Raw genomic sequence first — 56,790 nt, 5'->3', positions numbered from 1 at the left:
GGTGGGGAAGTCGCGGGCCGGAGAGCCGATGTAGAGCTGCTGCGGGCGGCCGATCTTCGTCGCCGGGTCTTCGTTCATCTCGCGCCAGTGTGCCACCCAGCCGGGCAGCCGGCCGATGGCGAACAGCACCGTGAACATCCGGGTCGGGAAGCCCATCGCCTTGTAGATGACGCCGGTGTAGAAGTCGACGTTGGGGTAGAGCTTGCGCTCCTGGAAGTAGTCGTCGTTCAGCGCGATGTGCTCGAGTTCCTGGGCGATGTCGAGCAGGTCGTCCTTGACGCCGAGGGCGGCGAGCACCTCGTGGGCGCTCTCCTTGACCAGCGTCGCGCGCGGGTCGTAGTTCTTGTACACCCGGTGGCCGAAGCCCATCAGGCGCACGCCGTGCTCCTTGTTCTTCACCCGTTCGACGTACTTCTCGACGCCTTCGCCCGAGGACTGGATCTCGCCGAGCATCTTGAGGACGGCCTCGTTCGCGCCGCCGTGCAGCGGGCCGAAGAGGGCGTTGATCCCGGCGGACACCGACGCGAACAGGTTCGCCTCGGTCGACCCGACCAGGCGAACGGTGGAGGTGGAGGCGTTCTGCTCGTGGTCCTCGTGCAGCATCAGCAGGCGTTCGAGCGCCCGGCTCACGACGGGGTTGACCTCGTACGGCTCGGCCAGCGTGCCGAAGTTGAGTTTGAGGAAGTTGTCGACGAAGCTCAGCGAGTTGTCCGGGTAGAGGAAGGCCTGGCCGATGCTCTTCTTGTGCGCGTACGCGGCCATCACCGGCAGCTTGGCGAGCAGGCGGATTGTCGAGATCTCGACCTGGGCCGGATCCTTCGGGCTGAGCGAGTCCTGGTAGTACGTCGACAGCGCCGAGACGCCGGACGAGAGCACCGACATGGGGTGCGCGTTCGTGGGCAGCGCGTCGAAGAAGCGGCGCAGGTCCTCGTGCAGCAGCGTGTGGCGGCGGATGCGGGTGTCGAACTCCTCGAGTTCGCTCGCGCTGGGCAGCTCGCCGTAGATGAGCAGCCACGCGGTCTCGAGGAAGCTCGACTTCTGGGCGATCTGCTCGATCGGGTAGCCGCGGTAGCGCAGGATCCCCTTCTCACCATCGATGAACGTGATCGCCGAGCGGGTGGACGCCGTGTTGACGAAGCCCGAGTCGATCGTCGTGAGGCCCGTTTGCCGGGTCAGGGTGGAGATATCGATACTGCCGGCGCCGTCGGTGCTCTCCAGGATCGGGAACTCCGCGCTCCCGCCGGGGAAGGTGAGGGTGGCCATCTTCGGCTCGCCGGATGGGGTGCGTGCGACGTCGCTCACGGCGCCTCCTTGAAGTATGGCAGCGAGAAGATCGCTGCCTGATGGTCTGTGGCGGTCCGCCGCAGAGCACTGGTGCATGGCAACGTCAACCGCATACAGCCTAATCGTCCGTGCCGCCTACTGTCGCATCCGCCAAAGCTCCGGCGGATTCGATGGCGGTAATGCACAACGTCAGGAACGGAGCCGATCGGCGGCTGCCGCGATCCGTTCGTCGGTGGCGGTGAGCGAGAAGCGCACGTGCCTCGGGTAGAAGTCGCCGTAGAACGGCCCGGGGCCGGCCAGGATGCCGAGGTCGGCCAGACGGCCGATGGATTCCCACGCGTCGACGCCCTCGGTGGCCCAGAGGTAGAGGCCGGCCTCGCTGTGGTCGATCCGGAAGCCCGCGTCGCGCAGGGCCGGCAGCAGCACGGCCCGGCGCGCCCGGTAGCGTTCCCTCTGCACGGCCACGTGCGCGTCGTCAGCGAGCGCGGCGGCCATGGCCGCCTGCAACGGGGCGGGGAGCATGAGCCCGGCATGCTTGCGCACGGTCAGGAGGCGGGCCAGCACGCCGCCGCACCCCGCCACGAAGGCTCCGCGGTAGCCGGCCATGTTGGACTGCTTGCTCAGCGAGTAGATCGCCAGCACATTGTGACGGTTGTCCCCGATCACCCGAGGGTCGAGGATGCTCGGGATCCGCTCTGTCGCCCACGCTGCGTCCCAGCCGAGCTCGGCGTAGCACTCGTCGCTGACGATGACGGCGTCGATTTCGCGCGCCCGGGCGACGGCGGCTGTGAGCTCCGGGACCCCGAGGACGCGCCCGTCGGGGTTGCCGGGGCTGTTCAGCCAGATCAGTTTCGTCGTGGCCGGCCACTCCGCCGGGTCGTCGGAGGCCAGGGCCGAGGCTCCGGCCATGGCCGCGCCGATCGCGTAGGTCGGGTAGGCGGCCCGGGGGTGCACCACGGTGTCGCCCTCGCCGAGCCCGAGCATGAACGGGAGCAGGGCGACGAGCTCCTTCGAGCCGATCGTGGGCAGCACGTTCTTCTCGGCCAGGCCGGTGACGCCGCGGCGCCGCTCATACCAGGCGATGATCGCGCGCTGCAGCTCGGGGGTGCCGGCCGTCTGGGGGTACGAGTGGGCGTCGGTGGCGCCGGCGAGGGCCTGCCGGATGACGTCGGGCGTGGCATCCACCGGCGACCCGATCGAGAGGTCGACGATGCCGCCCTCATGAGCGCGCGCCCGTGCGGCAAACGGGACCATCTGGTCCCACGGGTAGTCGGGGAGCGGTTTCAGCACGCGAGGACTAGTGCGTGACCTGCGGAGGAAGCACCGCGATGACGGGGTGGTCCTTGGGGATGACACCGATCTTCGCCGCGCCGCCCGGAGAACCGATGTCGTTGAAGAACTCCACGTTGGCCTTGTAATACTCGGACCATTTGTCGGGCAGGTCGTCTTCGTAGTAGATGGCTTCGACCGGGCAGACCGGTTCGCAGGCACCGCAGTCGACACATTCGTCCGGGTGGATGTAGAGCGAGCGTTCGCCCTCGTAGATGCAATCGACCGGGCATTCATCGACGCAGGCGCGGTCTTTCACGTCAACGCAGGGTAAGGCAATGACGTAGGTCACAGTGGGCGGATTCCCTTCAGGAGCCGGATATCCAGTCTAGGCCGGTTCGGCGCGTGCGCGACCGTTCAGCGTTTGGCCGGGAGATGGGGCCAGGCGAGCACGAACGTCGCCACGAGGGCGGGCACGATGCTCCAGAGCGTTCCGGGCAGGCCCGCCGGGACGAGCACCGAACCGCCCGTGCTCCGCAGCGACAGCAGGAAGATCGTGCCGAGCATCCCGATGGCGCAGGAAAACACGACCATCCGGTCGCCGAACACGAGCCGCAGCCCGACCAGGAGCGCGGACACGGCGAGCAGGGCGAGGATCAGTCCGATCGGGATCGTCACCGGCCCGAGCACGAAGACGCCCTGGTGGGCGATCGTGCCCAGCAGTCCGAACGCCGCGCCGAGGAGCAGGGCGATCGCTGCGGCGACCAGGCGGGCGCCCCGGGAGGGCGGGATGTCCCGGACCTCGCGGGCATCGGGCTCGTGGCGGAGAAACGTCTCCGTGCCGGTCACGGCGAGCAACGAGCCATCCGGCAGCTCGGCGGCACCGTCGGTGACCGTCCACCGGTCCGGGTAGGCGGCGAGCGCGCCGCGCTTGCGTTCCAGCATGTCGCTGACATCGATGGCGACCAGGCGCGCGCCGGCCCCCTGCGTCACCCGGCGGGCGAGGAAGACGGGCACGCCCATCGCCTCGGCGGCCCGAGTCGCGGACTCCCGCAGCCCCTCGTCGGTGGAGCCGATCGCCACCGCGGTGGCGCGGGCCTCGGCGAGGGCCCGGCGGAGGGCGTCCTCCCGCCCGGCGAATGCCGCGGGCAGCGTCTGCCACTCGGTCACCCCGAGCTCGGCCAGCCCCGCACGGGCGGCATCCGACTCCCCCGGCAGCATGGCGCCGAACAGCACCACGACGGGTGCGCCGTCGGAGCGGAGCCGGGCGATTGTGCCGCCGGTCGCCAGCGCTTCGTCGCCGGGGCGGTCGTGCACGAAGACCACGCGTTCCTCGCTGCCGGACATGACCATCGGGACCCCACTGCTTTCGTGCGCGTGTGACGGGCCAAGCGCCCTCGTGCAAAAGCATAACTGGACAGCATCCGGCGGCCCCGGTTAGAGTGATCAGGAAGTAAGGTTAGCCTTACCAACCTCGGCCGAACCGGCCGCGGGAATCACGCCGCCGGCCGACCCGACGGAACAAACCAGGAAGACCCGTGCTCGCAAACTATCTGATCGGCCTGCGCGAAGGTCTCGAAGCCGCCCTCATCGTCACGATCCTGATCGCGTACATCGTCAAGATCGACCGGCGCGACGTGCTGGCCCGCATCTGGCTGGGCGTGGGCCTCGCCGTGCTTCTGGCCCTCGGCATCGGCGCCGTCCTCACCTTCGGAACCGTCGGCCTGTCCTTCGCGGCCCAGGAGACCATCGGCGGCGTGCTGTCGATCGTCGCCACCGGCCTGGTCACCTGGATGGTGTTCTGGATGCTCCGCACCGCCCGTGACCTCAAGGGCCATCTGCAGGGCAGCATCGACCGCCATCTCCTGGGAACCGGGCTGGGCCTCGTGCTGGTCGCCTTCCTCGCCGTGGGCCGGGAGGGCATCGAGACGGCCCTGTTCATCTGGGCCGCCGTGCAGGCGACCGGCGAAACCACACTCCCCCTGCTCGGCGCCGGGCTCGGCATCCTCACCGCGGTCGCCCTCGGCGCTCTGATCTACGCGGGGATGCTGCGGATCAACCTGGCGAAGTTCTTCGCCTGGACCGGCGGCATCCTGATCGTTGTCGCCGCGGGCGTGCTCTCCTACGGCGTGCACGACCTGCAGGAGGCGGGCATCCTGCCGGGCCTGCACAGCCTCGCCTTCGATGTGAGCGCCGCCATCCCGCCCGACAGCTGGTACGGCACCCTGCTCAAGGGCACGCTGAACTTCTCCCCCGCCACCACGTGGCTCGAGCTTGCGGCCTGGCTGGCCTATCTCGTGCCGACGATGACCCTGTTCATCCTGAAGAGCCGGCAGGGCCGGCCACGCCCGGCCGCAGCCCGCCCGGATGGCGCCGGTCGCGCCGTCGTCGCCGCCCGCTGAACCCTCTCTTTCCCGGCTACCAAAGGACTCCCATGCGCTCCCGCCTCGCCCTGCCCGCCGCTGTCTGTTCCGCCGTGCTCCTGGCCCTCACCGGCTGCGTCGCGAACGAGAGCGGCCCGGATGCCACCCACGCCACGCTGACCGTCGACAGCAGCGCCTCCGAGTGCGCGGTGTCGGCGGCCGAGGCCCCGGCCGGCACGGTGCGTTTCCGAGTGACGAACTCCGGCGACAAGGTCACCGAGTTCTACCTGCTCGGCCACGACGGCCTGAGGATCGTCGGCGAGGCCGAGAACATCGGCCCGGGCCTCAGCCGCGACCTGGTCGTGGAACTCGAGCCCGGTAAATACTTCACGGCCTGCAAGCCGGGCATGACCGGCGACGGCGTCGGCAAGGCGCCCTTCACCGTGACGGAATCGGGCGCTGCCGGCGAGGTCGACGCCGACCTCGCCGCGCGGATCGAAACGGCCAACTCCGGGTACGCCGGCTACGTCCGGAACGAGGTAGCCGAGCTCGCCACCGGCACCGACGCCTTCGCCGCCGCGTATGTCGCCGGGGACGACGACCTCGCGCGCAGCCTCTACGCGCCGACCCGCGCCCACTGGGAACGCGTGGAAACCATCGCCGAGTCCTTCGGCGACCTCGACCCGAAGCTCGACCTGCGCGAAGCCGACCTCGAGGAAGGCCAGGAGTGGACCGGCTGGCACGCCATCGAGAAGGACCTCTGGCCCGCCGAAGCCGAGGCCGGCTTCCGGGCCTACGGCGACGAGAAGCGCGCGCACCTGGCGAAGCTGCTCGTCTCCGACACGCAGACCCTCAAGGGCGAGGTGGCGGACCTGAGCTTCACCCTGTCCCAGCAGACGAACGGCGCGATCGGGCTGCTCGAGGAGGTCGCCTCCGGCAAGGTCACCGGCGAAGAGGAGTTCTGGTCGCACACCGACCTCTGGGACTTCCAGGCCAACGTCGACGGCGCGAAGGTGCTCTACGCGGGAGTGCGCGACATCCTGCTGGAGAAGGACCGGAAGCTCGCGCGGCAGCTCGACACGGAGTTCGCCGCTCTCCAGGCGCTCCTCGACGAGCACCGGGTCGGTGACGGCTTCGCGGCGTACACCGAGCTCTCCGCCGCCGACATCCGCGCCCTCGCCGACCAGGTCAACGCGCTCGGCGAGCCGCTCAACCGGCTCACCGCGGCACTCGTCATCTCGTGACCGACGCNCCCTGCTCGACGGCGGGCCACTCGTCCGGGACGTGCTCCGAGGCATCAGGAGCGATCTTGAGGCGTGACCGGGCATGTCGAAGAGGCATTCCGACAGACTGCCGCCACCACACCGTCGCCGTGTTGACCGACGCGCCCACACTGGCGCCCGCTTCTCGCAAACCCACCCCCGCGCACACCAAGTCAACGAACTCATCACGAGCAGCCTGCGGAAACAACTTGACCATAAAACGCTCCACCAATCAGAGCGTTGCTTTGACCCTATGACTTTGCCGCCCAACGAAGGTGCCGAACTCACTGTTCGGCGACGGATCGGGGGACGCTTCGGCGAGGGCGGCGAGGGTGAGGGTCAGCTCCGGCCGAGACGGCGACGGAGCAGGTCGATCCGCTTCTGCAGCTGGGTGACGCTGGCCTGGGCGACGGCCGGGCCGCCGCACTCGCGGCGAAGTTCGGCGTGCACCATGCCGTGCGGCTCGTCGGCCATCTTCGACCACATGCCCACCAGGCTCGCCAGCAGCGTGCGCTGCTCCTTGAGCGTGCGGTAGAGCGGCGGCGGCTCTTCCGGGGCGATCTCGCCGGTGACGGGGTCCTTCCGCCGGTCGGTGGAGCGCCTGGACTGCCGGTGCTGCCGCTGGCGCAGCAGCTCGGAGACCTGCTCGGGCTCCAGCAGCCCGGGGATGCCGATGAAATCGAATTCCTCGTCGGTGCCGGGTTCGGCCAGCGCGCCGAACTCGTCGCCGTTGAACATGACCATGTCGAAGGTCGCCTGGGAGTCGATGGCCTGCCAGGTGAACTCCTCGCCGAGGTCGTCCGAGGCCTGCTCCTGCGTGTTGGCCGCGGCCACCATGGCGTCTTCGGGGTTGAACATCCCGTCATCGCCGTCGTCGCGGTTGCTGCGGTCGAGGGCGTGGTCCCGCTCCAGTTCGAGGGCGTTGGCCAGGCTCAGCAGGCCGGGAACGTTCGGCAGGAAGATCGACGCGGTCTCGCCGCGGCGCCGGGCGCGCACGAACCGGCCGATCGCCTGCGCGAAGAACAGCGGGGTGGAGGCACTGGTCGCGTAGACCCCCACGGCCAGGCGCGGAACGTCGACGCCCTCGGACACCATCCGCACCGCGACCATCCAGCGGCTGGTGTTGTGCGAGAACTCGTCGATCCGGTCGCTCGACTCCTTCTCGTCGGAGAGCACGACCGTCACCTTCTCGCCGGAGATCTCCTCGAGGGTGGCCGCGTATGCCCGCGCGGTGGTCTGGTCGGTCGCGATGACGAGCCCGCCGGCATCCGGGATGCCGTGCCGCACCTCGGTGAGGCGGATGTCGGCCGCCCGGAGCACGGCCGGGATCCACTGCCCGGTGGGCTCGAGCGCCGTGCGCCAGGCCTGGGAGGTGATGTCCTTGGTGTTGCCCTCGCCGAGTTTGGCCTCCATCTCGTCGCCGGCCCGCGTGCGCCACTTCATGTGCCCGGCGTAGACCATGAACATCACCGGGCGCACGACACCGTCTTCGAGGGCGCGCCCGTAGCCGTAGTTGTAATCGCTCTGGGACAGCCGGATGCCGTGCTTGTCGGGCAGATAGCTCACGAACGGGATCGGTGAGGTGTCCGACCGGAACGGAGTACCGGTCAGCGACAGGCGCCGCGTCGCCGGTTCGAACGCCTCGCGGATGGCGTCGCCCCAGCTGAGAGCGTCACCGCCGTGGTGCACCTCGTCGAGGATCACGAGCGTGCGGCTGGACTGGGTCAGTTCCCGGTGCAGGGCGGCCCGACTCGCCACCTGCGCGTAGGTCACGGCAACGCCGTGGTAGTGGTTGCCGTACCGCCCGTTCGCGTTCTTGAACATGGGGTCCAGCCGGATCCCGGCGCGGGCCGCGGCGTCGGCCCACTGGCGCTTGAGGTGCTCGGTCGGGGCGACCACGGTGATCCGGTCGATCACCCGCCGGGCACGCAGCTCCGCGGCCAGCCGCAGGGCGAACGTGGTCTTGCCGGCGCCCGGTGTGGCCGCGGCGAGGAAGTCACGGGGCTCGTGCAGGAAGTACGCCTCGAGGGCCTCCGCCTGCCAGGCGCGGAGTTTGCTGGCCGTACCCCACGCAGCGCGTTCCGGAAATGAGGGCGACAGGTGCTCGGCTGCACTCGTTCCCTGCGCAGGACCGAAAACAGGTGGAGTATTCACTTCATAAGAACCTATCAAGTCGGACCGACACTTTCGCACGGAAGGGAAACCCGAGCCATGTCCCAGCAGCAGCATCCCTGGTCGCGCTACGTGGCTCTCGGTGACTCCTTCACGGAAGGCATCGGCGACCCGGAGCCGGCCAGTCCCGGCGGGCACCGGGGCTGGGCCGACCGGGTGGCCGAGGTCCTCCGTCAGGGCACAGACGACCTCGCCTACGCGAATCTCGCCGTGCGTGGGAAGCTGATCAGGGAAATCGTCGCCGAACAGGTCGAGCCCGCCCTCGCCCTGCGACCGGACCTCGTCACCCTGTCGGCCGGCGGCAACGACGTGATCCGCCTGGGCACCGACCCGGACCTCATCGCCGCGCGGTGCGAGCTGGCGGTACGGCGCCTCACCAGGGACGGCGCGCAGGTCGTGCTGTTCACCGGGGTCGACGTCGGCTTCTCCCCCGTGCTCCGGCACCTGCGGGGGAAGGTGGCCATCTACACCGAGAACATGCGTGCGATCGCGGCCCGGTACGACTGCGTCGTCGCCGACCTCTGGGGACTCACCGAGATCCGGGATGTGCGGATGTGGGCGCCGGACCGGTTGCACCTGAACGCGCTCGGCCACCACACGGTCGCGCGCATGGTGCTTTCCTCCCTCAACGTGCCCAACGCGCTGGAGCCGCAGCGGCCGGAGCCGATGCCGGGCACCACCTGGCGCCGGGCCAGGACGGAAGACCTCGCCTGGGCGCGGGAATACCTCGTCCCGTGGGTGCTCCGGCGGGTGCGGCACCAGTCATCGGGCGACCACGTGCTGCCCAAACGTCCCGAAGCGGCGCCGTTCGGCCGGCTCCAGCCGTGACCTGACCTCCCAATCCCCCCTGACCCGAACTGCCCCTCGGCGTTCGACGCCGGTGCGGCATGGATCGACTCTGATGAAGCGTCACGGTTGCCTGGTAGGAAGGGGCGATGTCGCACGCACATCTGTGGAACTCTGCATATCCGGATGCGCCAGCAAGGGTGCCTGACCGGTAGGTTCGAGCGCATGCGATTCGATCTACATCAGACATCGGCATTAGTGCTGGCTGGGGTGATCGTGCTCTGTTCCAGCGGCTGCGGCAGCACCCCTGAATCCGAGCGTTGACTCTCAGGCTCAAACGTCGACCTCAAAGCCAAAGCCAAAGCCAACGCCAACGCCAACGCCATCAACGTCTCCGACGGCGGAGGCGAGCCAGAACGATTCCGCCGGGATGAGCTGATTCGAGCGGCAGCTTCCACTTTCCGGGCGTTTCGTGTCTCAATGGACCGAGACAGTCGGGTCCATCGAGATCGCAGGTCGCAGCGATGGCACGGTCTGGGCGACCCTCACCGATTTCAGCACGGGAGTCTCTCCGAACTTGAAGCTCTTCCTCAATGAAGGTGAGCTGGTCAAGAACCCTGATGGTGCCTGGACGACCGATGGCGGCGAGCACAACAGGAATCGGCGGCGGGTATGATCCCGTAACCAACCGCGTCCTGATGCAGGTCTCTCCCGAATACAGCTCAGCATCCACCCTCATCGCCGCCATCGAGAACCTGAACGATCCCCGCCTCACGCTCCAAGTCCTCGAGTCTGTGGTGCCCGAAGAGGACGTGGCCGAGAGTCGCATGGACGACGCGGCGCCTGGGAAAGCCGGCGCAGACATCTAGAACTCCTGTGCACCACGGTGCACCCTTGGATGGGCTTGGAGATGATGCTCGGGAAGTTGAAGCTGAACCGCAGGTTCGCAATCGAGGCGGCCACGGCGCCTCAGCGCCCTTCGCTGCCTAGCGCAATTCGGTCAGCGATATCGGAAACGTCATCAAGGCGCCCGGAAGCAACATCCATGATGAATCCGTAGGCATCATCATTGGACCATGTCAACCGTCGTCCGTTCATACCGAGGAAGGCGATTAGCGCAGCGAGACTCAGCCGCTTGTTACCGTCAATCAAGCCGTGATTGCGGGCCAAGGAATGCGTCAGCGCCGCGGCCTTCTCATTGAGACTCCCGTAGGCGTCCCTTCCGAACGCGCTCGCGCGCGGACGGGCCAGCGCCGACTCAAGCAATCCCTGGTCCCGGACCGGCATGTCTCCCCCGAGGGCTCGCTGCCCGACGTAGAGGAGATCCGTGTAGGTGAGATAGATCACTTTCCGAGACGTTCAAGCGCTTCGGCGTAGCGCGGGAGCTCCTCGTCAAGGACACTGCTCAGGAGGTCCTGGCGACTGTGGTTCTCGACGTATTCACGCACCGCCTGCTTGGCGACGTCCTGCATGGACCGTCTCTCGTATTCGGCTCGGCGACGCAGGGCGTCCGCCTCAGCATCAGTCAAGCGAAGGGTCATGGGCATGGACACATGGTATCACCAGTGACACCGTTGTCCGTAGGGTCCGATGCGGGTTCCCCTTGAGGATGAGGACGCTCATTGACGTCAGCTTGCGGTTAGCGCGTCGAGATTTGCGAGCGGCACGACACCTTTGGCTCTCATTGCCAGCCCGGGGTCGACTGTGACCAGGGCGTCGGCCTGAAGCTCGGTGACGGCGAGGTATTCCGCGTCGTACGTTGTCTCCCAACCCTGCTCGCGTGCGATCCTCCAAGCAGTCCGGTGTGACACCCGGTCACCGAGCAACCTAATCTTTAGTTCGGTCAGGCGGCGGTGGTGCTGAAGTGCCAGATCCTCGGTGAGGTCACCGTTGAGTACTGCCTCGAATAGCAGCGATAGCGCCTGCGAGCGGATGAGGTTCGGGGCGACGATCTGATGCTCGGGGCTGGGCTGGATGCCATTAGCGACGATGTGCAGGAGCGTAGGCGCGTCGATCACGTAACGGGTCATGTCGGAACTTTACGCGGGAAAACAGGCAGCCGACGAAGGTCAGCGGCCACCAATGGCGCAACAGGAGCGCCCCGGCCTGCGAGAGGGCCGCCGACACGCCCTGCACCGCCAGCGAGGTGCCGGTGCGAGCAGGGTTGCGGCTGCGGCCGAGCTGCGCGTGATCCGCGCGGCGGCGACGAGCGAGATCGCGGATCCAGGGGGTCGGCCAGGCCCAGTTCGAGCAGCCGGTCGGCGAGCAGGACGCCGATACGGCCCGCACTCCCACGGATGCCAGGCGGGGCATGAGCCTGGAGAGGGGAGCCCGGTTGCCCGCAACGGCACGGGACAGGTCGACGGCCGCCGGGGCGAGGTGGAGCACGCGGTGCTCATCGGCAAGCTGGTGGCGGACTTCATCCGCCGGGGCGCGGGGTCCGCGCCGCGCGCCTAACCGTCGGCGTTCAACTCGCCGGGATGCGAGAAACGCCAGGCCGGTCCCGGGTCGCTGATCGTGCGGTCGAGCACGAGCGGCACGCTGACGGTCTTGTCGCCGACCAGGAACTCGACGGCGCCGACGGTGTCCTTTTTGCCGCCGAGGGTGAGCGCGCGAGCGGTCGCGGCGCCGGATATCGGCGTGTCCGACCAGACCAGGGCGGATGCCGCCCGGGAGGCGACGGCGCTGCTCTCCTGGCCCCAGGCGGTGGCGTAGGTGCCGTAGGCCGTGCCCTTCTCGGTCAGCGTGACCTCACGGAACCCGGCCTTCGCGGTGGTGATCAGGTCGGCGACGGCCCGGTTCACGTCTGTGTGGTTGGCGCCGCCGAGCACGACGCCGACCAGGGTCACCGTGCGGCCGCCGACCTTCAGGTCGGTGGAGAAGAGCAGGCAGGCGCCGGCCTCGTCGGTCGTGCCCGTCTTGATCCCGTCGACACCGAAGCGGCCGAGCAGTTTGTTCGTGTTCTTGACGGCGCCGATGACGGGGAGTTTTGCGCTCGGCTCTGCCACGATCCCGGCCAGCGCCGGGTGGGCGACGGCCAGCTTGCCGATCTTGACGAGGTCGGCCGGGGTGCTCCGGCTGGACGTCGACAGGCCGCTCGTGTCGGCCACCGCCGTGTCGTCCAGGCCGTTCTTCGCCAGCCAGTCCTGTGCGGCGGCCAGGTAGGCGTCGAGGGAGCCGTAGGCCCAGACGGCGAGGGAGAGGGCGTAGTTGTTGGCCGACGGCAGCATCGTGGCCTCGAGGGCCTGGCGCTCGCTGAGGACCATGCCGGCAACGACTGGGGCGACCGAGCCGTTCTCGGCCATGACGTCATAGTAGATCTCCACGTCGGCGTCGGTGAAGGTGATGTCCGGGCCGGGCTCGTTGCCGGTGAGCGGCTTGGCGTCGAGCACGACGAGCGCGGTCACGGTCTTCGTGACGCTGGCGATCGGCATGGATTCCGTGGCGCCGGAGGATCCCAGGACCCCGGGGAAGCCGACGGCTCCGAAGGCGCTCGAACCGAAGCCGGGCCAGTCGGGCTGCGCGGCGGCCTGGGTCAGCGCGGCGGGCTGGGTGAGCGCGGCGGCTTCCTCGGGCACGGGGGCAAACCCGGTGGTGGCGAGGTACCCGACAAGCGTCAGGACAACGGCCAGAGCGCCGAAGAAGGCGATCCGGCGCCGGCGGAAGATCTGGCGTCGGGTCAGCGGCATTATGCGATTCTATCGTTCGCCGCCTGCTACCCGCGCAGCGCCCACAGGGCAACGGCGCTGGCGGAGGCGACATTGAGCGAATCCACCCCGTGCAGCATCGGGATCGTGACGACGGTGTCCGCCGCGGCGAGGGCCCTGGTGCTCAGCCCGTCGCCCTCGGTGCCGAGGATGAGGGCGAGGCGCTCCGGCGGCGCGGCAGCGAAGCGGTCGAGGGTCACGGCGTCGTCGGCCAGCGCCAGCGCGGCGAGGTGGAATCCCGCGTTCCGGAGCAGCGGCGCGGCCTCGTCCCATTCCGGCAGCCGGGTCCACGGCACCTGGAGCACGGTGCCCATGCTGACCCGCACGCTCCGGCGGTAGAGCGGGTCGGCGCAGCGCGGCGTGATCAGCACGGCGTCGGCGCCGAGCCCCGCGACGGCCCGGAAGATGGCTCCCACGTTCGTGTGGTCGACGATGTCCTCGAGGATCACGATGCGCCGGGCATCCCGGATCAGCTCGGCCGCCGGGGCAAGCGCGGGCCGGTGCATGGCGGCCAGGGCGCCCCGGTGCAGGTTGTACCCGGTCAGCTTCTCCAGCAGGTACGGCGCGCCGACGTAGACGGGCACATCGGGCCAGTCGGCCAGGAGCGGAGCCACGTCGGGCAGCCACTGTTCCTGCACGAGCAGGGAGCGCGGACGGTGGCCGGCGGCGAGGGCGCGGGTGATGACCTTGCTCGACTCGGCGATGTACAGTCCGCCGGCCGGTTCGGAGACCCGGCGCAGCGCGACATCCGTCAGCCGTGAGTAGTCGGCCAGGCCGGGCAGGTCGAGGTCTGCAATGGGAACGATCCGCACGGTACTGCCTTCTGTTCGAGGTGGTGTCCCATCCAGACTGCCAGCTTCGCGTAACAAAGTCGTAAAGCGGCGAGTTTAGACTCGGTACAGGCGAGGATGGAGCACCATGAGCATCGAGACCCTGCAGGCCGCGGCTGTGGCCGAGGAGGCGCTCGACGCCGTGTCCGAGATCCTGCGCGGGCGCCTCGTGGCGGTGCTCACTGGCGCCGGCCTGAGCACGGATTCCGGCATCCCCGACTACCGCGGGAACGGCGCCCCGAAACGCTCCCCGATGACCTTCCAGACCTTTGTCGGCGATGAGCGGGCGCGGAAGCGCTACTGGGCCGGCAGTCACCTGGGCTGGCGACGCTTCCGGGCCGCCGAACCGAACCTGGGCCACCGCTCGCTCGTGCGGCTCGAGGCGAGCGGCATCATCTCGGGCGTCATCACCCAGAACGTCGACGGCCTGCACACCCGGGCGGGGTCGCGCCATGTCGTGGACCTGCACGGATCGATGGACCGGGTCGTCTGCCTGTCCTGCGGCCAGGCGTTCGGACGCGACAGCGTCGCGGCACGGCTCGAAGCGGCCAACCCCGAGCTCGGCTCGCCCGAGGCCGTCCGCATCAATCCGGACGGCGACGCGGAGGTGTCGGACATCGACGGATTCTCCGTCCCGGCCTGCACCGTGTGCGGCGGGATGCTGAAACCGAACGTGGTGTTCTTCGGCGAACTCGTGCCCACCGAGAGGTTCACCGAGGCCTCCGCTCTCGTGCAAGCCGCCGACGCGCTCATCGTGGCGGGCTCGTCCCTGGCCGTGAATTCGGGCATCCGGCTGCTCGAGCAGGCGAGGCGACGCAGGCTTCCGATCGTGGTGATCAATCGCGGCGTCACCAAGGGCGACGGCCGCGCGCTGGTTAAGCTGGAGGCGGGAACCTCGGAGGCGCTCGCCGGGCTGGCGGCCCGTCTCGCCTGACTAAGGGCCCGACCGTGACCAACGACATCAAGGACGGCATCCTGACCATGACCCGGATTTCGATCGTGCGCCACGGCCAGACCGAGTGGAACCTGCACCGGCGCATCCAGGGCAGCACGGATATCCCGCTCAACTCGGCCGGACGCGCCCAGGCCGCCGAGGCGGGCATCCTTCTGCGGGAGAGGCGCTGGGACGTGGTTGTGGCCAGCCCCCTGATGCGGGCGCACGAGACCGCTCGCATCATCGCCGGTGAACTCGACCTGCCGAGCCCGGAGATCGTTGCCGAGCTCACGGAGCGCCACCACGGAGAGATCGAAGGGCTCACCTTCACCGAGCGCCAGGCGCGGTTCCCCGACGGCGTGCTCGTTCCGGGCCTCGAGTCGCGCCAGGACGTGCTGGACCGGGTGCTGCCCTCGCTGGCCCGGGTCGCGGCGACCCACGCCGGCAAATCGGTGCTCGCGGTCAGCCACGGCGGCATCATCGGCACGCTGATCCGCCACACAACGGGCGGGGAGCGCCCCCGGCACGACGAACTGATTGCCAACGGCTCTGTGCACGACTTCGTCTGGGAGGACGGCGAACTCGTGCTCGTCCACTTCGACGCCTCGGTTCGCTCGCCGGGCGAGATCTTCCCCGTTATCCGCTGACCGCAGCCGGACGCGCCGCTAGGACGTGCGGGGCTGCGTGTCCTCGAGCACCTCGAGCAGCTTCCGGGCCGACTCCCGCCAGGTGAACCTGGCCGCCTGGCGGCTCGACTCCTTCGACCTGGCCGCCCACTCCCCCGGACGTTCCAGCTGCGCCAGGGCATCCATCAGCGCGTCGGCGCTGTTCGGGTCGAAGTAGAGCGCCGCGTCACCGCCGATTTCCCGGAAGATCGGGATGTCGCTGACGACGACCGGGATGCCGAGGCTCATGGCCTCGACCAGTGGGATGCCGAAGCCCTCGTCGAGCGAGGCCGTGACGAGCGCGGTGGCGGAGCGGAGCACCGAGAAGTACTCCTCGTCGCTCGCGCCGTCGTGGAAGACGAGTGTCGCCTGCGGGGCAAGCCCGGACAGCCGGGCACGCTCGGCCGGGCTCACCCGGCTCATCAGGTGCAGCTCGTGCCCGGGCAGGCCCGCGACGGCACGCACGAGCGTGTCGACGTTCTTGTACGGCATGAACGAACCCATGTAGACGAGGCGCGCGCTCTCCGGGGCGCTGCGGTCGACGGGCGGCCCGGGAACGGCATCCGCGGCATTGTGGATCACGGTCACCGGCCGGTCGGTCAGCCGGTGTTCGGCGATGAGGGCCCTGGTCGTCTCCGAGACGGTGACCACGCCGTCGGCTCGGTTGAGCAGCATCCGCTGCGGCCACCAGGACAGGTGGTACAGCCGCCAGAGCAGCCGGATCGGCCACGTGAAGTCACGCGGCGGGGTGCGGTTGCGGTAGTAGATCAGGTCGTGCACGGTGAGCAGCAGGCGGTATTTGCGGCCCCACGAGCCCATTGTCTGCATGGGGCTGAACACGACGTCGGGGCGGAGACCGTTGACCGTGAGCGCGACGAACGGCTCTCGGATGCTGGTCGGCGAGCTGACGAGTTGCCAGGGCAGGTCAGGCAGCATGGCCAGCTGGCGATGGTCGCTGATCAGCATCGTGACCGGGTGCAGCCTGCCGAGTTCGGTGACGAGGCCCGCGGTGTAACGGCTGACACCGTCGTGACGGTCCAGGCGGGTGTAGCGGCAGTCGAACGCGATCCTCATGCGGGCCTCGCCTCGAACAGGAAGCCGCGCAGTTCGTCGGCGGCGTTGACGGGCATTTCGTAGTGGATGAGATGACCGACGTTCGGGATGACGTGGAGGGCTGCATCCGGGAACAGCTTCTGCAGCCGGTGCTGGGCCGCGACGGGGGTGATGTCGTCCTTCTCGGCCGCGATGAGCAGGGTGCGCTCCGGGATCTTCGACGCGAATTCGCTCACGTCGCTGCTCACCGAGGCCGTGAAGGCCTCCAGCACGACCCTGCGGTCGGCGAACGCCGAGAAGTACCGGTCGTGCTGGTCGTGGATCCAGCGGCGCAGTTCGCGGTCCTGCGTCTTGGCCATGGTCACGCTCATCACCCGCACGATCACGCGATTGCGCAGCAGGGCGAAACCGAGCCGCTCAGGCAGCCTGGCGGCGGCCCAGTAGTAGAAGACCGCCAGCCGGGTCAGGATGCCGCGAGGCCCGGACAGCGCCGGGGAGGCGATCGGGTTCACCAGGACGACGTCGTCGGCGGGCAAGCCGTCGGCCAGGGCGGCGGCCGCGACGATGGAACCGAAGGAGTGGCCGAGGATCACGACCCGGCCGGTCGGCGCCAGGGCGGCCAGGAAGTCCCGGAGCCACCGTGAGTAACCGGCGATGTCGTGTCGCAGGCCGTGCAGGGGCTCGGACTCGCCGAATCCGGGCAGGTCGGGCGAGATGATCCGGAATCCAGAGAGTTGGGCGACGACGGGCTCGAGGCCGTGGTGGTCGCCGCGGAAACCGTGCACCATCAGAATCGTCGTCGGGGCAGCGGGGTCGCCATACTCCCAGTACCGCGTCTTGCTGCCCAGCACCGACAGCGTGTGGGAGCGCGTGGGAATGCGAGCCAGGGATTCGTCGTAGGGCGAAGGAACGATCATCAGCCCAAGTTTAGGCGGGAGTGTGGCGCCGAACTGGACAGATGCCGTGTCGCTCAACCTAGACTCGTGACGTCCCCCTGCACCCCACGACTCCCCCCGCACATCAAGACGGCCACACAGCCCCTGACGCGGGCCGGAAGGAACTCCGTGAGCTTCACCGCACCGATCCAGCTTCCCGGACTCACCCTCGACCCACGTTGGTACCGGCGTTCGGTCTTCTACGAGGTCATGGTCCGCTCATTCGTGGACAGCAACGCCGACGGGGCCGGCGACCTGTCCGGACTGATCTCGAAGCTGGACTACCTGCAGTGGCTGGGCATCGACGCCCTGTGGATCCCGCCGTTCTTCACCTCGCCCCTCAAAGACGGCGGCTACGACGTCGCCGACTACCGCTCGATCCTGCCGGAGTTCGGCACGCTGGACGAGTTCAAGGAGCTCGTCACCAAGGCGCACGAGCGCAACATGCGGATCATCATCGACCTCCCGCTGAACCACACCTCGGACCAGCACGACTGGTTCCAGCAGTCCCGGGAGCACCCGGACGGCCCCTACGGTGACTTCTACGTCTGGAGCGACACCGACGAGAAGTACCCGAACATCCGGATCATCTTCACCGATACGGAGGAGTCGAACTGGGCGTTCGACCCGGTGCGCCGCCAGTTCTTCTTCCATCGTTTCTTCTCGCACCAGCCGGACCTCAACTTCGACAACCCCGCCGTGCACGACGCGATCTTCGATGTGGTGCGGTTCTGGCTCGACCTGGGTGTCGACGGATTCCGCCTCGACGCGATCCCCTACCTCTACGAGTCGGAGGACGGCAACGGCGAGGGCGAGCCGCCCACGCACGAGTTCATCAAGCGGCTGCGGGCCGTTGTCGACCGCGACTATCCCGGCCGCATCATGATCGCCGAGGCGAACCAGTGGCCGCGCGAGGTTGCGGCGTTCTTCGGCACCGAGGAAGAGCCGGAGTGCCACATGGCGTTCGACTTCCCGGTCATGCCCCGCATCTTCTATTCCCTGCGCTCGCAGCAGGCGGACGAGCTCGTGCGGGTGCTCTCCGAGACGACGGACATCCCGGACGGCGCCGGCTGGGGGGTGTTCCTGCGCAACCACGACGAGCTCACCCTCGAAATGGTGAGTGAGGAATACCGCCAGGCCATGTACGGCTGGTACGCCTACGACCCCAGGATGCGCGCGAACATCGGTATCCGCCGCCGGCTCGCTCCCCTGCTCGACAACTCGCGGGCCGAACTGGAGCTGGCCCACGCCCTGCTTTTCGCCCTGCCCGGCAGCCCGTTCCTGTACTACGGCGACGAGATCGGGATGGGCGACAACATCTGGCTGCCCGACCGGGACAGTTCGCGCACGCCCATGCAGTGGACCCCGGACCGCAATGCCGGCTTCTCCGACGCCGACCCGGGCAAGCTGTACCTGCCCGTCGTCCAGTCGCTCGTGTACAACTTCACCCAGACCAACGTCGAGTCCCACCTGGCCCAGTCCAATTCGCTGCTGCACTGGATCCGCAACGTCATCCACGTGCGGAAGGCGCACCCGACGTTCGGCCTCGGCGCGATCCGGGTGCTCTCCACCAACCACGAGTCCGTGCTGGCCTTCACCCGCGAATACGAGGGCTCGGGCACGCGGATGGGCGACCAGGCCGAGACGGTCCTCTGCGTCTTCAGCTTCGCTCACAACCCGGTGTCCTTCAAGATCGACGACGCCGACCTGGCCGGCACCCGGCTCTACGACATCTTCGGCGGTTCGGTCTTCCCGAGCTTCGACGACGACGGATCCCTGACCCTGACGCTCGGCGCCCAGAGCTTCTACTGGTTGCACTGCGGGTAGCGGCCGCAACGGTGACGTTCGAGGAGTGGCTGGCCGGGCATTGACGGTGGTCGGCCCTAGGCTTGCCCCATGAGCAACTGGAGCGACAGCCTGGCCGTGTTCGACCTCGAGACCACCGGCATCGACGTGGAGACGAGCCGGATCGTTTCGGCGACCGTGGCCGTGCTCGACGCCGACGGCGTCGTCCTGGAACGACTGGACTGGCTCCTGGACCCGGGAGTGGAGATCCCGCTTCAGGCGACGAACGTGCACGGCATCACGACCGCGCACGCCGCCCGGAACGGGCAGGATGCCGCCGGAGGCGTCGCAGAGATCGTCGCGGCGCTCCGCGCGCACCTGGCCCGCGGGCTCCCCCTCGTGGCGTACAACGCCCCCTACGACCTCACCCTGCTCAACCGGGAGTCGCTACGCCACGACGTGGCGCCGCTCCTGGCGCCGTCCCCCGTCGTTGACCCGCTGGTCATCGACAAGGCCGTCGATCGCTACCGCAAGGGCAAGCGCACCCTCGAGGTCACGAGCGCGTTCTACGGCGTGCTGCTGGAAGACGCACACGACTCCGGCGCGGATGCGATTGCCGCCGGCCGCGTGGCCCAGGCGATCGCGAAGGCGCACTCGAGCGCGCTGCCGGCCACCGGGCCTGAACTCCATGCGCTGCAGGTGGGCTGGAGCCAGCAGCAGGCCGACAGCTTCCAGGACTACATGCGCCGCGAACGCGACCCGAAGTTCGTCGCCGCCGGCGGCTGGCCGGAGCGCTGACCGGCAGGTCGTTCTTTCCCATCGCGCCGGTCGGCCACCTGGCGGTGGTACAGGTCATCGCCGGCTTCATGCTCCTGACGCTTGCCCTGTCGGAGCGGCCGCTCGACCCGCGGGCACGAAAAAGGGCGACCAGCCGAGGCTGGTCGCCCTTTTCAGAAGCTCGGTCTTATTTGCCGAAGCCCTTGTAACGGGTGTTGAACTTCTCGACGCGTCCGGCCGAGTCCATAATGCGCTGCTTGCCCGTGTAGAACGGGTGCGACTCGGAGGAGATTTCGACGTCGATCACCGGGTAGGTGGTGCCGTCTTCCCACTCGATCGTCTTCGAACTGGAAGTCGTCGAACGGGTAAGGAACGTCGCACCCGACGCGAGGTCGCGGAAGACCACGGGAGCGTACTGGGGGTGAATGTCAGACTTCATAAAGACTTCCTTGTTGCTGTTCGAATGATCACGAATGGTGGAGATGAAAAGTGCCGTCTCGCCGGTGAGGGCGAAAAAATAGCCTGGCCGCAAGGGCCAGCTACCGAGTTTAGCAGAAACGGGCCGCGATGGAGTCCAGCTGGTCAGACCGCGCGCGCCGCATAACGCCCGTGGTTCTCGGTGAGATCAATGGCGAGACCGAACGTCGCGCTCAGTGCCTCGGCGGTGAGCGCCTCGGCGAGCGGGCCGGCGCCCACGATTGCTCCGCCGGCAATCAGCAGCACGTGGGTGAATCCGCGCGGGATCTCTTCGACGTGGTGGGTCACCATGATGATGGCCGGGGCATCCGGGGCGCTGGCGTAGCCGCTGAGCAGGTGCAGCAGCTCCTCGCGAGCACCGAGGTCGAGGCTGGCCGCGGGTTCGTCGAGCAGGAGCATCTCCGGGTCGGTCATCACGGACCGGGCGATCTGTACCCGCTTCTGCTCACCGTCGCTGAGGGTGCCGAACTTGCGTTCGGCCAGGTGGTCGAGCTTCCATTCTGCGAGCACGCGCTGGGCGCGACGCTCGTCAATCGACTCGTACTCTTCGTGCCACCGCCCCGTGACCGAGTATGCGGCGGTCATCACGACGTCGATGACCCGCTCCGTCGCGGGGATCTTGCGGGCCATGGCCGTCGACGCGAAGCCGATCCGGGGGCGAAGCTCGAACAAGTCGGTGCCGCCCAGGGGCTCCTCGAGCACCTCGACCTTGCCGCTCGAGGGGTGCATCATGGCCGCGGCCATCTGCAGCAGCGTGGTCTTGCCGGCGCCGTTCGGGCCCAGGATGACCCAGCGCTGGTCGTCTTCAACACTCCAGTTCACTGAGTCGAGGATGGCAGTGCCACCTCGGACAACGGACACATCGGTGAGCTGAAGAACGTTGACCATGGCTCCATGCTATCCGCCGCGGTGGGGCCTCGGCACCCACCGCGCACCCACCGCGCACCCGCCGGGGGTCCGGCTACAGCAGGGACGCGTAGATCTCCCGGGTGCGGACGGCGATGGTGTCCCAGCTGAACTCCCGCTCCGCCCGGACACGTCCGGCTCGGCCCATTTCCGCCGCGCGTACCGGGTCGCTCAGCACTTCGGTGAGGGTCCTGGCGAGGTCGGCGACGAAGAGATCGGGGTCGAGCGGGGTGCCGGTGCCGTCCGTCGCCTGGTCGATCGGGACCAGCCGGCCCGTCTCTCCGTCGGCCACGACCTCCGGGATGCCGCCGGTGGCGGTGCCCACGACGGGCAGGCCGCAGGCCATCGCTTCGAGGTTGACTATTCCGAGCGGTTCGTAGACGGAGGGGCAGACGAAGACCGTTCCGGCAGTGAGCACGGCCGACAGCTCGTGCTGCGGCAGGAGCCGGTCGATCCAGACCACGCCGGAGCGCTGCTCCTGGAGCGCGCGCACTCCCGCGGTCACCTCCGCCATGATGCCCGGGGTGTCCGGTGCGCCGGCGCAGAGCACAAGCTGCACGTCCTCCGGCAGGGCTGCGGCCGCCCGCAACAGGTAGGGCAGGCCCTTCTGCCGGGTGATGCGCCCCACGAACACGACGGAGGGTCGATCGGGGTCGATGCCGAGCGCCCGAACGGTGTCGTGGTCGGTGGTCGGCTTCCAGCGTTCGAGGTCGATGCCGTTGTAGACGACCTGCACCCGAGACTCGTCGAGGGCCGGGTAGCTGCGGAGGATGTCCCGGCGCATGCCGTCGCTCACGGCGATCACGGCATCCGCTGCTTCGAATGCGGTCTTCTCGATCCAGCTCGACACTCGGTAGCCGCCGCCGAGCTGCTCGGCCTTCCACGGACGGAGCGGCTCCAGGCTGTGCGCCGTGACGACGTGCGGCACGCCGTGGAGGAGCTTGGCGATGTGCCCTGCCCCATTCGCGTACCAGGTGTGGGAGTGCACGAGATCCGCGCCCTGCACGTCCTGGGCCATCCTCAGGTCGACCCCGAGCGTGGCGAGGGTCGCGTTCGCGTCGGCGAGCTCCGCCGGAACTCCGTACGCGTGTGTCGAGGGCGCGTCACGGTCGCCGCCGAAGCAGCGCACCACGACGTCGATGTCGTGACGGAGCGCTCGGACGAGCTCGGCCACGTGCACACCCGCCCCCCCATAGATTTCGGGCGGGTATTCCTTGGTCAGCAGATCGACTCGCATGGAGTAAAACTAGCGCAGCGCCGAGGGTCACACACCACAGTCCGGGTGGTCGAGGCGAGCGGATGCCCCTACTGTGGGAACCATGGAGTCGAAGAAGAAGATCTTTGGAATCGTTCTCGCCGGCGGAGAAGGAAAGCGGCTCATGCCCCTGACCGAGGACCGTGCCAAGCCCGCCGTGCCTTTCGGCGGCCACTACCGCTTGATCGACTTCGCCCTGTCCAACCTGATCAACTCCGGGCTCACCCAGATCGTCGTGTTGACGCAGTACAAGTCGCACAGCCTGGACCGCCACGTCTCGCAGACGTGGCACGTGACCGGCGGCCTGTTCAACTCGTACATCGCCTCGGTTCCCGCCCAGCAGCGCCTCGGCAAGCGGTGGTTCAGCGGATCCGCCGACGCGATCCTGCAGAGCCTCAACCTGATCCACGATGAGAAGCCCGACATCGTCGTCGTCGTCGGAGCCGACCACGTGTACCGGATGGACTTCAGCCAGATGATCGCAGCGCACATCGCATCCGGCGCCCAGGCCACGGTCGCCGCCATCCGCCAGCCGATCGGCCTGGCCGACCAGTTCGGCGTGATCGAGGTCGACGCTGCGAGCCCCGACCGGATCAGGGACTTCCGCGAGAAGCCGAAGGATGCCGTCGGCCTGGCGGACAACCCCGACGAAGTGTTCGCCTCGATGGGCAACTACGTCTTCAACACGGATGCCCTGATCGAAGCGGTGCTGCGCGACGGCGAGAAGACCGACTCGAGCCACGACATGGGCGGGGACATCATCCCCGACTTCGTCTCCCGCGGCGAGGCCGGCGTCTACGACCTCAAGCTCAACGACGTGCCCGGCTCAACCGACCGCGACCGGTACTACTGGCGCGACGTCGGAACGATTGACTCGTTCTTCGAGGCCCACCAGGATCTCATCTCAGCGTTGCCCGTGTTCAACCTGTACAACCAGGCATGGCCGATCTTCAGCCAGCAGCTCAACTCCCCGCCGGCCAAGTTCGTTCGCGATGCGCGCGGCGCACTGGGAACGATGATCGACTCGATCGTGTCGCTCGGCAGCGTCATCTCCGGCGCGCACATCGAACGCAGCGTCCTGGGGCCGTGGGCCGCCGTCGATTCCGGCGCCGAGGTGGTCGATTCGATCGTCTTCGAACGCACGCAGATCAAGCCGGGCGCGACCGTTCGCCGGGCGATCCTCGACAAGGAAGTGATCGTCGAGGCGGGAGCCAGCGTCGGCGTCGACCGCGACCGGGACCTGGCCCGCGGCTTCAGCGTGACCAACTCGGGAATCACCGTCGTCGGCAAGGGCGTGCACGTTCACCCGTGACAACAAGGTTCCTGGTCGTTCTCGACGCCGACTCCACCCTGATCGAAGACGAAGTCATCGAGCTGCTGGCGGATGCCGCGGGCTCGCGCCCCGAAGTTCAGGCGGTCACCGAGCGCGCCATGCGTGGGGAGCTCGACTTCGCCGAAAGCCTGATCGCGCGGGTGAAAACCCTCGCGGGGCTGCCGACCAGCGTCTTCGCGGACGTCGGCCGGCTCATCCGCCCGACCCCGGGCGTGCACGAACTGATCGCCGGCCTGCATGCGCACGGCAGCCGCGTCGGCGTGGTCTCGGGCGGGTTCCACGAACTGCTCGACCCGCTGGCCGGCCTGCTCGGCCTGGACCACTGGCGTGCTAACCGGCTGGAGGTGGCGGACGGCCGGCTCACCGGCGGCCTCGTCGGCCCGATCATCGACGCCGAGGCGAAGGCCGCTGCCCTGCGGGAGTGGGCTGCCGCCGACGGCATCGCGCTCTCCCGCACGGTCGCGGTGGGCGACGGTGCCAACGACCTGCGGATGATGGACCCGGCCGGGCTGTCCATCGCCTTCAACGCGAAGCCGCTGGTGAAGGCCGGGGCCGACGTCGTGATCGATGTATGCGACCTCAGCCAGGTGCTCCCCCTGCTCGGCCTGCGCGGCTGAGCCTCGCCCACCCGCGGTGGGTCAGTGGCCCATTCCGAGGCCGCCGTCGACGGGGATGACCGCTCCGGAGATGTAGGAGGAGTCGTCGCCGGCGAGCCAGGTGACGACGCGAGCCACCTCGGTCGGGGTCGCGAACCGGCCGGCGGGGATGTTGCGCTTGTATTCGGCCTGCTGCGCCTCGGGAAGTTCGGCGGTCATGTCCGTCTCGATGAATCCGGGGGCGACGACGTTGGCGGTGATGCCGCGGGCGCCCAGCTCACGGGTGACCGACCGGGCCAGGCCGATCAGCCCGCTCTTGGACGCCGCGTAGTTGACCTGCCCGGCCGACCCGTAGAGGCCGACGACGCTGGAAATGAGCACGATCCGGCCGAAGCGGGCCTTGAGCATGCCCTTCGAGGCGCGCTTGACCACGCGGAAGGCGCCGCTGAGGTTGGTGTCGATGACCGAGGTGAAGTCGTCATCGGACATGCGCATGAGGAGCGTGTCCCTGGTGATGCCGGCGTTGGCGACGACAACTTCCACCGGGCCGAGCGCGGCTTCGATTTCGCGGAAGGCGGTGTCGATCGACGCGGAGTCGGTCACGTCGGCGCGCACGGTGAGGGTGCCGTCGGGTCCCGTGCCCGAGCGGGCGGTCACGGCCACGCGGTGGCCCTGAGCGACGAATTCCTCGGCGATGGCGAAACCGATCCCGCGGTTTCCTCCGGTGACCAGTACAGTTCGAGCCGTCGTCATGCGGTGATCCAATCTCCTGCCGGGCGAATGAAGAGGCGACCGGGGGGTTTCAGCTTAGAGCGTCAGCGCCTTCGCCCAACGAGACGTAGGCTGGAAAGGGCAGAACGTCCTCTGGCCGGAAGCGATGACATCCATGAAACAGCAGTCGATCACCTCACTGCCCCTCTCCCCTGAGGAAGAGCGGCGAAGCCGCATGGTCAAGTACTCGATCACCATGGGCATCCGGATCGTCTGCATCGTCCTGATGTTCTTCGTGCAGGGCTGGTGGCTGCTGGTCTGCGCCGTCGGCGCGATCGTGCTGCCGTACATCGCCGTTGTCATTGCCAACGTCCACGCCGATCCGCGGGGCTCACAGGTGCTGCGCCCGGGCGGAGTCGAGGTCTTCACACGCGACCGCCCCGAGGACGGCAAATGATCGGGTTCGGCACGCCCCCTGAACAGACCAGCTGTTCCCGGGCCGGATGCCGGACCGGGGCGACCTGGCGCCTGGACTGGCGCAACCCCCGCATCCACGCCGCCGGCCGGGTCAAGACCTGGCTCGCCTGCGACGAGCACGTCGACTACCTGCGCGAGTTCCTGGCCGCGCGTGACTTTCCGCTCACGGTCGAGCCGTTGACCGCCGACCCGTTGGCTGCCGACCCGTTGACTGTCGAAGCGCCGGCCGTCGCCCGGCAGCCGGAGGCGGGTGCGGAGTGAGCGGCTGGTCCTTCCTGCTCAGCCGGCGCTGGGCGGGCTATCTCGCCCTGACGATCGTTTTCGCTCTCGTGTCGAGCGGGCTGGGTGTCTGGCAGTTCGCGCGCCGGGCCGAGGCGCTCACCGAGATCTCCAAGATCGATGCGAACTACGATGCCTCGCCCGTGCCCCTGGCCGATGCGTTGCCGGACCTCGACTCGTTCGCGGAGACGCAGAAATGGCTCCCGGTGACCGTCACGGGCACCTATCTCGTCGAAGACCAGCTGCTCGTGCGCAACCGTCCACTGAACATCAACCCGGGATTCGAGGTGCTCACGCCGCTCCGGCAGGACGATGGGACCGTCTTCGTCGTCAACCGCGGCTGGCTGCCGACCGGGCAGAACCAGGATGCCCCCGACGCCGTGCCCGAGCCTCCCGTCGGCCAGGTCACGGTCGTCGCCCGGCTCAAGGCCGGCGAGCCGACCCTGACCGGGCGCACGGCCAGCGGCGACCAGATCGCCACGATCAACCTCGACGACGTCGCGGAGCGGCTGGACGCGCCCACGTACACTGGCGCCTACGGGCTGCTGGACACCGAGGACCCACCCGCCGCCGAGCGCCCGACCGCGGTGGTGCGCCCGATCCGGGACGAGGGTCCGCACCTGTCCTACGCCCTGCAGTGGTTCGTCTTCGCCCTGCTCGGATTCCTCGGTCTGGGCTGGGCCGCCCGCCAGGAGTTCCGCACGGTCAACATCGACGACCCGGCCGAGCGGGAACGCGCGAAGACACGCGCCCGTCGCGAGGCAGCGAAGCCGCGCGGCGACGGGGAGATCGAGGATGCCCTCCTCGACGGCACGCACTCACCGCTCTGACCTGGGCTGAACCCGCCTGACCGCCCATCCGAGGGTGATCAGGCGAGCGGGATCAGGCGAGGGTGATCAGGTCCAGGTAGTCCTTGTTCCAGTGGTCCTCGACACCGTCGGGCATGATCAACACCCGCTCGGGGTTGAGAGACTCGACAGCGCCCTCGTCGTGGCTGACCAGGACCACAGCGCCGGCGTAGTTGGCCAGCGCGTCCAGGATCTCGGCGCGGCTGGCCGGGTCCAGGTTGTTCGTGGGCTCGTCGAGGAGCAGCACGTTGGCGCCGGAGACGACGATCATGGCCAGCGCGAGCCGGGTCTTCTCGCCGCCGGAGAGAACCCCGGCCGCCTTGTGCGAGTCGTCGCCGGTGAACAGGAAGGAGCCGAGCACCTTGCGGGCTTCCATCTCGGTGATGCTGGGCGAGGAGGAAACCATGTTCTCGAGCACGCTGCGCTTGATGTCGATGGTCTCGTGTTCCTGGGCGTAGTAGCCGATCCGCAGGCCGTGGCCGGGTTCGATCTGACCGGTGTCGGGCTTGTCGACGCCGGCGAGCATGCGCAGCAGGGTCGTCTTGCCGGCGCCGTTGAGGCCGAGGATGACGACCTTCGACCCGCGGTCGATGGCCAGGTCGACGGCGGCGAAGATCTCCAGGGAGCCGTAGCTCTTGGACAGGTTCGTCGCCATCAGCGGGGTGCGACCGCACGGCGCGGGCTCCGGAAAGCGCAGCTTGGCGACCCGGTCGACGGCGCGCACGGCATCGAGGCCGGAGAGCAGCTTCTCGGCGCGGGCCACCATCTGGTGGGCGGATGCCGCCTTGCTGGCCTTGGCCCCGAATTTGGCGGCCTGCATTTGCAGCGTCGACGCCTTCTTCTCGGCGTTGGCGCGTTCCTTCTTGCGGCGCTCGGCGTCGGCCTCGCGCTGACGCTGGTAATTCTTCCAGTTCATGTTGTAGATGTCGATCGCCATGCGGTTGGCGTCAAGGTAGAAGACCCGGTTGACCGTGTCGCCGACGAGTTCGATGTCGTGGCTGATGATGATGCATCCGCCGCGGTAGTTCTTCACGAACTCGCGCAGCCAGACGACGGAATCGGCGTCGAGGTGGTTGGTGGGCTCGTCGAGGATCATCGTCTCGGCCGCGGAGAAGAGGATGCGCGCGAGCTCGATCCGGCGGCGCTGGCCTCCGGAGAGCGTCTTGAGTTGCTGGTCGAGGATGCGGTCGGGCAGGTTCAGGTTGCTGGCGATCGACGCGGCCTCTGCCTCGGCGGCGTAGCCGCCGAGGGCGTTGAACTGGTCGGTCAGGGTGCCGTAGGTGCGCATGGCCGCGGCGCTGACCTTCTCGTCATCGCTGGCCATGTCGAGGCTCGACTGGAGCATGCCGAGGGAGATGGTGCCGAGCCCGCGGGCGTCGAGGATGCGGGTGCGGGCGAGCATCTCCGGGTCGCCGGAGCGCGGGTCCTGCGGGAGGTAGCCGATCTCGCCGGAGCGTTCGATCTGCCCCTTCGTGGGCAGGGTCTCCCCCGCCAGGGTCTTGGTCAGCGTGGTCTTGCCGGCACCGTTTCGACCGACGAGGCCGATCTTGTCTCCGTTGGAAACGCGGAAGCTGACGTCCTCCATGAGCACGCGCGCCCCCACACGGATCTCGAGATCTTGCACGTTGAGCACAGCAATAGTCCGTTCAGAGGGGGGTAAAAAGTCGCCGGCCCAGTCGGGCCAACTATCCAGTATATTTGCTTGCCGCGTCCGCCTCGTACCCGACAGCTACGACAGGGTGGCTTTGAGGGTCTTTCCGAGCCATTCCCGGTAGGCCGAGGCCGACCAGCCGAGGTCGGTCACGAAGGACTCGTACACCTGCGGGTGGCCGAGGGCCCAGATCGCCGCGGCGGCCTCGTGGTCGCTCAGCCCGGCCCGTAGCCCGCGCCGGGCCCGGAGGGCCGACGCGGCCTCACCGTAATGGTGCAGCCGGCCGGCGGCGCGCCGGAGTTCGAGTTTCGCGACCTCCGGATCAACGGCGGTGGCCTGGCCGATCACGCGGAAGACGCCCGACTTTCGCGCATGCAACTCGGTGAACCAGTCCGCGAGAATCCGGATGATCTCCGGTGCGCTCACGGCGGCGGCCACCCGCCGGCGCATCACATCGGGGAGAAGGGCAGGGGCGTCCGGTCCGGCGGCGGCGAGATCGAGCACCGCGGAGAGCACCTCGGCCTTGTTGCCGATCGAGTTGTAGATCGTCTGGACCGCGACGCCGGCCTCGTCGGCGATCGCGCCGATCGAGGTGGCGACATAGCCGCGCTCGAGCATCAATCGGTGCGCGGCCAGGGTGATCGCCGCTCGAGTGGCCGTGGCCTGCACGGATCGGCGGATTTGCGCGGGAGTCGACGGTGCTGGCATGACACTTAGAGTACCGTTCTACTAGGTGTAAACCCATTCCACTCGGCGCCTCAGCCGCGACGGTGGCCGATCCAGGACGCAGAACGGCCCCGATGCGCGAACGCATCGGGGCCGTGAGGAACGGCGGGCGGGTGACGCCGGGCTAGACCGAGAAGCCGAGGGCGCGCATCATGTCGCGACCGTCGTCGGTGATCTTTTCGGGACCCCACGGCGGCATCCAGACCCAGTTGATCCGGAACTGGTCGACGACGCCGTCCAGGGCCTCGGCGGTCTGTTCCTCGAGCACGTCGGTCAGCGGGCAGCCGGCCGAGGTCAGGGTCATGTGGATGATGAGTGCGTCGTTCTCGTCATCCCAGCCGAGGTCGTAGATCAGCCCGAGGTCGACGACATTGATGCCGAGCTCCGGGTCCATGACGTCTTTGAGCGCCTCTTCGATTTCATCGAAGCGCGCAGGACTCAATGTGGAAGACATGCCCCTAGTTTACGTTCGTGTCGACGAGATAGCGATCGTAGCCCTCGTCTTCGAGGCGGTCGGCCAGCTCGGGACCGCCCTGCTCGGCGATGCGGCCGTTCACGAACACATGCACGAAGTCCGGCTTGATGTAGCGCAGGATCCGCGTGTAGTGGGTGATCAGCAGGATGCCCAGGCCGGTGTTCTCCTTGGCCCGGTTCACGCCCTCCGACACGATCTTGAGCGCGTCGACGTCGAGTCCGGAGTCGGTCTCGTCGAGCACGGCGAACTTGGGCCTCAGCAGTTCGAGCTGCAGGATTTCGTTGCGCTTCTTCTCGCCGCCCGAGAAGCCCTCGTTGACGTTGCGCTCGGCGAAGCTCTTGTCCATCCGCAGCCGGCTCATCGACTCGCGGACATCCTTGATCCAGGTGCGGATGGGCGGCGCCGTCCCGTCGATCGCCGTCTTGGCGGTGCGGAGGAAGTTCGTGACCGACACCCCGGGGATCTCGACGGGATACTGCATCGCGAGGAAGAGGCCGGCGCGGGCGCGGGTGTCGACGGTCATGGCGAGGACGTCTTCGCCGTCGAGCTGGATCGTGCCGCTCTCCACGTGATACTTCGGGTGGCCGGCGATCGTGTAGGCCAGGGTGGACTTGCCCGAGCCGTTGGGGCCCATGATCGCGTGGATCTCGCCCTCGTTGATGGTCAGGTTGACGCCCCGCAGGATCTGCGTGGTGCCCTGGTCGGTCTCGACGCTGACGTGCAGGTCTTTTATCTCAAGTACAGACATGAATTCTCTTTCGTTTTCCGGCGTTGCCGCCGGCAAGTCGGGGTGGCTAGACGGCCAGGATGACGGCGGGGTCGATGAAGACGAAACCGTCAACGAGTTCGACCTTGTAGACGGGAACCGGGTCGTAGGCCGGGAGGGTGAGCGCCTTGCCTGTCTTCAGGGAAAACAGGGAGCCGTGCGCCCAGCACTCGATGGATTCTCCCTCGACGAAACCTTCCGAGAGGGAAATGTCGCCGTGGGTGCAGGTGTCGCCGATCGCGAACACCGAGCCGGCAGAGTCGCGAACGACGGCGATGGGGATGCCGTCGATGTCGACCTTGACGGCCTGGTTCGGTTCGAGGTCGTCGAAGGCGCAGATCTGGGTGGACGCCATGATCAGTTCCCCTCCGAGACGGCCAGCTCGGCCTCGATGGCCGCGTGCAGCCGATCCTCGAGCGGTTTGGATCCGAGCTTCTGCACGATTTCGCTGAGGAAGCCGCGCACCACGAGCCGGCGGGCTTCGTCCTCGGTGATGCCGCGCGACTGCAGGTAGAACAACTGCTCGTCGTCGAAGCGTCCGGTGGCGCTGGCGTGACCGGCACCCAGGATGTCGCCGGTTTCGATCTCGAGGTTCGGCACGGAGTCGGCACGAGTACCCTCGCTCAGCACGAGGTTGCGGTTCTGCTCGTAGCTGTCGGTTCCGCTGGCGCCCGGGCCGATGAGCACGTCGCCGATCCACACGGTGCGCGCGGCCTTGCCCTGCAGTGCGCCCTTGTAGGTCACCCGGCTCCGGGTGTGCGGCGCGATGTGGTCGACGTAGACCTGCTGCTCGAGGTGCTGGCCGGCGTCGGCGAAGTACAGGCCCAGGAGCTCGGTGTCCGAGCCGGATCCGGCCAGGTGCACGGCCGGGTTGACCCGCACGATGCTTCCGCCGAGCGAGACCACGATGTGCTTGAGGCGCGCGTCGCGTCCGATGGTCGCGAAGTGGCTGGCCAGCTGGACCGCGTCGGCGTTCCACTCCTGCACGGTGATGACGGTGAGGTTCGCCGAGTCGCCGAGGATGATCTCGACGTTCTCGGTGATCCGGGCGTCGCCGCTGTTTTGCAGGATGACGGTGGCGTGGCTGAACGGCCTGGCCTCGATGATCGTGTGGGCCGCCCGCGGAGCGGAGCCGAGGTTCTCACGGGTGAGCGTGAGAACCTTCTCGTCCTCACCGGTGACGGTGATCGCGAGGGCGCGCTCGAAGCTCGTCCAGGCGTTGGCCGAGGCACGTTCCTCCGGCAAGCCGGCGGTGCCGATCCGGGGGTCGCCGCGATCGACCCAGTCGACGGTCACGCCGGGCGCATCCGTGACGGAGTAGTCGTAGACCGACCCGTCGAGCTCGCCGGCGGTGAGGTCAGTGAACCTGGCAACGGGCGAGAACTTCCAGACCGCCTCGCGGCCGGTGACGGCTGCGAAGTCGGCGACGTTCACACTCTTGAACCGCGCGGAGCGGGTCTGCACCGGCACATAGCCGAACCGGCCGTCCGAGTGTTCCTTGATTCCGTGCTGTTCGGCTGTGGGCATTGCGGGTGAAACGGGATTCAGTTTTGCAGAGGCGACGGACATCTAACCGACGGATCCTTCCATGCCCATTTCAATGAGCTTGTTGAGTTCAAGGGCGTACTCCATCGGGAGTTCCCTGGCGATGGGTTCGATGAAACCGCGCACGATCATGGCCATGGCCTCGTCTTCGGGCATGCCGCGGCTCATCAGGTAGAACAACTGCTCTTCGCTGACCTTGGAGACGGTGGCCTCGTGCCCGAGCTGCACGTCGTCGACGCGGATGTCGATGGCCGGGTAGGTGTCGGAGCGGGACTTCGTGTCGACCAGGAGCGCGTCGCAGCGCACCGTGTTGGCCGAGTGGTGCGCGCGCACGTCGACCTTCACCTCGCCGCGGTAGGCCGAGCGGCCACCGCCGCGGGCGACCGACTTGGACACGATGGAGGACTGCGTGTACGGCGCCATGTGGATCATCTTGGCGCCGGCATCCTGATGCTGGCCGGGGCCGGCGAAGGCGACGGACAGGGTCTCGCCCTTGGCGTGCTCCCCCATCAGGTAGATCGACGGGTACTTCATGGTGACCTTGGAGCCGATGTTGCCGTCGATCCACTCCATGGTGGCGCCGGCGGCCGCTGTGGCACGCTTGGTGACCAGGTTGTAGACGTTGTTCGACCAGTTCTGGATCGTCGTGTAGCGGACGCGGGCGTCCTTCTTCACGATGATCTCCACCACGGCGGAGTGCAGCGAGTCCGAGGTGTAGATGGGCGCGGTGCACCCCTCGATGTAGTGCACGTAACTGCCCTCGTCGGCGATGATCAGCGTGCGCTCGAACTGGCCCATGTTCTCCGTGTTGATCCGGAAGTAGGCCTGCAGCGGGATCTCGACGTGGACGCCGGGCGGAACGTAGACGAACGACCCGCCGGACCAGGCCGCGGTGTTCAGCGCGGCGAACTTGTTGTCGCCGGAGGGAATGACCGTGCCGAAGTACTCCTCGAAGATCTCCGGGTGCTCCTTGAGCGCGGTGTCGGTGTCCATGAAGATGACGCCCTGGGCGGCGAGGTCCTCGTTGATCTGGTGGTAGACCACTTCCGACTCGTACTGGGCGGCGACACCCGAGACGAGGCGTGAGCGCTCGGCCTCCGGGATGCCCAACTTCTCGTAGGTGTTCTTGATGTCGTCGGGCAGGTCTTCCCAGGTCTGGGCCTGCCTCTCCGTGGACCGCACGAAGTACTTGATGTTGTCGAAGTCGATCCCCGAGAGGTCCGCGCCCCAGGTGGGCATGGGCTTGCGTTCGAAGAGCTCCAGCGCCTTGAGGCGTCGCTTCAGCATCCACTCGGGTTCGCTCTTGATGTTCGAGATGTCGGTGACGACTTCAGGCGAAATGCCGCGCCGGGCGGATGCGCCCGCGGCGTCGGAGTCAGCCCATCCGAACTCGTAAGTGCCGATCCCCTCGAGGTCGGGTCGGTCTAGCAGAACGTCAGACATTTTTACCTCTTCTCCCATTCACAACAACCCGGATATCAGTCCGGTCATTCCCGGACACGCCTCCAGAGGAGGCCCTGTCGGGGAATGGGTTGTGTGGACGGCTACGTTGCGTACCTAAGATATTCAAGACCCTCGCCACGCTGCTTTGCCGCTTTACGGGCAACACGAGTGAATCCATGAAACCCTGATTCTACAGCGTTCGGGTGGCATTTCCAGTGACTACCGGCGTTTACACATGAGCCGACAAACCGAAAGCTGACCCACGTGAGCCGAATTTCCGCCTGGCTGCCCACCCGCGTTGACGGGCGCATCCGCTTCTTCGCGTGGCTGAGCCTCGTCACCGAGATCGTGATCGTCGGAACGGGCGGCGCGGTGCGGCTGACCGCATCGGGGCTGGGCTGTCCGACCTGGCCGACCTGCACCGCCCAATCCCTCGTACCGACGCCGGAGATGGGCGTCCACGGCGTGATCGAGTTCGCGAACCGCCTGATGACGGGCGTCGTGGGCCTCGTCGCGATCGCCACCTTCGTGCTGCTGTGGCGCATCCGCCGGGAGCGGCGCGATCTGTTCGTGCTCGCCCTCGTGCTGGCCCTCGGGGTGCTCGTCCAGGCCCTCCTCGGCGGAGTCACCGTGCTCACCGGCCTGAACCCGTTCATCGTCGGCCTGCACTTCATCGTGTCGTTGTTGATGGTGTGTGTCGCGACGGTGCTGGTCTACCGCACGACGACGACGCCCGGACCGCGTCGGCGCGTCGTGCCGACCTGGTTCGCGCGGCTGGCCCACGCCACCAGCGCGGTGGTGGCGATCACGATCGTGGTGGGCGTGGTCACCACCGCATCCGGGCCGCACTCCGGGGACTCCGACGCGGTCCGGTCCGGATTCGACGCCGAGCTGTTCGAGCACCTCCATGCCTGGCCGGCCTACGTCACGCTGCTGCTGACGGTGACGCTGCTCGCGGCGGCGGTCATCCGGGGTCTGCCGGTCGCCGGCTGGGCCGTTGGGCTGCTCGGGATCGAGGCGATGCAGATCATCATCGGGCTGGTCCAGGCCCGGACCGGCCTGCCCCCGGTGCTCGTCGGCAGCCACATGGTGCTGGCCTGCGTCCTCGCCGCGGTGATGACGGCGCTGATCCTGCACCTGAGGGCCCCTGTCGCCGAGACGGATGCCTCCCCGGCGTCGGCCACGGCATCCGCTGCCGGCACCGCGCGCAGCTAACGGTTCCCGCTGGCCCGCGCGCGGCCGGAGCGACGGCGGCTAGAAGGGCAGCAGCGGGTCGACGCCGACGGCGACGAAGAGCAGCGTGAGGTACGCGATCGAGCCGTGGAAGACGCGCATCGGAGAGACGTGCTCGTGCCGGATCGCCAGGTTGTAGAGGCGGTGGGTCTCGTAGATGAACCAGCCGCCGGTCACCAGCGCGACGAAGGCGTAGAGCAGGCCCATGTCCGCGACGGGGATGAGCAGCAGAGAGCAGGCGACCGTCGCCCAGGCGTATAGGATGACCTGCAGGCCGACCTGGGCGCGCCCGCGCACCACGGCGAGCATGGGCACGCCGGCGGCCTGGTAGTCGGCGCGGTACTTCATCGACAGCGGCCAATAGTGCGGCGGGGTCCAGAGGAAGATCACCGCGAACAGGATGAACGGCGGCCACGACAGGTCGCCGGTCACGGCGGCCCAGCCGATCAGCACGGGCATGCAGCCGGCCACGCCGCCCCAGATGATGTTCTGGGCCGTGCGGCGCTTGAGGATGATCGTGTAGAACACGACATAGAGCAGGATGGCCGCCAGCGAGAGCACCGCAGCCAGCCAGTTGGTGAACGCCCAGAGCCAGACGATGGAGGCCGCGCCCAGCACCCAGGCGAGGATGAGCGCCTCACGGTCGCTGACCTCCCCGGTCACCAGCGGCCGATCCTTCGTGCGCTTCATCAGCCGGTCGATGTCACGGTCGAGGTAGCAGTTGAACACGCCGGCCGAACCGGCGCTCAGCGCGCCACCGATCAGCGTCGCCAGCACCAGCCACAGGCTGGGGATGCCGCCGGCCGCCAGGATCATGGTGGGCGCGGTGACGACGAGCAGGAGCTCGATGATCCGAGGCTTGGTCAGGGCGACATATGCCTTCAGGGTGCGGCGGATGGTGCGCGGTCCGCTCTCGCGGCGGGTTTCTACGGCGACGTCCATTGCTCCTCTTACGGTTCTGCTGGCTCGGTCAATTCTAGGCCATGCCGGACGGCCGGGCGGGAGCGTCCGCGCCCCGCCCGGCGGCCGGGGCTGCCGTCATCCCACGACACACGGGAATGCCGCATCCCTATACTGAACATGCCCGCCAGTCACGTCGATTGTCCGCGTGGATCGGCCCCGCCGAACCACACGCGCACGCGTGAGGCCGATGAAGTCCACGGGCGCGCCAACCTCAGCAGGAGCAGGTCCGTGACGACCTGCCCTCGTCGCTTCCAGAAGGGTCCTTTCAAAGTGGCAGCATTGCAGTGGAATTCCATCGACAACACGGCCATCGACACGGCCCGTCTGCTTGCCGCGGACGCCGTGGAGAAGGTCGGCAACGGGCATCCGGGCACCGCCATGAGCCTGGCCCCGGCAGCATACCTCCTGTTCCAGAAGGTCATGCGGCGCGACCCGGCCGACAACGCCTGGCTCGGCCGCGACCGCTTCGTGCTCTCCGCCGGCCACAGCTCGCTCACCCAGTACGTCCAGCTCTACCTGGGCGGTTACGGCCTCGAGCTCGATGACCTCAAGGCGCTCCGCACCTGGGGCTCGAAGACTCCCGGCCACCCGGAATACGGCCACACCGACGGCGTCGAGATCACGACCGGCCCGCTCGGGCAGGGCCTGGCCTCCGCCGTGGGCTTCGCCTACTCCGCGCGGTTCGAGCGCGGCCTGTTCGATCCGGATGCCGCGGACGGCACGAGCCCGTTCGACCACTTCGTCTATGTCATCGCCGGCGACGGCGACCTGCAGGAGGGCCTCACCGCCGAGGCATCCTCGCTCGCCGGCCACCAGCAGCTCGGCAACCTGATCACCATCTACGACAGCAACCAGATCTCGATCGAAGACGACACGAACATCGCGTTCACGGAAGACGTCGCGGCGCGCTACGCCGCCTACAACTGGCACGTGCAGACCGTCGACTGGAAGAAGACCGGTTCGTACGTCGAGGACGTCGCCGAGCTCCACTCCGCGATCGAGGCGGCCCAGGCCGTGACCGACCAGCCGTCGCTGATCATCCTGAAGACGATCATCGGCTGGCCCAGCCCGAAGAAGCAGAACACCGGCAAGATTCACGGATCCGCGCTGGGCGCCGAGGAACTCGCCGGTGTCAAGACGGTGCTGGGATTCAACCCGGACAAGAACTTCGAGGTCGCGGACGACGTGATCGAGCACACCCGCAAGGCCCTCGTCCGCGGTGCGGACCAGCACGCCGAGTGGAACACGCGCTTCGATGCCTGGTCGGCGGCGAACCCCGAACGGAAGCAGCTGCTGGACCGCCTGCTCACCGGCGAACTGCCCGACGGGCTCGACGAGGCGCTCCCGGTCTTCCCGGCCGGCACCGAGGTCTCCACCCGGGCCGCATCCGGCAAGGTGCTCGGCGCCCTCGGCTCGGTCATCCCCGAGCTCTGGGGCGGCTCCGCCGACCTCGCCGAATCGAACAACACCACGATCGAGGGCGCCGCGTCGTTCGTTCCGAGCGAGCACAGCACCGGCGCGTGGACCGGCAACAAGTACGGCCGCGTGCTGCACTTCGGCATTCGCGAGCACGCGATGGCCGCCATCCTGAACGGCATCGTGTTGCACGGCAACACTCGCCCGTTCGGCGGGACCTTCCTGATCTTCAGCGACTACATGCGCCCGGCGATCCGCCTCGCGGCGCTGATGAAGGCGCCGTCGATCTTCGTCTGGACGCACGACTCCGTCGCTCTCGGTGAAGACGGCCCCACCCACCAGCCGATTGAGCAGCTCGCGACGCTCCGCGCCATTCCGGGCCTCGACGTCGTGCGTCCGGGCGACGCCAACGAGGTGAGCTGGGCCTGGAAGACGATCCTCGAACGTCGAGGCGGTCCGGCCGGCATCGTGCTGACCCGCCAGAACATCCCCGTGTTCGAGCGCGGCGACGGCGACGCATCCGGAGACACCTTCGCGTCGGCCGCGAACGTGGTCCGGGGCGCCTACGTCCTGGCCGAGGCCCCCGGCGGCACCCCCGACGTGATCCTGATCGGGACCGGCTCGGAGGTGCAGCTGGCCGTCAACGCCCGCGAGGCGCTCAAGGCCGACGGCATCAACGCCCGGGTCGTGTCGGCGCCCAGCCTCGAATGGTTCGAGGAGCAGACCGCCGAATACCGCGAGTCGGTGCTGCCGAAGTCCGTGACCGCGCGGGTATCGGTTGAGGCCGGAATCGCGCTGACCTGGGGCAGGTACGTCGGCGACCGCGGCCGCAGCGTCTCCATCGAGCACTTCGGTGCCTCGGCGGACTACAAGACCCTGTTCCGCGAATTCGGCATCACCACGGATGCCGTGGTCGCCGCCGCCAGGGAATCCCTCGCAGCGCTCTGAGCGCGCCCCGAAACCTACATCTGAATCACAGGAGAAAAACATGACTGAGACAACTCCCCTCGCCCAGCTTTCCGCTGCCGGCGTCAGCATCTGGCTGGACGACCTGTCCCGCGAGCGCATCACCTCCGGCGGACTGAAGAATCTGATCGCCGAGAAGAACGTCGTCGGCGTCACGACGAACCCGACGATCTTCGCCGGCGCCCTGAGCAAGGGCGAGGCGTACACCGAGCAGGTTGCGCTCCTCGCCGCGGCCGGCACCGGCGTTCACGACGCCGTCTTCGAGATCACCACCGACGACGTCGCCGCGGCCAGCGACCTGTTCCGCCCGGTCTACGACCGCACGAACGGTCTCGACGGCCGGGTCTCGATCGAGGTCGAGCCGACCCTCGCCCACGACGCGGCCGGAACCATCGCCGCGGCCCGCCAACTCTGGGCAAAGGTCGACCGGCCCAACGCCCTGATCAAGATCCCGGCGACCATCGAAGGCCTCGAGGCGATCACGGAGACCATCGCGGCCGGCATCAGCGTCAACGTCACGCTCATCTTCAGCCTCGAACGCCACCGCCAGGTCATCAACGCCTACCTGACCGGGCTGGAAAAGGCCCGGGCCGCCGGAATCGACATCTCCACCATCCACTCGGTCGCGTCGTTCTTCGTGTCGCGCGTGGACACCGAAATCGACAAGCGCCTGGAAGCCGTCGGCACGGCCGAGGCGCTCGCCCTCAAGAGCAAGGCCGGCGTCGCCAACGCGCGCCTGGCCTACCAGGTCTACGAGCAGGCCTTCGACAGCGAGCGGGCCAGGGTGCTCATCGGAGCCGGGGCGAACAAGCAGCGCCCGTTGTGGGCCTCGACCGGCGTCAAGGACCCGAGCCTGCCCGACACCCTCTACGTGACCGAGCTGGTCGCGCCCGAGGTCGTCAACACTATGCCGGAGAAGACCCTCGACGCGACGTTCGACCACGGCGTCATCGCCGGGGACACGATCACCGGCAACTACGACGACGCCAACGCCGTGCTCGACGCGCTGGCCGCCCAGGGCATCTCCTACGACGACGTCACCCGGGTGCTCGAGGCCGAGGGCGTCTCCAAGTTCATCGTGTCCTGGAACGAGTTGCTGGACACGGTCACGGCCGCGCTCGAGGCCGCCCGGGCCCGCCGGTGAGCTTCCGAATTTCGGTGAGCGGCGGCGCGACTGAGGCCGTCCGCACCGCGGTGCCCATCCTCGTCGACGACCTGGTCGCGTCGAGCATCACGGCCCTCGACCCTGCGCTCTGGGGCCCGGAGGCCGAGGATGAGGCGTCGAAGCGTCTCGGCTGGACCGAGTCGGTCGCGGTCTCGCGTCCGCTCGTCGCCGAGATCCTGGCGCTGCGCGACACGCTTCGCGCCGACGGCGTCACCCGGATCGCCCTCGCGGGCATGGGCGGCTCGTCGCTGGCGCCCGAGGTCATCACCCGCACCGCCGGGGTGGCCCTCACCGTGCTGGACTCGACCGATCCCGGCCAGGTTCTTGCCGCACTGCACGACGACCTCGAAGCCACGGCCCTCGTGGTCTCGTCCAAGTCGGGTTCCACCGTCGAAACCGACAGCCAGCGCCGGGTGTTCGAGCGCGCGTTCCGCGCGGCCGGCATCGACCCGGCCGAGCGGATCATCGTCGTGACCGATCCCGGCTCGCCGCTGGAGGCATCCGCCCGCGCCGCCGGCTACCGCGTTTTCACCGCCGACCCGACCGTCGGCGGACGCTACTCGGCCCTCACGGCGTTCGGCCTGGTGCCGTCCGGCCTGGCCGGGGTCGACATCGGTCAGCTCCTGGACGAAGCCGACGCGATCAGCCTCGCGCTGGCCGTGGACTCCCCCGAGAACCCGGGCCTCGTGCTCGGTGCGGCCATCGCCGCGACCAGCCCGCTGCGGGACAAGCTCGCCCTCCTGGCCGACGGGACCCACATCGTGGGCCTGCCCGACTGGATCGAGCAGCTCGTCGCGGAATCGACCGGCAAGAAGGGCACCGGGCTCCTGCCCGTCGTGCTCGAACCGGGCGCGCCCGAGCTGTCCGCGAACCTGCCCGACCTGCAGCTGGTGCGCCTCGTCGACGACGCCGGCCTCGAGGTCTTCGGTGCCGACGACGGCGGCGACGAGATCCGGGTGAGCGGAACGCTGGGCGCCCAGTTCCTGGTCTGGGAATACGCCACGGTGGTCGCCGGACGGCTGCTGGGCATCAACCCGTTCGACCAGCCGGACGTGGAGTCCGCCAAGATCGCCAGCCGCGGGCTGCTGGACGCCAGGCCCGAGCCCGAGCCGGCCGCCTTCATCTCCGACGGCATCGAGGTGCGCGGCACGCCGCACGTCATCGGCGCCGCCAGCGACCTGGCCTCGGCCGTCGACGCCCTGCTCGAGGAACTCGGACCGGACGGCTATGTCGCCGTGCAGGCGTACGTCAACCGCCTGGACCTCCCGGAACTGGCCGAGGTCCGCGACCTGCTCGCCCGGCTGTCCAAGCGGCCGGTCACCTTCGGCTGGGGTCCGCGATTCCTGCACTCCACGGGCCAGTTCCACAAGGGCGGGCCGGCCACCGGTGTGTTCCTCCAGATCCTGGCCGTCCCGGCCGAGGACCTCGACATTCCGGAACGGCCGTTCACGTTCGGTGAACTCATCCAGGCCCAGGCCAGCGGTGACGCGAGCGTGCTTGCCGAACATGGTCGCCCGGTCCTCACCCTCACCCTCACCCAGCCTGCTGCGAACATCTCAACCCTGTTCGCCGCCCTGCGCTGACGCCTGTCCCTCAAAGGAGCTGCATGTCCCCGGTGGAGATCACCCCGGAGTTCAATCCGCTGCGATCAGCGTCCGACTACCGCCTGAACCGGATCGCGGGGCCCAGCAGCCTCGTCATCTTCGGCGTGACGGGCGACTTGTCGCGGAAGAAACTCATGCCCGCCGTCTACGACCTGGCGAATCGGGGGCTGCTGCCGCCGGGCTTCGCGCTCGTCGGTTTCGCCCGGCGCGACTGGGACAACGAGGATTTCATGCAGGTCGTGCACGACGCCGTGAAGCAGTATGCGCGCACCGAGTTCCACGAGGATGTCTGGGCGCAGCTGGCCGAGGGCATCCGTTTCGTGCCGGGTACGTTTGACGACGACGCGGCGTTCGAACAGCTCAAGGAGACCATCCAGGAACTCGATGAGAAGCGCGGCACGATGGGCAACCATGCGTTCTACCTCTCGATCCCGCCGAAGGCGTTCCCGCAGGTCACGGAGCAGCTGCGTCGCTCTGGTCTCGCGGAGCAGAAGGAGGGCCAGTGGCGCCGCGTCGTCATTGAGAAGCCCTTCGGCAGCGACCTGAAGACGGCTCGGGAGCTCAACGACGTCGTCGAGTCGGTCTTCCCGGCCGATTCGGTCTTCCGGATCGACCACTACCTGGGCAAGGAAACGGTGCAGAACATTCTGGCCCTTCGCTTCGCCAACCAGCTGTACGAACCGATCTGGAACGCCAACTACGTCGACCACGTGCAGATCACCATGGCCGAAGACATCGGAGTGGGCGGCCGCGCCGGCTACTACGACGGCATCGGCGCCGCCCGCGACGTGATCCAGAACCACCTGCTGCAGCTCCTCGCCCTGACGGCGATGGAGGAGCCGATCTCCTTTGCGGCGGAAGACCTCCGCACCGAGAAGGAGAAGGTGCTGGCCTCCGTCCGTTTGCCCGACGACCTCGCCACCGGCACCGCCCGCGGGCAGTACTCGGGGGGTTGGCAGGGCGGCGAGAAGGTCCTCGGCTTCCTCGACGAAGACGGGATGAACCCGGAGTCCCTCACCGAAACCTACGCCGCGCTCAGGCTCACCATCGAAACCCGGCGCTGGTCGGGAGTCCCGTTTTATCTCCGCGCCGGGAAGCGGCTGGGCCGACGGGTCACCGAGATCGCCGTCGTGTTCAAACGCGCCCCGCAGTCCCTGTTCGAGGAGGGCCACACGGCGACGCTCGGCCAGAACGCGCTCGTCATCCGGGTGCAGCCCGACGAGGGGATCACCATCCGTTTCGGCTCGAAGGTTCCCGGCGTCGGAATGCAGGTGCGCGACGTCACGATGGACTTCGGCTACGGACACGCCTTCACCGAGGCGAGCCCGGAGGCCTACGAGCGTCTCATCCTCGACGTGCTCCTCGGCGACCCGCCGTTGTTCCCCCGCCACGAGGAGGTCGAGCTGTCCTGGAAGATCCTCGACCCGATCGAAGAGTTCTGGGCCGAACAGGGCCAGCCGGAGCAGTACCGGCCGGGAACGTGGGGTCCCGATTCCGCCGACGAATTGCTGTCTCGCGACGGCCGGAAGTGGAGGCGACCGTGATCGTCGACCTGCCTGACACCACGACGTCCAAGATCTCCAAGGCGCTGGTGCGCATCCGGGAAGAGGGCGGCGCCGTGGCTCTCGGCCGCGTGCTGACGCTCATCATCGCGTCGACGCTCGGCCACGAAGAGGAGGCCATCGAGGCGGCCAATGACGCCTCACGGGAGCACCCCATGCGCGTCATCGTGGTCTCCACCCGGGAATCCGACGGCACGCACAGCGCCGTCGCGGCCCGGGTCGACGCCGAGATCCGCGTCGGCGGGGACGCCGGGGCGAGCGAGGTCATCGTGCTCCGCGCCTACGGCGATGCCGCCAGCGACCCGGAGAGCCTCGTGATGGGTCTGCTCCTGCCGGACGCGCCCGTCGTCGCCTGGTGGCCGGGAGAGGCCCCCGACGTGCCCGCGGAGTCCCCCCTCGGGCGGATCGCGTACCGCCGGGTGACGGATGCGTCGGCGCAGGCCGACCCGCAGGCCGCCCTGCACCGTCTCTGCACCAGCTACCGACCCGGCGACACCGACTTCGCCTGGACCCGGCTCACCCTCTGGCGGGCCCAGCTCGCCGCCGTGCTCGACCAGCCGCCGTACGAGGCGATCACGGCGGTCCAGGTCGAGGGCGCGGCCGATTCACCCTCGACGGCGCTGCTGGCCGCCTGGCTGCAGATGCAGCTGCAGGTGCCGGTCGAATACGAGCTCACCTCGGGCCCGCTGGCCCACGGAATCCGCGGGGTTCACCTCACCCGGGCATCCGGCGTCATCTCGCTCGAACGGGACATTCCGGAAATCGCGACCCTGACCCAGCCCGGCCGCCCGCAGCAGGATCTCACCCTCAAACGCCGCAGCCTGCGCGACTGCCTCTCCGATGAGCTGCGACGCCTCGACCCGGATGAGTTATATGGTGAAGTGATCACGCGCGGCCTGCCGCAACTCGACGACGTGGTCGCAGAACAGACCGGAGCACACTTGTGACGAATGAACGGCGCGTATTAGTCCACCTCAACAAGGAGTCGTTGTCGGCTTCGGTGGCGGCGCGGTTCATCACGAAGACCGTCGACATCCTTGACGACCAGGATGCTGCGAATGTCGTGCTGACCGGCGGTTCGGTCGGCATCGCCGTGCTGGCGGCCATCAACTCGTCGCCGGCCAGGGACACGATCGACTGGGGCCGGGTCTCGTTCTGGTGGGGCGACGAACGCTGGGTGCCCAAGGGCCACCCCGACCGCAACGAGCTGCAGGCGCGGGAAGCCCTGCTGGATCACATCTCGGTGCCGGAGCAGAACGTGCACCCGTTCCCCGCCTCGGACGAGGGCGACGACCTCGAGGCCGCCGCCGCTCGCTACGCGGCCGAGCTGGCCCTCGCCGCCCCATCCGGGGCCGCGCTGCCCCGCTTCGACATCACCTTCCTCGGCGTCGGGCCCGACGGCCACGTCGCCTCGCTCTTCCCGCACCAGTCCGGCATCCGGGAATCGCAGGCCAGCGTCATCCCGATCCTGAACGCGCCCAAGCCGCCGGCCGAGCGTTTGAGCCTCACCCGCCCCGCCCTGAACTCGTCGGAACGGGTCTGGCTGGTCCTGGCCGGCTCGGACAAGGCCTCCGCCCTCGGGCTGGCGCTGGCCGGGGCGAGCCGCGACGAGGTACCGGTCGCGGGCATCAAGGGACGCAAGCGCACGGTCTTCTTCGTGGACAGTGAGGCCGCGGCCCAGGTGCCAGAGAACCTCATCGCCCCCATCTACTAAAAACACCGCGAACCCGCAGTTGTGCGTGTTATGAGGGCCTCATAACGTGCACAACTGCGGGTTCGCGGTATGTGGTGGGTGCTAGTTGGTGGCGGTCAGCTTGCCACGGCGCACGCGCAACTGCTGGAGCGCCTCCTCGAGGAGCGACTCCGCTTCCTCTTCGGTGCGGCGTTCCTTGACGTAGGCCAGGTGCGTCTTGTACGGCTCGAGCTTGATCACCGACGGCGGGTTCGCCTTGTCGCGGCCGGCCGGCAGGCCGGAGGACGGGCAGTCGATGGTGACGGGGATTTCCTCGTCGGGAAGGTTGGCCGCGAAGTAGCGGACGGTTTCGTTGCCGAGGGCGTCCCAATAGGACACCTTGATGCGGTCGGCGTGGAAACCACGGTCCTGCTCCCCCATGGGCCCCGCTCCGACACGAGAACCCCGAATTGCGCTGCCACCAGATGCCATGATGTTTCTCCCCTTGTGCTGATTAGTCGGTATAGCCGCAGTCCAGGGGACTGCGATCGTGCAAAATCTGCCTAAGCACCGGTGTCGAACTTGGTGATCAGGCCGAGCACCACGATGCAGGAAATCCACAGCAGCCCGAGAATGATGGTGATTCGGTTGAGGTTGCGCTCGGCAACCCCGGATGCGCCGAGGTTCGAAGTGACGCCGCCGCCGAACATGTCGGACAGCCCGCCCCCTCGTCCCTTGTGCAACAGAATGAGCATGGTGAGCAGGAGGCTCGTAATGCCGAGCAGTACCTGCAACACAACCTGGAGAATGTCCACGAAAACCTTTCACAATGCGGTGGGCGCGCGCGCACCACCAAGACACTGGTAATTATAGCCTGACGGCCAAGCCCACCCGCGGTTGCCCCTCCGGACAACCGCGTTGGGTCTAGATTCCGACGTGCTTCTGGTACCGAACGATGCCGGAGAATTCATCGATGTCGAGGCTCGCCCCGCCGACGAGCGCGCCGTCGACGTTGGGTTCGCGCATGAACCCGGCGATGTTGACGGCCTTGACCGACCCGCCGTAGAGGATGCGGGTCTTGTCGGCCACGTCCTGGCCGAGCGTCTCGTTCAGCACGGCACGCAGCGCGGCAGCGACCTGTTCGGCCTGCTCCGGCGTCGCGGCCTGTCCGGAGCCGATCGCCCAGACCGGCTCGTACGCCACAACGATGTCCGCGGCCCTGGTGACCCCGGCGAGGGCCGCGCGAAGCTGCGCGACCGGGACGGCGCTCGGGCCGTGCAATTCGAGGTCCGCGGCGGTCTCGCCGACGCAGATGATCGGGACCAGGTTGTGCCTGAGCGCGGCCACGACCTTCGCGGCCACCTGCTCGTCGGTCTCGGCGTGCAGGGTGCGGCGCTCGGAGTGGCCGATGATCACGTACTGGCATTCGAGCTGGGCCAGGAATGCGCCGGAGATCTCCCCGGTGTAGGCGCCGGAGTCGTGCTCGGAGAGGTCCTGCGCGCCGAAGGCGAGCGGGAGCTTGTCCGCGGCGACCAGGGTCTGCACGGATCGCAGGTCGGTGAACGGCGGGAAGACGGCAACCTCGACGGCGGTGAAGTCGTGCCGCGCGTCCTTGAGGCTCCAGGCGAGCTTCTGCACGAAGGCGATGGCCTGAAGGTGGTCCAGGTTCATCTTCCAGTTGCCCGCAATCAGGGGCGTGCGCCGCGGGTTGATGTTCACTGCCATCCGAGGACCTCCAGTCCAGGCAGGCGCTTACCCTCGAGGAACTCGAGGCTGGCGCCACCGCCGGTAGATATGTGACCGAATTGGTCGTCGTTGAAACCGAGAATTCTTACGGCCGCCGCGGAATCTCCCCCGCCGACGACGCTGAGGCCGTCGACCTCGGTGAGTGCGGCCGCGACCGTGCGCGTGCCTTCGGCGAACGCGGCAAGCTCGAACACGCCCATGGGGCCGTTCCAGAAGACCGTCTTCGACGCGCGGATGATGGCGGCGAACGCCTGGGCGGAGTCCGGACCGATGTCCAGGCCCAGCCCGGATGCGCCGAACGGGGTGTCTTCGATCGCGTCGGCCGGGGTGACCTGGTGTTCGGCGTCCCCGCCGAACTTCGACGCCACGACGATGTCCGTGGGGAGCACGATCTTCACGCCAAGGCGCTCGGCTTCGGCGAGGTAGCCGCGGACGGTGTCGAGCTGGTCGCTCTCGAGCAGGCTTGATCCGACCTTGTGGCCCTGGGCCGCGAGGAAGGTGAACACCATCCCGCCGCCGATCAGCAGCGAGTTGACCCTGGGCAGGAGGTGGCCGATGACGCCGAGCTTGTCCGAGACCTTCGAGCCGCCGAGGACGACCGTGTACGGCGCCTCGGGCTTCTCGGTCAGACGGTCGAGGACGTCAAGCTCCGTGGCGATCAGCAGGCCGGCGGCGCTCGGCAGGAGCGTCGCCAGTTCGAACACGCTGGCCTGCTTGCGGTGGACCACGCCGAAGCCGTCCGACACGAGCACGTCGCCCAGCGCCGCGAGGCGGGCCGCGAAGGCGGCCCGCTCCGCGTCGACCTTGCTGGTCTCCCCCGCGTTGAAACGCAGGTTCTCGAGCACGACGACGCCGCCGTCGGTGAGCTGCGCGACGGCATCCGTCGCCGAATCCCCGACGGTGTCGGTGGCGAAGGCGACTCCGGTTCCGAGCAACTCGCCGAGACGGCCGGCGACCGGGGCCAGGCTGTATTTCGCGTCGGGAGCCCCGTCGGGGCGGCCGAGGTGAGACACGATGACGACCCGGGCGCCCTGGGCGATCAGGGCCCGGATCGTGGGCAGCGAGGCCCTGATCCGGCCGTCGTCGGTGATCCGTCCGCGCTCAAGCGGGACGTTCAGGTCACAGCGGACGATGACTCTTGTGCCCTGGAGCGAACCCAGCGACTCGATGGTGCGCAACAAACCGCGGTCCCGGTTACAGGCGCTCGGCGACGAACTCGGTCAGGTCGACCAGTCGGTTCGAGTAACCCCACTCGTTGTCGTACCACGAGGCAACCTTGACCTGGTCGCCGATGACCTTGGTGAGCCCGGCGTCGAAGATCGAGGAGTGCGGGTCGCCGACGATGTCGCTGGAGACGATCGGGTCCTCGGTGTAGCTGAGGATGCCCTTGAGGGGTCCCTCGGCCGCAGCCTTGTACGCGGCGTTGACTTCCTCGACGGTGACCGGGCGTGAAGCGGTGATGGTGAGGTCGGTGATCGAGCCGGTCGGGACCGGAACGCGTAGTGCGTAGCCGTCGAGCTTGCCGACGAGCGCGGGGATGACGAGGCCGAGGGCCTTGGCGGCGCCGGTCGAGGTCGGGATGATGTTCACGGCGGCGGCGCGGGCGCGGCGGAGATCGCTGTGCGGGCCGTCCTGAAGGTTCTGGTCGGCCGTGTACGCGTGCACCGTGGTCATCAGGCCGCGTTCGATCCCGAAGTTGTCCAGGAACACCTTGGCGAGGGGGGCGAGGCAGTTCGTGGTGCAGGACGCGTTGGAGATGACGTCGTGCACGGCGGGGTCGTAGATGCCCTCGTTCACGCCGAGAACGATGGTCGCCACGTTGTCGCCCGTCGCGGGTGCGGAGACGAGGACCTTCTTGGCGCCGGCGGCGATGTGCTTGCGCGCGGCCTCCGCCTTGGTGAAGAAACCGGTCGACTCGATCACGACGTCGACGCCGAGCGCGGCCCACGGGAGGTTCGCGGGGTCGCGCTCGGCCAGTACCTTGATCGCCTTGCCGTTGACGACGATGGAGTCGCCGACGACCTCCACCGTCGCGTCCAGGCGGCCGTTGGTCGTGTCGTACTTCAGCAGGTGAGCGAGCGTCTTCGTGTCGGTGAGGTCGTTGACCGCGACGATGTCGAGTTCGCTGCCCTTGGCCAAAGCCGCTCGGAAGTAGTTACGGCCGATCCGGCCGAATCCGTTGATGCCGATCTTTACAGACACGAATGACTCCTGTTACTGAGGCGCCGACGGCGCAGATGGGGGTGATCAAAGTACGGACGGCGGTGTCCTGTTAGGGCAAAGTCACCATAACGCTATGACAGTAGCAGCAGGCCGGCGGTCTTCTCACGGGCCGTTACGAACCGCGTCTGCACGTTCGACCAGTCGACGATGTTCCAGAATGCCTTGACGTAGTCCGCGCGTACGTTGCGGTAGTCGAGGTAGTAGGCGTGCTCCCAGACGTCGAGCATGAGCACGGGGACCGTGCCGGCGGCGAAGTTGGACTGCTGGTCGAAGAACTGCTGGATGATCAGGCGCTGCCCGATGGAGTCCCAGGCGAGGACGGCCCAGCCGGAGCCCTGCACACCGAGCGCGACGGCCGCGAAGTGGGCCTGGAACTTGTCGAAGGAGCCGAAGTTGTCATCGATCGCCGCGGCGAGTTCACCGGTGGGCTTGTCTCCGCCGTCCGGGGACATGTTGGTCCAGAACACGGAGTGGTTGACGTGGCCGCCCAGGTTGAAGGCGAGGTCCTTCTCGAGCTTGTTGACGTAGGCGAGGTTGCCGGCGTCGCGGGCCTCGGCCAGCTGGGCCAGGGCGGTGTTCGCGCCGGTCACGTATGCCTGGTGGTGCTTGCCGTGGTGGAGTTCCATGATGGTGCCGCTGATGCTGGGCGCGAGGGCCGAGTAGTCGTAGGGCAGGTCAGGCAGGGTGTATTCAGCCATGTGCTTTCTCCTCTGGGTGTTGCCGGATGAGTAGCCGGTGCGGAGGACTCCGCCGCCGGCCGGTGGGCGACCATGACAGTCTAGTCAGGCGTGCCGGTGAGGCTCGGGACGTGTCCTCAGACGTCGTCGAGATCTGGCGGCAGGTTGGCGTCGGTACCGGGAATCCCCAGGTCAACGGCCTTTTTATCGGCCATGGCGAGGAGTCGTCTGATGCGCCCGGCGACGGCATCCTTGGTCATGGGCGGGTCGGCGTGGTGGCCGAGTTCGTCGAGGCTGGAATCCCGGAAGCTCAGTCGCAGCTCGCCGGCGTAGCGCAGGTGCTTGGGGATGTCGTCGCCGAGGATCTCCATGGCCCGGTCGACCCGGGCGCAGGCGGCGACGGCGGCCTGGGCTGACCGGCGCAGGTTCGCGTCGTCGAAGTTGACCAGGCGGTTGGCTGTGGCCCTGACCTCCCGGCGCTGGCGCAGTTCCTCCCAGTTGAGCACGGTGTCCTTGGCGCCCATGTGCACGAGCATGGAGCCGATCGCGTCACCGTCACGGATGACGACCCGGTGCACGCCGCGCACCTCGCGGGCCTTGGCGACGATTCCGAGGCGTCCGGCGGCGCCCACGAGCGCCATGGCCGCCTCGTTGCCGGGGCAGGTCACTTCCAGGGCCGCGGACCGGCCGGGATCGGTGAGCGAGCCATTCGCGAGGAACGCCCCCCTCCAGACCGCGGCGACTTCTTCCTTGGACCCCGTGGTCAGGCGGTTCGGAAGGCCGCGGATCGGGCGACGTCGGGCGTCGAGCAGGCCGGTCTGCCGGGCCAGGGTCTCTCCGCCTTCGACCACGCGCACGAGGTAGTGGTTGGTGCGGCGAAGCCCGGATGCCGGCACGACCGACACCTCGCTGCGCACCCCATAGAGCTCGGCGAGATCCTTGCGCACCCTTCGTGCGAGCAGCGCGGTGTCGAGCTCGGATTCGACGGCGATGCGTCCGGAGATCATGTGCAGTCCCCCGGAGAACCGGAGGATTGTCGCTAACTCGGCGGCACGCACCGTGGTCTTGGAGACCTCGATGCGGGAAAGCTCGTCTTTAACGTCGGCGGTGAGTGCCAATCGTATGTTCCATTCTGTTTGTCCGGGCCAGGGTCTTGTGAACCGTTGGCCGTGGTTATTCTCGACCCAGGTCGCGGTGCTTGACGTTGACCGCGACGCCGGGGAATCCTTGGATGAGAGAGGCGAGTTCCCTGGCCATGGCCACGGAGCGGTGCTTGCCGCCCGTGCAACCGATGGCGATCGTCGCATGACGCTTGTTCTCGCGTTGGTAGCCGGCCAGAACCGGCTCGAGGGCGGCCGAGTAGCTGGCGATGAATTCACGCGCGCCCGGCTGGGCGAGCACGAACTCGCTGACCTGGGCGTCCTGGCCGGTGAACTGACGCAGCTCGGGGATCCAGAACGGGTTGGGCAGGAAACGGGCGTCGGCGACCATGTCGACGTCGGTGGGAAGCCCGTACTTGAAGCCGAAGCTGAGGATGGTGACCTGCAGCCCGGCCGCGTCTTCGGCGGCGAAACGCTCGGTGATGGTGGTGGCCAGCTGGTGGATGTTCAGGTCGGACGTGTCGATCACGATGTCGCACACCTCGCGGACGGCGGCGAGCCGGGTGCGTTCGGCCGTGATCCCGTCGAGGAGAGTCCCGTCGCCCTGCAACGGATGCGGGCGGCGCACGGACTCGAAGCGGCGCACGAGCACGTCGTCGCGCGCCTCGAGGAAGATGACTCTCACCTGGGTGCCGCTGCGCAGCGACTGCACGATCTCCTGGAAGTCACTGAAGAACTCGCGGCCACGGATGTCCACCACGGCCGCGATCTTCGGCAGGGTGCTTCCGGCCCGTTCGACCAGGTCGACCAGGGGCCGGAGCATCTGCGGGGGCAGGTTGTCGACGACGTACCAGTCGAGGTCCTCGAGGGCGTTCGCCACCGTCGACCGACCAGCTCCGGACATTCCCGTGACGATCAGCACTTCCTGCTTCTCGATCTCCGCTGTCATTCTGGGCTGCGCCTTTGGTCGTGGTGGGGTGGTTTGTCCAGCCTACCTACCGGCGCGGGCGTTCAGGCGCGTAAATGCTGATGAATCGCGCCCGCGAGGGTCGGGCCGATGCCCCGGACGTCGCCGATGGCCTCCTCGGGGGCTTCCTTCAGCCGGGCCACCGAGCCGAAGTGCGCCAGCAGCACCTTCACCCGGGCCGGGCCGAGCCCGGGGATCTCGGCGAGCACCGTCGAAATGTCGCGCTTGCGCCTGGACCGTTGGTGAGCGATCGCGAACCGGTGCGCCTCGTCCCTGATCCGCTGGATCAGGAACAGGGCGTCGCTGTTGCGCGGCAGGATCACCGGGTACTCCGAGTCCGGCAGCCAGATTTCCTCCAGTCGCTTGGCGATGCCGCAGAGCGCGATCCCGGTTATCCCCGCGTCGGCCAGCGCCCGGGCGGCCGCGGCCACCTGGGGCTGGCCGCCGTCGACGATGAGGAGGTTGGGACGGTAGCGGAACTTCTTCCGTTTCTGCTCGGCGGACTCGGCCAGGGCGGGGTCGCCGCCGGGCTGGTCGTCGCCGGCCGGATCGTCGCCGGGCACGAGGTAGGCCAGGCGCCGGGACAGCGTGCGGTAGATGGAGTCGGTGTCGTCGGTCGACTCGGGAATCGTGAACCGGCGGTACTCGTCTTTGCGGGGCAGGCCGTCCTCGAACACCACCATGGAAGCCACGATGTTCGTGCCGCTCAGGTGGGAGACGTCGTAGCACTCCATCCGGAGCGGCGCCTCCGCCATCCCCAGCGCCTCCTGGATGTCTTCGAGCGCCTTCGACCGGGCAACGAAGTCGGAGCTCCGCCGGGTCTTGTACAGCATGAGGGCGTGCCGGGCGTTCTGGGTCGCCGTGGCCAGCAGCGCCGCCTTCTCCCCGCGCTGGGCCGCGACGAGGCGCACCTTCCGGTTCGCCAGCCCGGCCAGCAGCGTCTCCAGCGCCTCGGCGTCGTCCGGGAGCTGCGGCACGACGATCTCGCGCGGCGGCGGGCTGTCGGCACTGTACGCGGTCTGCATGATCGAGTCGATCAGTTCCCCGGTCGTCACGTCGAGTTCCTTGTCGACCATCCAGCCGCGCACACCACGGATGCGCCCGCCCCGCACGATGAACAGTTGCACCGCAGCCGCCAGCTCGTCTTCGTCGATGCCGAAGAGGTCGATGTCGACGCTGTCCCGCAGCACGACGGCGCTCTTTTCGAGCACGGCGTTCAGCGCCATCACCTGGTCGCGCCGTTTGGCGGCGAGCTCGTAGTCCTGGGCTCCCGCGGCGACCTTCATCTCGGCCGTCAGCCTGTTGATCAGCTTCTTGTCCTGGCTGCCCATGAAGCTGACGAACTCGCCGACCCGGGCGCGGTGTTCCTCGATGCTCACCGTGCCGGAACACGGACCGAAACAGCGGCCGATCTGGCCGGCGAAGCAGGGCTTGCCCGACTGCATGGCCCGCTTGTAGTTGGCGTTGTTGCAGGTGCGGATCGGGAAGGCCTTGAGCATCAGTTCGATCGTCTCGTACACCGCCCAGACCTTGGGGTACGGGCCGAAATACCGTGCGCCGCGGATGCCGGTGGTTCGGGTGACGAGCGCGCGCGGCGCCTCGTCGGCGAGCGTCACCGCCAGGTAGGGGTAGGACTTGTCGTCCTTGAACTGCACGTTGAAGGGCGGATCGAACTCGTTGATCCAGGTCCACTCGAGTTGCAGCGCCTCCACCTCGGTGCCCACGACGGTCCATTCGACGCCGGTGGCGGTCGTGACCATGCGCCGCGTGCGCTCGTGCAGGCTGCTGAGCGGGGCGAAGTAGTTGCTCAGCCGGGCGCGCAGGTTCTTGGCCTTGCCGACATAGAGAACCCGCCCGGAGGCATCCCGGAACCGGTACACCCCCGGGCTGGTGGGAATTTCGCCCGTTTTCGGGCGGTAGCTCAGTGCGTCAGACATCGGCTCTTTCGGCGGCGGTCATCGCGGGCGGCGGTCATCGCGTGGCAGCAGTCATCGCGCGTCGAGGATCTCCTTGAGGAAGGTGCCGGTGTGGCTGCGCTTGACGGTGGCCAGGTGTTCCGGCGTGCCGCTGGCGAGCACGCGGCCTCCCCCGGAGCCGCCCTCCGGTCCCATGTCGATCACCCAGTCGGCCGATTTGATGACGTCGAGGTTGTGTTCGATGACGACGACGGTGTTGCCCTTGTCGACGAGGCTGTTCAGCACGAGCAGGAGCTTGCGAACGTCCTCGAAGTGCAGGCCGGTGGTCGGTTCGTCGAGCACGTACACGCTCCGCCCGTTCGACCGGCGCTGCAGCTCGGTCGCAAGCTTCACCCGCTGCGCCTCGCCGCCGGAGAGGGTCGTCGCGCTCTGGCCGAGACGCACGTAGCCGAGCCCCACCTCGACGAGGGTCTTCAGGAAACGGTGGATCGCGGAGATCGGCTCGAAGAACTCGGCGGCGTCGCTGATGGGCATGTCCAGCACCTCGGCGATGTTCTTGCCCTTGTAGTGCACGGTCAGCGTGTCGCGGTTGTAGCGCGCTCCCCCGCACACCTCGCAGGCGACATAGACGTCGGGCAGGAAGTTCATTTCGATCTTGATCGTGCCGTCGCCCGAGCAGGCCTCGCAGCGTCCGCCCTTGACGTTGAAGCTGAACCGGCCGGGGAGGTAGCCGCGGGCCTTGGCCTCCATCGTCTCGGAGAACAGCGTGCGGATCTTGTCGAAGACGCCGGTGTAGGTGGCCGGGTTGGAGCGCGGAGTGCGCCCGATCGGCGCCTGGTCGACGTGGATGACCTTGTCGAGGTGGTCGAGGCCGGTCACCCGCGTGTGCTTGCCCGGGAGCTTGCGGGCGCCGTTGAGCTTGTTGGCGAGCACGCGATAGAGGATGTCGTTGACCAGCGAGGACTTGCCGGAGCCGCTGACCCCGGTTACCGCGGTGAACGTGCCGAGTGGGAAACTCGCGGTCACCTTGCGCAGGTTGTTGGCCTCGGCGCCGGTGACGACAATCTGCCGCTCCGGGTCGACTTCGCGCCGCGTGGTCGGCGTCGGGATCGACTTGCGCCCCGCGAGGTAGTCGCCGGTGAGCGACTTCTTGTTGGCGAGCAGCGATTCGTAGGATCCGGAGTGCACGACGTGCCCGCCGTTCACGCCCGCGCCGGGCCCGATGTCGACGATCCAGTCGGCGGTGCGGATGGTGTCCTCGTCGTGCTCGACCACGATCAGGGTGTTGCCGAGGTCGCGCAGGGCGACCAGGGTCTCGATCAGGCGGCGGTTGTCCCGCTGGTGCAGGCCGATGCTCGGCTCGTCGAGCACGTAGAGCACCCCGGTCAGACCGGAGCCGATCTGGGTGGCCAGGCGGATGCGCTGGGCCTCGCCGCCGGACAGGGTCGCCGCGGCGCGGGCCAGGTTGAGGTAGTTGAGGCCGACCCGGATGAGGAAGTCCAGGCGCACCTTGATCTCCCGCAGTACCTGGGCCGCGATGGTCTGTTCCCGCTCGGTCAGGTCGAGCTTGTTCATGAACGCGCGCGCATCGCTGAGGCTGAGCTCGCAGACATCCGCGATGCTCGCGTCGTGCACCTTCACCGCGAGCACCTCTGGCTTCAGCCGGGTGCCGTCGCAGACCGGGCAGGGCACTTCGCGCAGGTATTCGCCCCAGCGCTGGCGCTGGGTGTCGGTCTCGGCCTGAAGGTACTGGCGTTCGATGTACGGGACGACCCCTTCGAAGCCGGAGGTGTAGCTCATCTCCCGGCCGTAGCGGTTCTTCCACTTCACCCGCACCTCGAAGTTGTCGCCGCGGAGCACCGCGTTCTGCACCTCGCTGCTGAGGTCTGCCCAGGGCGTGTCGAGGGAGAAATCGAGGTCCCTGGCGAGCCCGGCGAGGAGCTTCTCGTAGTACTGGAACAGGCCCTTGCCCTGCGTGGTCCAGGGCAGCACGACGCCTTCGGCGATGCTGAGCTCCGGGTCGCCGAGCAGCAGGTCGGCGTCCACCGACATCCGGGTGCCGAGTCCGGAACACTCGGGGCAGGCGCCGAAGGGGGCGTTGAAGGAGAAGGTGCGCGGTTCGATCTCGGTGAGCTGTACCGGGTGGTTGTTCGGGCAGGAGAGCTTCTCGGAGAAGCTCCGCCAGGCGGCGTCGCCCTCGAGGTCGATGAAGTTGACCTGCACGAGCCCGGAGGTGAGCTTGAGTGCGGTCTCGAGCGAGTCGGTCAGGCGGCTGAGCAGCTCGGGGCCGGCGACGAGCCGGTCGACGACCACGGAGATGTCGTGCTTGAGCTGCTTCTTAAGGGTGGGCGGTTCGTTCAGCTGGATCTGGACGCCGTCGACGATCGCGCGCGAGTAGCCGCCGGCCGCGAGTTCCTTGAACAGGTCGACGAACTCGCCTTTTTTCTGGGAGATGACCGGGCTGAGCACCTGGTACCGGGTGCCGGCCTCCAGTTCCATCAGCTGGTCGGCGATCTGCTGCACGGTCTGCGACCGGATGACCTCGCCGCAGATCGCGCAGTGGGGCACGCCGATCCGCGCCCAGAGCAGGCGCATGTAGTCGTAGACCTCGGTGATGGTGCCGACCGTCGACCGCGGGTTGCGGTTCGTGGACTTCTGGTCGATCGAGACGGCGGGGCTCAGCCCCTCGATGAAGTCGACGTCGGGCCGGTCGACCTGGCCCAGGAACTGCCGGGCGTAGGCGGACAGCGACTCCACGTACCGCCGCTGGCCCTCGGCGAAGATCGTGTCGAAGGCGAGCGAGGATTTGCCGGATCCGGACAGGCCGGTGAAAACGACCAGCGAGTCCCGCGGGATCTCCAGGTCCACATTGTGGAGGTTGTGAACGCGCGCACCGCGGACGCTCAGCACGGGCCCGGACTCTACCTTGGTAATTGACACCCATTGAGTCTATTCAGTGCCGCTGACAGGTCGGTGACACCGGTGAGACCCCGGAGTCAGTCCAGGTGCCCGGCCTTCTCCATATTCCGCAGTTCCCGCTTGAGCTCGGACAGTTCGTCACGCAGCCGCGCGGCGAGTTCGAACTTGAGTTCGCCGGCGGCCTCGAGCATCTGCCCGTTCAGGTCGGCGATGATCGATTCGAGGTCGTTCGCGCCGTTGGCGGCCAGGCCGACCCGCTTCCCGCCGGGAGTCGGCGTGCGGCGGCGGGCATCCCGGCCGGACAGGAGCTCGGCCGTGTCGGCTTCCTCACGCGCCAGGACGTCGGTGATGTCGGCGATCCGTTTGCGCAGCGGGGTCGGGTCGATCCCGTGCAGGGTGTTGTATTCGACCTGCTTCTCGCGCCGGCGGTCGGTTTCGTCGATGGCCCGGGCCATCGAGGGGGTGAGCCGGTCGGCGTACATGTGCACCTGGCCGGACACGTTGCGGGCGGCCCGGCCGATGGTCTGGATGAGCGACGTCGCGGACCGGAGGAAGCCCTCCTTGTCGGCGTCGAGGATGGCGACGAGCGACACCTCCGGCAGGTCGAGGCCTTCCCGGAGCAGGTTGATTCCCACGAGCACGTCGTACAGGCCGGAGCGCAGTTCGGTGAGCAGCTCGACCCGGCGCAGCGTGTCGACGTCGGAGTGCAGGTAGCGCACCCGCACCCCGGCCTCGGTGAGGAAATCGGTGAGCTCTTCGGCCATCTTCTTGGTCAGGGTGGTCACGAGCACGCGTTCGTTGCGCTCGACCCGGAGCCTGATCTGCTCGAGCAGGTCGTCGATCTGTCCGGCGCTGGGCTTGACGATCACCTCGGGGTCGATCAGGCCGGTCGGGCGGATGATCTGCTCGACGATCCCGTCGGCGATCCCCATCTCGTACTTGCCGGGGGTGGCCGAGAGGTAGACGGTCTGGCCGACCCGGTTCTTGAATTCGTCGAACTTGAGCGGCCGGTTGTCGAGCGCGCTCGGAAGCCGGAAGCCGTGCTCGACGAGCGTGCGCTTGCGCGACGAGTCGCCCTCGTACATCGCGCCGATCTGGGGCACGGTGACGTGGGATTCGTCGATCACCATGAGGAAGTCATCCGGGAAGTAGTCGAGCAGGCAGTGCGGCGCTTCGCCCGGGTTGCGGGCGTCGATGTGCCGGGAGTAGTTCTCGATGCCGGAGCAGAACCCGATCTGCTCCATCATCTCGAGGTCGAAGGTGGTGCGCATACGGAGGCGCTGGGCCTCCAGCAGTTTGCCTTCGCGCTCCAGCTGCTCGAGCCGTTCGGCCAGCTCCTCCTTGATCGTGC

General features: G+C 68.0%; 55 protein-coding genes (2 of these 55 only partly in view). 20 read left to right on the top strand and 35 right to left on the bottom strand.

The window, feature by feature from the left end:
• The 4 genes from E3T33_RS03220 to E3T33_RS03205 form a co-directional block, all read right to left on the bottom strand.
• Positions 1 to 1,263: the 5' portion of a citrate synthase gene (locus E3T33_RS03220; RefSeq protein ID WP_092321352.1), read on the bottom strand. 6 nt of this gene lie to the left of the window's left edge; the window shows 1,263 of its 1,269 coding nt (coding positions 1-1,263); its start codon is at positions 1,261 to 1,263; the stop codon falls past the left edge of the window.
• Positions 1,264 to 1,473: 210 nt separating this feature from the next.
• Positions 1,474 to 2,574: a succinyldiaminopimelate transaminase gene (gene dapC, locus E3T33_RS03215; protein WP_277870622.1), complete on the bottom strand. Its 1,101-nt coding sequence runs from the start codon at positions 2,572 to 2,574 to the stop codon at positions 1,474 to 1,476.
• A gap of 7 nt (positions 2,575 to 2,581) precedes the next feature.
• A complete protein-coding gene (gene fdxA, locus E3T33_RS15375; protein ID WP_092321306.1) occupies positions 2,582 to 2,905 on the bottom strand; it encodes a ferredoxin in 324 nt (107 codons plus the stop codon).
• Between the two features lie 65 nt (positions 2,906 to 2,970).
• Positions 2,971 to 3,906, bottom strand: a complete 936-nt coding sequence (locus tag E3T33_RS03205) for a hypothetical protein (RefSeq protein WP_134574723.1) — start codon at positions 3,904 to 3,906, stop codon at positions 2,971 to 2,973.
• A 185-nt stretch (positions 3,907 to 4,091) separates the two neighbouring features.
• Here E3T33_RS03205 and efeU point away from each other — a divergent pair, with 185 nt between their 5' ends.
• Positions 4,092 to 4,955, top strand: a complete 864-nt coding sequence (efeU, locus tag E3T33_RS03200; RefSeq protein WP_134574722.1) for an iron uptake transporter permease EfeU — start codon at positions 4,092 to 4,094, stop codon at positions 4,953 to 4,955.
• Between the two features lie 32 nt (positions 4,956 to 4,987).
• On the top strand, positions 4,988 to 6,160 hold the full coding sequence (efeO, locus tag E3T33_RS03195; RefSeq protein ID WP_134574721.1) for an iron uptake system protein EfeO: 1,173 nt from the start codon (positions 4,988 to 4,990) through the stop codon (positions 6,158 to 6,160).
• A 357-nt stretch (positions 6,161 to 6,517) separates the two neighbouring features.
• Here the strand turns inward: efeO and E3T33_RS03190 are convergent, their stop codons facing one another.
• A complete protein-coding gene (locus E3T33_RS03190; RefSeq protein ID WP_241982807.1) occupies positions 6,518 to 8,332 on the bottom strand; it encodes a DEAD/DEAH box helicase in 1,815 nt (604 codons plus the stop codon).
• A gap of 57 nt (positions 8,333 to 8,389) precedes the next feature.
• Between E3T33_RS03190 and E3T33_RS03185 the strand changes: the two genes are divergently transcribed.
• Entirely contained in the window at positions 8,390 to 9,178 is a 789-nt protein-coding gene (locus E3T33_RS03185) for an SGNH/GDSL hydrolase family protein (protein WP_134574719.1), read from the top strand.
• A gap of 551 nt (positions 9,179 to 9,729) precedes the next feature.
• Positions 9,730 to 10,005, top strand: a complete 276-nt coding sequence (locus E3T33_RS03180; RefSeq protein ID WP_134574718.1) for a hypothetical protein — start codon at positions 9,730 to 9,732, stop codon at positions 10,003 to 10,005.
• A 100-nt stretch (positions 10,006 to 10,105) separates the two neighbouring features.
• Here E3T33_RS03180 and E3T33_RS03175 read toward each other — a convergent pair whose 3' ends face one another.
• The 5 genes from E3T33_RS03175 to E3T33_RS03150 form a co-directional block, all read right to left on the bottom strand.
• The gene (locus tag E3T33_RS03175; protein ID WP_092321944.1) at positions 10,106 to 10,483 is read right to left on the bottom strand and encodes a type II toxin-antitoxin system death-on-curing family toxin; all 378 of its coding nucleotides are present in this window, start codon (positions 10,481 to 10,483) and stop codon (positions 10,106 to 10,108) included.
• Positions 10,480 to 10,683 carry a ribbon-helix-helix protein, CopG family gene (locus tag E3T33_RS03170; protein ID WP_174775338.1) on the bottom strand — a complete coding sequence of 68 codons (204 nt, stop codon included), beginning with the start codon at positions 10,681 to 10,683 and terminating at the stop codon, positions 10,480 to 10,482. The genes E3T33_RS03175 and E3T33_RS03170 overlap by 4 nt, the downstream gene beginning before the upstream one ends.
• A gap of 81 nt (positions 10,684 to 10,764) precedes the next feature.
• Entirely contained in the window at positions 10,765 to 11,166 is a 402-nt protein-coding gene (locus E3T33_RS03165; RefSeq protein ID WP_092321945.1) for a type II toxin-antitoxin system VapC family toxin, read from the bottom strand.
• A gap of 423 nt (positions 11,167 to 11,589) precedes the next feature.
• Positions 11,590 to 12,825 (bottom strand): D-alanyl-D-alanine carboxypeptidase, encoded by a 1,236-nt coding sequence (locus E3T33_RS03155; RefSeq protein WP_241982806.1) that lies wholly within the window; start codon positions 12,823 to 12,825, stop codon positions 11,590 to 11,592.
• A gap of 26 nt (positions 12,826 to 12,851) precedes the next feature.
• Entirely contained in the window at positions 12,852 to 13,655 is an 804-nt protein-coding gene (locus E3T33_RS03150) for an RNA methyltransferase (protein WP_092321947.1), read from the bottom strand.
• Positions 13,656 to 13,761: 106 nt separating this feature from the next.
• On the opposite strand from E3T33_RS03150, the gene E3T33_RS03145 reads away from it, so the two are divergent.
• Entirely contained in the window at positions 13,762 to 14,607 is an 846-nt protein-coding gene (locus E3T33_RS03145; protein WP_092321948.1) for an NAD-dependent protein deacetylase, read from the top strand.
• A gap of 14 nt (positions 14,608 to 14,621) precedes the next feature.
• Positions 14,622 to 15,254 carry a histidine phosphatase family protein gene (locus tag E3T33_RS03140; protein ID WP_241977098.1) on the top strand — a complete coding sequence of 211 codons (633 nt, stop codon included), beginning with the start codon at positions 14,622 to 14,624 and terminating at the stop codon, positions 15,252 to 15,254.
• An 18-nt stretch (positions 15,255 to 15,272) separates the two neighbouring features.
• Here the strand turns inward: E3T33_RS03140 and E3T33_RS03135 are convergent, their stop codons facing one another.
• The gene (locus tag E3T33_RS03135; protein WP_134574716.1) at positions 15,273 to 16,346 is read right to left on the bottom strand and encodes a glycosyltransferase family 1 protein; all 1,074 of its coding nucleotides are present in this window, start codon (positions 16,344 to 16,346) and stop codon (positions 15,273 to 15,275) included.
• Positions 16,343 to 17,242, bottom strand: coding sequence for an alpha/beta hydrolase (locus tag E3T33_RS03130; protein WP_092321951.1), 900 nt, complete (start codon positions 17,240 to 17,242; stop codon positions 16,343 to 16,345). The genes E3T33_RS03135 and E3T33_RS03130 overlap by 4 nt, the downstream gene beginning before the upstream one ends.
• Before the next feature lie 147 nt (positions 17,243 to 17,389).
• On the opposite strand from E3T33_RS03130, the gene treS reads away from it, so the two are divergent.
• On the top strand, positions 17,390 to 19,087 hold the full coding sequence (gene treS / locus E3T33_RS03125) for a maltose alpha-D-glucosyltransferase (protein WP_092321953.1): 1,698 nt from the start codon (positions 17,390 to 17,392) through the stop codon (positions 19,085 to 19,087).
• A 69-nt stretch (positions 19,088 to 19,156) separates the two neighbouring features.
• The gene (locus tag E3T33_RS03120; RefSeq protein WP_134574715.1) at positions 19,157 to 19,843 is read left to right on the top strand and encodes a 3'-5' exonuclease; all 687 of its coding nucleotides are present in this window, start codon (positions 19,157 to 19,159) and stop codon (positions 19,841 to 19,843) included.
• Positions 19,844 to 20,009: 166 nt separating this feature from the next.
• Here the strand turns inward: E3T33_RS03120 and E3T33_RS03115 are convergent, their stop codons facing one another.
• From E3T33_RS03115 to glgA, 3 genes are all read right to left on the bottom strand, one after another.
• Entirely contained in the window at positions 20,010 to 20,261 is a 252-nt protein-coding gene (locus tag E3T33_RS03115) for a type B 50S ribosomal protein L31 (protein WP_092321955.1), read from the bottom strand.
• 143 nt (positions 20,262 to 20,404) lie between these two features.
• Positions 20,405 to 21,187, bottom strand: a complete 783-nt coding sequence (locus E3T33_RS03110; protein WP_134574714.1) for an ABC transporter ATP-binding protein — start codon at positions 21,185 to 21,187, stop codon at positions 20,405 to 20,407.
• Between the two features lie 73 nt (positions 21,188 to 21,260).
• Positions 21,261 to 22,442, bottom strand: a complete 1,182-nt coding sequence (gene glgA / locus E3T33_RS03105) for a glycogen synthase (protein ID WP_134475076.1) — start codon at positions 22,440 to 22,442, stop codon at positions 21,261 to 21,263.
• Positions 22,443 to 22,524: 82 nt separating this feature from the next.
• Here glgA and E3T33_RS03100 point away from each other — a divergent pair, with 82 nt between their 5' ends.
• Entirely contained in the window at positions 22,525 to 23,772 is a 1,248-nt protein-coding gene (locus E3T33_RS03100) for a glucose-1-phosphate adenylyltransferase (protein ID WP_092321959.1), read from the top strand.
• The gene (gene serB, locus E3T33_RS03095) at positions 23,769 to 24,410 is read left to right on the top strand and encodes a phosphoserine phosphatase SerB (protein WP_092321960.1); all 642 of its coding nucleotides are present in this window, start codon (positions 23,769 to 23,771) and stop codon (positions 24,408 to 24,410) included. The genes E3T33_RS03100 and serB overlap by 4 nt, the downstream gene beginning before the upstream one ends.
• 21 nt (positions 24,411 to 24,431) lie before the next feature.
• Here the strand turns inward: serB and E3T33_RS03090 are convergent, their stop codons facing one another.
• Entirely contained in the window at positions 24,432 to 25,142 is a 711-nt protein-coding gene (locus E3T33_RS03090) for a beta-ketoacyl-ACP reductase (protein ID WP_134574713.1), read from the bottom strand.
• Between the two features lie 133 nt (positions 25,143 to 25,275).
• Here E3T33_RS03090 and E3T33_RS03085 point away from each other — a divergent pair, with 133 nt between their 5' ends.
• Genes E3T33_RS03085 through E3T33_RS03075 form a run of 3 tightly spaced genes read left to right on the top strand, consistent with a single transcriptional unit; the run spans position 25,276 to position 26,686 of the window.
• Positions 25,276 to 25,557 carry a DUF3099 domain-containing protein gene (locus E3T33_RS03085; RefSeq protein ID WP_092322122.1) on the top strand — a complete coding sequence of 94 codons (282 nt, stop codon included), beginning with the start codon at positions 25,276 to 25,278 and terminating at the stop codon, positions 25,555 to 25,557.
• Positions 25,554 to 25,838, top strand: coding sequence for a hypothetical protein (locus E3T33_RS03080; protein WP_241982805.1), 285 nt, complete (start codon positions 25,554 to 25,556; stop codon positions 25,836 to 25,838). The genes E3T33_RS03085 and E3T33_RS03080 overlap by 4 nt, the downstream gene beginning before the upstream one ends.
• Complete coding sequence (locus tag E3T33_RS03075) at positions 25,835 to 26,686, top strand: SURF1 family protein (RefSeq protein WP_092321963.1); 852 nt, start codon at positions 25,835 to 25,837, stop codon at positions 26,684 to 26,686. The genes E3T33_RS03080 and E3T33_RS03075 overlap by 4 nt, the downstream gene beginning before the upstream one ends.
• Positions 26,687 to 26,738: 52 nt before the next feature.
• Here E3T33_RS03075 and E3T33_RS03070 read toward each other — a convergent pair whose 3' ends face one another.
• From E3T33_RS03070 to sufB, 7 genes are all read right to left on the bottom strand, one after another.
• Positions 26,739 to 28,337, bottom strand: coding sequence for an ABC-F family ATP-binding cassette domain-containing protein (locus E3T33_RS03070; protein ID WP_092321965.1), 1,599 nt, complete (start codon positions 28,335 to 28,337; stop codon positions 26,739 to 26,741).
• A gap of 96 nt (positions 28,338 to 28,433) precedes the next feature.
• Entirely contained in the window at positions 28,434 to 29,063 is a 630-nt protein-coding gene (locus E3T33_RS03065) for a TetR/AcrR family transcriptional regulator (RefSeq protein WP_134574712.1), read from the bottom strand.
• Positions 29,064 to 29,205: 142 nt separating this feature from the next.
• Positions 29,206 to 29,535: a metal-sulfur cluster assembly factor gene (locus E3T33_RS03060; protein WP_092321968.1), complete on the bottom strand. Its 330-nt coding sequence runs from the start codon at positions 29,533 to 29,535 to the stop codon at positions 29,206 to 29,208.
• Positions 29,536 to 29,539: 4 nt separating this feature from the next.
• Entirely contained in the window at positions 29,540 to 30,304 is a 765-nt protein-coding gene (gene sufC, locus E3T33_RS03055; RefSeq protein WP_134574711.1) for a Fe-S cluster assembly ATPase SufC, read from the bottom strand.
• A 46-nt stretch (positions 30,305 to 30,350) separates the two neighbouring features.
• Positions 30,351 to 30,677, bottom strand: a complete 327-nt coding sequence (locus E3T33_RS03050; RefSeq protein WP_092321971.1) for a non-heme iron oxygenase ferredoxin subunit — start codon at positions 30,675 to 30,677, stop codon at positions 30,351 to 30,353.
• A 2-nt stretch (positions 30,678 to 30,679) separates the two neighbouring features.
• A complete protein-coding gene (gene sufD, locus E3T33_RS03045; protein WP_092321972.1) occupies positions 30,680 to 31,849 on the bottom strand; it encodes a Fe-S cluster assembly protein SufD in 1,170 nt (389 codons plus the stop codon).
• 42 nt (positions 31,850 to 31,891) lie between these two features.
• Complete coding sequence (gene sufB, locus E3T33_RS03040; protein ID WP_092321974.1) at positions 31,892 to 33,310, bottom strand: Fe-S cluster assembly protein SufB; 1,419 nt, start codon at positions 33,308 to 33,310, stop codon at positions 31,892 to 31,894.
• 264 nt (positions 33,311 to 33,574) lie between these two features.
• On the opposite strand from sufB, the gene E3T33_RS03035 reads away from it, so the two are divergent.
• Positions 33,575 to 34,525, top strand: a complete 951-nt coding sequence (locus tag E3T33_RS03035) for a COX15/CtaA family protein (protein WP_092321975.1) — start codon at positions 33,575 to 33,577, stop codon at positions 34,523 to 34,525.
• 39 nt (positions 34,526 to 34,564) lie between these two features.
• On the opposite strand, the gene E3T33_RS03030 is transcribed toward E3T33_RS03035, so the two are convergent.
• Positions 34,565 to 35,485 carry a heme o synthase gene (locus E3T33_RS03030; protein WP_092321977.1) on the bottom strand — a complete coding sequence of 307 codons (921 nt, stop codon included), beginning with the start codon at positions 35,483 to 35,485 and terminating at the stop codon, positions 34,565 to 34,567.
• Positions 35,486 to 35,776: 291 nt separating this feature from the next.
• On the opposite strand from E3T33_RS03030, the gene tkt reads away from it, so the two are divergent.
• The 6 genes from tkt to pgl are packed head-to-tail and all read left to right on the top strand — an operon-like array spanning position 35,777 to position 43,933.
• Positions 35,777 to 37,870 (top strand): transketolase, encoded by a 2,094-nt coding sequence (gene tkt / locus E3T33_RS03025; RefSeq protein ID WP_134574710.1) that lies wholly within the window; start codon positions 35,777 to 35,779, stop codon positions 37,868 to 37,870.
• A 40-nt stretch (positions 37,871 to 37,910) separates the two neighbouring features.
• Complete coding sequence (gene tal, locus E3T33_RS03020; RefSeq protein ID WP_092321980.1) at positions 37,911 to 39,032, top strand: transaldolase; 1,122 nt, start codon at positions 37,911 to 37,913, stop codon at positions 39,030 to 39,032.
• Complete coding sequence (locus E3T33_RS03015) at positions 39,029 to 40,636, top strand: glucose-6-phosphate isomerase (RefSeq protein WP_134574709.1); 1,608 nt, start codon at positions 39,029 to 39,031, stop codon at positions 40,634 to 40,636. The genes tal and E3T33_RS03015 overlap by 4 nt, the downstream gene beginning before the upstream one ends.
• Positions 40,637 to 40,659: 23 nt before the next feature.
• Positions 40,660 to 42,201, top strand: a complete 1,542-nt coding sequence (gene zwf, locus E3T33_RS03010) for a glucose-6-phosphate dehydrogenase (protein ID WP_134574708.1) — start codon at positions 40,660 to 40,662, stop codon at positions 42,199 to 42,201.
• Positions 42,198 to 43,166 (top strand): glucose-6-phosphate dehydrogenase assembly protein OpcA, encoded by a 969-nt coding sequence (locus E3T33_RS03005; RefSeq protein WP_092322123.1) that lies wholly within the window; start codon positions 42,198 to 42,200, stop codon positions 43,164 to 43,166. The genes zwf and E3T33_RS03005 overlap by 4 nt, the downstream gene beginning before the upstream one ends.
• The gene (pgl, locus tag E3T33_RS03000; RefSeq protein ID WP_134574707.1) at positions 43,163 to 43,933 is read left to right on the top strand and encodes a 6-phosphogluconolactonase; all 771 of its coding nucleotides are present in this window, start codon (positions 43,163 to 43,165) and stop codon (positions 43,931 to 43,933) included. Before E3T33_RS03005 ends, pgl begins: the two co-directional genes overlap by 4 nt.
• Before the next feature lie 81 nt (positions 43,934 to 44,014).
• Here the strand turns inward: pgl and E3T33_RS02995 are convergent, their stop codons facing one another.
• The 11 genes from E3T33_RS02995 to uvrB form a co-directional block, all read right to left on the bottom strand.
• On the bottom strand, positions 44,015 to 44,383 hold the full coding sequence (locus tag E3T33_RS02995) for an RNA polymerase-binding protein RbpA (protein ID WP_092321986.1): 369 nt from the start codon (positions 44,381 to 44,383) through the stop codon (positions 44,015 to 44,017).
• Positions 44,384 to 44,454: 71 nt separating this feature from the next.
• Positions 44,455 to 44,706: a preprotein translocase subunit SecG gene (secG, locus tag E3T33_RS02990; RefSeq protein WP_092321987.1), complete on the bottom strand. Its 252-nt coding sequence runs from the start codon at positions 44,704 to 44,706 to the stop codon at positions 44,455 to 44,457.
• A 109-nt stretch (positions 44,707 to 44,815) separates the two neighbouring features.
• A complete protein-coding gene (gene tpiA / locus E3T33_RS02985; protein ID WP_174843269.1) occupies positions 44,816 to 45,616 on the bottom strand; it encodes a triose-phosphate isomerase in 801 nt (266 codons plus the stop codon).
• On the bottom strand, positions 45,607 to 46,815 hold the full coding sequence (locus E3T33_RS02980; RefSeq protein ID WP_134574732.1) for a phosphoglycerate kinase: 1,209 nt from the start codon (positions 46,813 to 46,815) through the stop codon (positions 45,607 to 45,609). Before E3T33_RS02980 ends, tpiA begins: the two co-directional genes overlap by 10 nt.
• Before the next feature lie 16 nt (positions 46,816 to 46,831).
• Entirely contained in the window at positions 46,832 to 47,839 is a 1,008-nt protein-coding gene (gene gap / locus E3T33_RS02975) for a type I glyceraldehyde-3-phosphate dehydrogenase (RefSeq protein ID WP_092321990.1), read from the bottom strand.
• A 92-nt stretch (positions 47,840 to 47,931) separates the two neighbouring features.
• The gene (locus tag E3T33_RS02970) at positions 47,932 to 48,558 is read right to left on the bottom strand and encodes a superoxide dismutase (protein WP_092321992.1); all 627 of its coding nucleotides are present in this window, start codon (positions 48,556 to 48,558) and stop codon (positions 47,932 to 47,934) included.
• A 116-nt stretch (positions 48,559 to 48,674) separates the two neighbouring features.
• The gene (gene whiA / locus E3T33_RS02965; protein ID WP_092321993.1) at positions 48,675 to 49,655 is read right to left on the bottom strand and encodes a DNA-binding protein WhiA; all 981 of its coding nucleotides are present in this window, start codon (positions 49,653 to 49,655) and stop codon (positions 48,675 to 48,677) included.
• A gap of 55 nt (positions 49,656 to 49,710) precedes the next feature.
• Complete coding sequence (gene rapZ, locus E3T33_RS02960) at positions 49,711 to 50,586, bottom strand: RNase adapter RapZ (RefSeq protein WP_134475093.1); 876 nt, start codon at positions 50,584 to 50,586, stop codon at positions 49,711 to 49,713.
• 62 nt (positions 50,587 to 50,648) lie between these two features.
• Entirely contained in the window at positions 50,649 to 52,541 is a 1,893-nt protein-coding gene (gene uvrC, locus E3T33_RS02955; RefSeq protein WP_134574706.1) for an excinuclease ABC subunit UvrC, read from the bottom strand.
• A 51-nt stretch (positions 52,542 to 52,592) separates the two neighbouring features.
• Positions 52,593 to 55,460, bottom strand: coding sequence for an excinuclease ABC subunit UvrA (gene uvrA / locus E3T33_RS02950; protein WP_134574705.1), 2,868 nt, complete (start codon positions 55,458 to 55,460; stop codon positions 52,593 to 52,595).
• 56 nt (positions 55,461 to 55,516) lie between these two features.
• Positions 55,517 to 56,790: the 3' portion of an excinuclease ABC subunit UvrB gene (uvrB, locus tag E3T33_RS02945; protein WP_134574704.1), read on the bottom strand. The gene runs 793 nt beyond the window's last position; only the last 1,274 of its 2,067 coding nucleotides appear in the window; its start codon lies beyond the right edge, outside the window; the stop codon is at positions 55,517 to 55,519.

Origin of the sequence: Cryobacterium sp. TMT1-2-1 (assembly GCF_004403955.1) — a bacterium.
Lineage (GTDB): Bacteria > Actinomycetota > Actinomycetes > Actinomycetales > Microbacteriaceae > Cryobacterium > Cryobacterium psychrotolerans.
Note: the sequence above shows the minus strand (reverse complement) of the source record. Positions and strands in the feature narration are given on the sequence as shown.

What these genes read in the sequence shown, in the direction of transcription:
- E3T33_RS03205 (WP_134574723.1), bottom strand. Translation starts at nt 3,906, where the DNA reads ATGGTCATGTCCGGCAGCGAGGAACGCGTGGTCTTCGTGCACGACCGC.
- efeO (WP_134574721.1), top strand. Translation starts at nt 4,988, where the DNA reads ATGCGCTCCCGCCTCGCCCTGCCCGCCGCTGTCTGTTCCGCCGTGCTC.
- E3T33_RS03185 (WP_134574719.1), top strand. Translation starts at nt 8,390, where the DNA reads ATGTCCCAGCAGCAGCATCCCTGGTCGCGCTACGTGGCTCTCGGTGAC.
- E3T33_RS03180 (WP_134574718.1), top strand. Translation starts at nt 9,730, where the DNA reads ATGAAGGTGAGCTGGTCAAGAACCCTGATGGTGCCTGGACGACCGATG.
- E3T33_RS03170 (WP_174775338.1), bottom strand. Translation starts at nt 10,683, where the DNA reads ATGCCCATGACCCTTCGCTTGACTGATGCTGAGGCGGACGCCCTGCGT.
- E3T33_RS03165 (WP_092321945.1), bottom strand. Translation starts at nt 11,166, where the DNA reads ATGACCCGTTACGTGATCGACGCGCCTACGCTCCTGCACATCGTCGCT.
- E3T33_RS03155 (WP_241982806.1), bottom strand. Translation starts at nt 12,825, where the DNA reads ATGCCGCTGACCCGACGCCAGATCTTCCGCCGGCGCCGGATCGCCTTC.
- E3T33_RS03145 (WP_092321948.1), top strand. Translation starts at nt 13,762, where the DNA reads ATGAGCATCGAGACCCTGCAGGCCGCGGCTGTGGCCGAGGAGGCGCTC.
- E3T33_RS03135 (WP_134574716.1), bottom strand. Translation starts at nt 16,346, where the DNA reads ATGAGGATCGCGTTCGACTGCCGCTACACCCGCCTGGACCGTCACGAC.
- E3T33_RS03130 (WP_092321951.1), bottom strand. Translation starts at nt 17,242, where the DNA reads ATGATCGTTCCTTCGCCCTACGACGAATCCCTGGCTCGCATTCCCACG.
- E3T33_RS03120 (WP_134574715.1), top strand. Translation starts at nt 19,157, where the DNA reads ATGAGCAACTGGAGCGACAGCCTGGCCGTGTTCGACCTCGAGACCACC.
- E3T33_RS03115 (WP_092321955.1), bottom strand. Translation starts at nt 20,261, where the DNA reads ATGAAGTCTGACATTCACCCCCAGTACGCTCCCGTGGTCTTCCGCGAC.
- E3T33_RS03110 (WP_134574714.1), bottom strand. Translation starts at nt 21,187, where the DNA reads ATGGTCAACGTTCTTCAGCTCACCGATGTGTCCGTTGTCCGAGGTGGC.
- glgA (WP_134475076.1), bottom strand. Translation starts at nt 22,442, where the DNA reads ATGCGAGTCGATCTGCTGACCAAGGAATACCCGCCCGAAATCTATGGG.
- E3T33_RS03100 (WP_092321959.1), top strand. Translation starts at nt 22,525, where the DNA reads ATGGAGTCGAAGAAGAAGATCTTTGGAATCGTTCTCGCCGGCGGAGAA.
- E3T33_RS03090 (WP_134574713.1), bottom strand. Translation starts at nt 25,142, where the DNA reads ATGACGACGGCTCGAACTGTACTGGTCACCGGAGGAAACCGCGGGATC.
- E3T33_RS03085 (WP_092322122.1), top strand. Translation starts at nt 25,276, where the DNA reads ATGAAACAGCAGTCGATCACCTCACTGCCCCTCTCCCCTGAGGAAGAG.
- E3T33_RS03080 (WP_241982805.1), top strand. Translation starts at nt 25,554, where the DNA reads ATGATCGGGTTCGGCACGCCCCCTGAACAGACCAGCTGTTCCCGGGCC.
- E3T33_RS03065 (WP_134574712.1), bottom strand. Translation starts at nt 29,063, where the DNA reads ATGCCAGCACCGTCGACTCCCGCGCAAATCCGCCGATCCGTGCAGGCC.
- E3T33_RS03060 (WP_092321968.1), bottom strand. Translation starts at nt 29,535, where the DNA reads ATGTCTTCCACATTGAGTCCTGCGCGCTTCGATGAAATCGAAGAGGCG.
- sufC (WP_134574711.1), bottom strand. Translation starts at nt 30,304, where the DNA reads ATGTCTGTACTTGAGATAAAAGACCTGCACGTCAGCGTCGAGACCGAC.
- E3T33_RS03050 (WP_092321971.1), bottom strand. Translation starts at nt 30,677, where the DNA reads ATGGCGTCCACCCAGATCTGCGCCTTCGACGACCTCGAACCGAACCAG.
- sufD (WP_092321972.1), bottom strand. Translation starts at nt 31,849, where the DNA reads ATGCCCACAGCCGAACAGCACGGAATCAAGGAACACTCGGACGGCCGG.
- sufB (WP_092321974.1), bottom strand. Translation starts at nt 33,310, where the DNA reads ATGTCTGACGTTCTGCTAGACCGACCCGACCTCGAGGGGATCGGCACT.
- E3T33_RS03030 (WP_092321977.1), bottom strand. Translation starts at nt 35,485, where the DNA reads ATGGACGTCGCCGTAGAAACCCGCCGCGAGAGCGGACCGCGCACCATC.
- tal (WP_092321980.1), top strand. Translation starts at nt 37,911, where the DNA reads ATGACTGAGACAACTCCCCTCGCCCAGCTTTCCGCTGCCGGCGTCAGC.
- zwf (WP_134574708.1), top strand. Translation starts at nt 40,660, where the DNA reads ATGTCCCCGGTGGAGATCACCCCGGAGTTCAATCCGCTGCGATCAGCG.
- E3T33_RS02995 (WP_092321986.1), bottom strand. Translation starts at nt 44,383, where the DNA reads ATGGCATCTGGTGGCAGCGCAATTCGGGGTTCTCGTGTCGGAGCGGGG.
- tpiA (WP_174843269.1), bottom strand. Translation starts at nt 45,616, where the DNA reads ATGGCAGTGAACATCAACCCGCGGCGCACGCCCCTGATTGCGGGCAAC.
- E3T33_RS02970 (WP_092321992.1), bottom strand. Translation starts at nt 48,558, where the DNA reads ATGGCTGAATACACCCTGCCTGACCTGCCCTACGACTACTCGGCCCTC.
- rapZ (WP_134475093.1), bottom strand. Translation starts at nt 50,586, where the DNA reads ATGACAGCGGAGATCGAGAAGCAGGAAGTGCTGATCGTCACGGGAATG.
- uvrC (WP_134574706.1), bottom strand. Translation starts at nt 52,541, where the DNA reads ATGTCTGACGCACTGAGCTACCGCCCGAAAACGGGCGAAATTCCCACC.